Annotated in this window: 45 protein-coding genes (1 of these 45 running past the window's edge); 26 read left to right on the forward strand and 19 right to left on the reverse strand. The window is 66.2% G+C overall.

All coding sequences use genetic code 11. The annotated features are described in order from the left end of the window. Positions 1 to 741 precede the first annotated feature (741 nt). Both U5768_RS11300 and U5768_RS11305 read left to right on the forward strand, forming a co-directional pair. Positions 742 to 2,421, forward strand: coding sequence for a diguanylate cyclase (locus U5768_RS11300; RefSeq protein WP_322030486.1), 1,680 nt, complete (start codon positions 742 to 744; stop codon positions 2,419 to 2,421). 178 nt (positions 2,422 to 2,599) lie between these two features. After that, positions 2,600 to 2,866 (forward strand): hypothetical protein, encoded by a 267-nt coding sequence (locus tag U5768_RS11305; protein WP_322030487.1) that lies wholly within the window; start codon positions 2,600 to 2,602, stop codon positions 2,864 to 2,866. A gap of 111 nt (positions 2,867 to 2,977) precedes the next feature. Here the strand turns inward: U5768_RS11305 and U5768_RS11310 are convergent, their stop codons facing one another. Together U5768_RS11310 and U5768_RS11315 are read right to left on the reverse strand one after the other, a co-directional pair. After that, a complete protein-coding gene (locus U5768_RS11310) occupies positions 2,978 to 4,294 on the reverse strand; it encodes an ATP-binding protein (RefSeq protein WP_322030488.1) in 1,317 nt (438 codons plus the stop codon). Next, positions 4,278 to 5,009: a response regulator gene (locus U5768_RS11315; protein ID WP_322030489.1), complete on the reverse strand. Its 732-nt coding sequence runs from the start codon at positions 5,007 to 5,009 to the stop codon at positions 4,278 to 4,280. Before U5768_RS11315 ends, U5768_RS11310 begins: the two co-directional genes overlap by 17 nt. 233 nt (positions 5,010 to 5,242) lie before the next feature. Between U5768_RS11315 and U5768_RS11320 the strand changes: the two genes are divergently transcribed. After that, complete coding sequence (locus tag U5768_RS11320) at positions 5,243 to 5,797, forward strand: periplasmic heavy metal sensor (RefSeq protein WP_322030490.1); 555 nt, start codon at positions 5,243 to 5,245, stop codon at positions 5,795 to 5,797. 146 nt (positions 5,798 to 5,943) lie between these two features. Here U5768_RS11320 and U5768_RS11325 read toward each other — a convergent pair whose 3' ends face one another. Continuing rightward, complete coding sequence (locus U5768_RS11325) at positions 5,944 to 6,642, reverse strand: pirin family protein (RefSeq protein ID WP_322030491.1); 699 nt, start codon at positions 6,640 to 6,642, stop codon at positions 5,944 to 5,946. Positions 6,643 to 7,026: 384 nt separating this feature from the next. Between U5768_RS11325 and U5768_RS11330 the strand changes: the two genes are divergently transcribed. The 5 genes from U5768_RS11330 to U5768_RS11350 all read left to right on the forward strand — a co-directional run bounded on the left by U5768_RS11330 (position 7,027) and on the right by U5768_RS11350 (position 12,055). After that, positions 7,027 to 7,803: an ABC transporter substrate-binding protein gene (locus tag U5768_RS11330; protein WP_322030492.1), complete on the forward strand. Its 777-nt coding sequence runs from the start codon at positions 7,027 to 7,029 to the stop codon at positions 7,801 to 7,803. A gap of 266 nt (positions 7,804 to 8,069) precedes the next feature. After that, the gene (locus U5768_RS11335; protein ID WP_322030493.1) at positions 8,070 to 8,759 is read left to right on the forward strand and encodes a histidine ABC transporter permease HisQ; all 690 of its coding nucleotides are present in this window, start codon (positions 8,070 to 8,072) and stop codon (positions 8,757 to 8,759) included. 19 nt (positions 8,760 to 8,778) lie between these two features. After that, positions 8,779 to 9,501 (forward strand): ABC transporter permease, encoded by a 723-nt coding sequence (locus U5768_RS11340; RefSeq protein WP_322030494.1) that lies wholly within the window; start codon positions 8,779 to 8,781, stop codon positions 9,499 to 9,501. Between the two features lie 19 nt (positions 9,502 to 9,520). Next, positions 9,521 to 10,303: an ABC transporter ATP-binding protein gene (locus U5768_RS11345; RefSeq protein WP_322030495.1), complete on the forward strand. Its 783-nt coding sequence runs from the start codon at positions 9,521 to 9,523 to the stop codon at positions 10,301 to 10,303. Between the two features lie 579 nt (positions 10,304 to 10,882). Beyond that, positions 10,883 to 12,055, forward strand: coding sequence for a porin (locus tag U5768_RS11350; protein WP_322030496.1), 1,173 nt, complete (start codon positions 10,883 to 10,885; stop codon positions 12,053 to 12,055). A 167-nt stretch (positions 12,056 to 12,222) separates the two neighbouring features. Here U5768_RS11350 and U5768_RS11355 read toward each other — a convergent pair whose 3' ends face one another. Next, positions 12,223 to 12,561: a P-II family nitrogen regulator gene (locus U5768_RS11355; protein WP_027795598.1), complete on the reverse strand. Its 339-nt coding sequence runs from the start codon at positions 12,559 to 12,561 to the stop codon at positions 12,223 to 12,225. A 75-nt stretch (positions 12,562 to 12,636) separates the two neighbouring features. Then, complete coding sequence (locus U5768_RS11360; RefSeq protein ID WP_322030833.1) at positions 12,637 to 14,760, reverse strand: NAD(+) synthase; 2,124 nt, start codon at positions 14,758 to 14,760, stop codon at positions 12,637 to 12,639. 213 nt (positions 14,761 to 14,973) lie between these two features. Here U5768_RS11360 and U5768_RS11365 point away from each other — a divergent pair, with 213 nt between their 5' ends. The 5 genes from U5768_RS11365 (at position 14,974) to U5768_RS11385 (ending at position 20,428) form a co-directional block, all read left to right on the forward strand. Continuing rightward, positions 14,974 to 16,146 (forward strand): GNAT family N-acetyltransferase, encoded by a 1,173-nt coding sequence (locus U5768_RS11365; RefSeq protein ID WP_322030497.1) that lies wholly within the window; start codon positions 14,974 to 14,976, stop codon positions 16,144 to 16,146. Positions 16,147 to 16,230: 84 nt separating this feature from the next. After that, on the forward strand, positions 16,231 to 16,545 hold the full coding sequence (locus U5768_RS11370) for a GIY-YIG nuclease family protein (RefSeq protein WP_322030498.1): 315 nt from the start codon (positions 16,231 to 16,233) through the stop codon (positions 16,543 to 16,545). A gap of 168 nt (positions 16,546 to 16,713) precedes the next feature. Beyond that, positions 16,714 to 19,563, forward strand: coding sequence for an EAL domain-containing protein (locus U5768_RS11375; RefSeq protein WP_322030499.1), 2,850 nt, complete (start codon positions 16,714 to 16,716; stop codon positions 19,561 to 19,563). 101 nt (positions 19,564 to 19,664) lie between these two features. Next, a complete protein-coding gene (locus U5768_RS11380) occupies positions 19,665 to 19,937 on the forward strand; it encodes a DUF1778 domain-containing protein (protein WP_322030500.1) in 273 nt (90 codons plus the stop codon). After that, positions 19,934 to 20,428, forward strand: a complete 495-nt coding sequence (locus U5768_RS11385; RefSeq protein WP_322030501.1) for a GNAT family N-acetyltransferase — start codon at positions 19,934 to 19,936, stop codon at positions 20,426 to 20,428. The genes U5768_RS11380 and U5768_RS11385 overlap by 4 nt, the downstream gene beginning before the upstream one ends. 259 nt (positions 20,429 to 20,687) lie before the next feature. Here U5768_RS11385 and U5768_RS11390 read toward each other — a convergent pair whose 3' ends face one another. Both U5768_RS11390 and ppa read right to left on the reverse strand, forming a co-directional pair. Beyond that, positions 20,688 to 21,365 carry a hypothetical protein gene (locus U5768_RS11390; protein ID WP_322030502.1) on the reverse strand — a complete coding sequence of 226 codons (678 nt, stop codon included), beginning with the start codon at positions 21,363 to 21,365 and terminating at the stop codon, positions 20,688 to 20,690. Between the two features lie 320 nt (positions 21,366 to 21,685). Further along, the gene (gene ppa, locus U5768_RS11395; RefSeq protein WP_322030503.1) at positions 21,686 to 22,213 is read right to left on the reverse strand and encodes an inorganic diphosphatase; all 528 of its coding nucleotides are present in this window, start codon (positions 22,211 to 22,213) and stop codon (positions 21,686 to 21,688) included. Between the two features lie 257 nt (positions 22,214 to 22,470). Here ppa and U5768_RS11400 point away from each other — a divergent pair, with 257 nt between their 5' ends. The 3 genes from U5768_RS11400 (at position 22,471) to U5768_RS11410 (ending at position 26,161) form a co-directional block, all read left to right on the forward strand. Next, positions 22,471 to 23,910 (forward strand): aldehyde dehydrogenase family protein, encoded by a 1,440-nt coding sequence (locus U5768_RS11400; protein WP_322030504.1) that lies wholly within the window; start codon positions 22,471 to 22,473, stop codon positions 23,908 to 23,910. Between the two features lie 17 nt (positions 23,911 to 23,927). After that, positions 23,928 to 24,686 (forward strand): SDR family oxidoreductase, encoded by a 759-nt coding sequence (locus tag U5768_RS11405; RefSeq protein ID WP_322030505.1) that lies wholly within the window; start codon positions 23,928 to 23,930, stop codon positions 24,684 to 24,686. Between the two features lie 155 nt (positions 24,687 to 24,841). After that, positions 24,842 to 26,161, forward strand: a complete 1,320-nt coding sequence (locus U5768_RS11410) for an MFS transporter (protein WP_322030506.1) — start codon at positions 24,842 to 24,844, stop codon at positions 26,159 to 26,161. Positions 26,162 to 26,238: 77 nt separating this feature from the next. Here U5768_RS11410 and U5768_RS11415 read toward each other — a convergent pair whose 3' ends face one another. The 3 genes from U5768_RS11415 to hemC are packed head-to-tail and all read right to left on the reverse strand — an operon-like array spanning position 26,239 to position 30,653. Further along, a complete protein-coding gene (locus U5768_RS11415) occupies positions 26,239 to 27,438 on the reverse strand; it encodes a heme biosynthesis protein HemY (protein WP_322030507.1) in 1,200 nt (399 codons plus the stop codon). Positions 27,439 to 27,441: 3 nt separating this feature from the next. Then, positions 27,442 to 29,601 (reverse strand): fused uroporphyrinogen-III synthase HemD/membrane protein HemX, encoded by a 2,160-nt coding sequence (gene hemDX / locus U5768_RS11420; RefSeq protein ID WP_415913894.1) that lies wholly within the window; start codon positions 29,599 to 29,601, stop codon positions 27,442 to 27,444. Then, positions 29,601 to 30,653: a hydroxymethylbilane synthase gene (hemC, locus tag U5768_RS11425; RefSeq protein WP_322030509.1), complete on the reverse strand. Its 1,053-nt coding sequence runs from the start codon at positions 30,651 to 30,653 to the stop codon at positions 29,601 to 29,603. Before hemC ends, hemDX begins: the two co-directional genes overlap by 1 nt. Before the next feature lie 478 nt (positions 30,654 to 31,131). On the opposite strand from hemC, the gene ppc reads away from it, so the two are divergent. Continuing rightward, positions 31,132 to 34,242 carry a phosphoenolpyruvate carboxylase gene (gene ppc, locus U5768_RS11430; RefSeq protein ID WP_322030510.1) on the forward strand — a complete coding sequence of 1,037 codons (3,111 nt, stop codon included), beginning with the start codon at positions 31,132 to 31,134 and terminating at the stop codon, positions 34,240 to 34,242. Positions 34,243 to 34,323: 81 nt separating this feature from the next. Here ppc and U5768_RS11435 read toward each other — a convergent pair whose 3' ends face one another. Next, the gene (locus U5768_RS11435) at positions 34,324 to 35,088 is read right to left on the reverse strand and encodes a class I SAM-dependent methyltransferase (RefSeq protein WP_322030511.1); all 765 of its coding nucleotides are present in this window, start codon (positions 35,086 to 35,088) and stop codon (positions 34,324 to 34,326) included. Positions 35,089 to 35,267: 179 nt separating this feature from the next. On the opposite strand from U5768_RS11435, the gene U5768_RS11440 reads away from it, so the two are divergent. From U5768_RS11440 to U5768_RS11450, 3 genes are all read left to right on the forward strand, one after another. Continuing rightward, entirely contained in the window at positions 35,268 to 36,092 is an 825-nt protein-coding gene (locus U5768_RS11440) for a helix-turn-helix transcriptional regulator (RefSeq protein WP_322030512.1), read from the forward strand. Between the two features lie 135 nt (positions 36,093 to 36,227). Beyond that, positions 36,228 to 37,634 carry an argininosuccinate lyase gene (argH, locus tag U5768_RS11445; RefSeq protein ID WP_322030513.1) on the forward strand — a complete coding sequence of 469 codons (1,407 nt, stop codon included), beginning with the start codon at positions 36,228 to 36,230 and terminating at the stop codon, positions 37,632 to 37,634. Positions 37,635 to 37,888: 254 nt separating this feature from the next. Then, the gene (locus U5768_RS11450) at positions 37,889 to 38,818 is read left to right on the forward strand and encodes a bestrophin family protein (RefSeq protein ID WP_322030514.1); all 930 of its coding nucleotides are present in this window, start codon (positions 37,889 to 37,891) and stop codon (positions 38,816 to 38,818) included. 10 nt (positions 38,819 to 38,828) lie between these two features. Here the strand turns inward: U5768_RS11450 and U5768_RS11455 are convergent, their stop codons facing one another. The 5 genes from U5768_RS11455 to apbC all read right to left on the reverse strand — a co-directional run bounded on the left by U5768_RS11455 (position 38,829) and on the right by apbC (position 44,488). Further along, positions 38,829 to 39,578, reverse strand: a complete 750-nt coding sequence (locus U5768_RS11455) for a lysozyme inhibitor LprI family protein (protein ID WP_322030515.1) — start codon at positions 39,576 to 39,578, stop codon at positions 38,829 to 38,831. Positions 39,579 to 39,595: 17 nt separating this feature from the next. Beyond that, complete coding sequence (locus tag U5768_RS11460; protein WP_322030516.1) at positions 39,596 to 41,875, reverse strand: arginine/lysine/ornithine decarboxylase; 2,280 nt, start codon at positions 41,873 to 41,875, stop codon at positions 39,596 to 39,598. 75 nt (positions 41,876 to 41,950) lie between these two features. Next, complete coding sequence (gene dcd / locus U5768_RS11465) at positions 41,951 to 42,520, reverse strand: dCTP deaminase (protein ID WP_322030517.1); 570 nt, start codon at positions 42,518 to 42,520, stop codon at positions 41,951 to 41,953. A 176-nt stretch (positions 42,521 to 42,696) separates the two neighbouring features. Next, complete coding sequence (locus U5768_RS11470; protein ID WP_415913885.1) at positions 42,697 to 43,251, reverse strand: superoxide dismutase family protein; 555 nt, start codon at positions 43,249 to 43,251, stop codon at positions 42,697 to 42,699. Positions 43,252 to 43,399: 148 nt separating this feature from the next. Then, positions 43,400 to 44,488, reverse strand: a complete 1,089-nt coding sequence (apbC, locus tag U5768_RS11475; RefSeq protein WP_322030518.1) for an iron-sulfur cluster carrier protein ApbC — start codon at positions 44,486 to 44,488, stop codon at positions 43,400 to 43,402. 258 nt (positions 44,489 to 44,746) lie between these two features. On the opposite strand from apbC, the gene U5768_RS11480 reads away from it, so the two are divergent. Next, positions 44,747 to 45,400, forward strand: a complete 654-nt coding sequence (locus U5768_RS11480) for an OmpA family protein (protein WP_322030519.1) — start codon at positions 44,747 to 44,749, stop codon at positions 45,398 to 45,400. Positions 45,401 to 45,841: 441 nt separating this feature from the next. Further along, positions 45,842 to 47,998 carry a methionine--tRNA ligase gene (gene metG / locus U5768_RS11485; protein ID WP_322030520.1) on the forward strand — a complete coding sequence of 719 codons (2,157 nt, stop codon included), beginning with the start codon at positions 45,842 to 45,844 and terminating at the stop codon, positions 47,996 to 47,998. A gap of 101 nt (positions 47,999 to 48,099) precedes the next feature. Here the strand turns inward: metG and U5768_RS11490 are convergent, their stop codons facing one another. Then, complete coding sequence (locus tag U5768_RS11490) at positions 48,100 to 52,632, reverse strand: translocation/assembly module TamB domain-containing protein (RefSeq protein ID WP_322030521.1); 4,533 nt, start codon at positions 52,630 to 52,632, stop codon at positions 48,100 to 48,102. 61 nt (positions 52,633 to 52,693) lie between these two features. Then, positions 52,694 to 54,379 carry an autotransporter assembly complex family protein gene (locus tag U5768_RS11495; protein ID WP_322030835.1) on the reverse strand — a complete coding sequence of 562 codons (1,686 nt, stop codon included), beginning with the start codon at positions 54,377 to 54,379 and terminating at the stop codon, positions 52,694 to 52,696. Between the two features lie 428 nt (positions 54,380 to 54,807). Between U5768_RS11495 and U5768_RS11500 the strand changes: the two genes are divergently transcribed. From U5768_RS11500 to panD, 4 genes are all read left to right on the forward strand, one after another. Next, positions 54,808 to 54,993: a DUF3460 family protein gene (locus U5768_RS11500; protein WP_322030522.1), complete on the forward strand. Its 186-nt coding sequence runs from the start codon at positions 54,808 to 54,810 to the stop codon at positions 54,991 to 54,993. Next, positions 54,993 to 55,919 (forward strand): ScpA family protein, encoded by a 927-nt coding sequence (locus U5768_RS11505; protein ID WP_322030523.1) that lies wholly within the window; start codon positions 54,993 to 54,995, stop codon positions 55,917 to 55,919. Before U5768_RS11500 ends, U5768_RS11505 begins: the two co-directional genes overlap by 1 nt. 296 nt (positions 55,920 to 56,215) lie before the next feature. Continuing rightward, the gene (panC, locus tag U5768_RS11510; protein WP_322030524.1) at positions 56,216 to 57,058 is read left to right on the forward strand and encodes a pantoate--beta-alanine ligase; all 843 of its coding nucleotides are present in this window, start codon (positions 56,216 to 56,218) and stop codon (positions 57,056 to 57,058) included. An 83-nt stretch (positions 57,059 to 57,141) separates the two neighbouring features. After that, entirely contained in the window at positions 57,142 to 57,528 is a 387-nt protein-coding gene (gene panD, locus U5768_RS11515; RefSeq protein WP_028207747.1) for an aspartate 1-decarboxylase, read from the forward strand. A gap of 55 nt (positions 57,529 to 57,583) precedes the next feature. Here the strand turns inward: panD and U5768_RS11520 are convergent, their stop codons facing one another. Continuing rightward, positions 57,584 to 57,671, reverse strand: the end of a protein-coding gene (locus tag U5768_RS11520) for a ParA family protein (RefSeq protein ID WP_322030525.1). It continues 539 nt past the right edge of the window; only the last 88 of its 627 coding nucleotides appear in the window; its start codon lies off the right edge, out of view; its stop codon occupies positions 57,584 to 57,586.

The raw sequence follows: 57,671 nt of genomic DNA on the forward strand, positions 1-57,671 counted from the left end.
CAGACGCCCTCCGCGCGGGACTTCGGAAAACCGGACGACAGGGCGTCCGTGCCGCCGGACAGGCGTTGCACATGCTGCGAGGAAGGCAAATCGACCAGGGCAAGGCGCATGGACACAGAATTTCGTTGGCGTTGATGACACGGCACGCACCGCGCGCGCCGGTTGCAACCTGAGGCTGGCGGCTCGCGACTGGCTTGCTTCGACTGAAACGGCACGACACTACTACAACCTTCATGACACTCACAACCGCGCCCGCCACGTCACGAAAGCCGCACCGCGCGGGCTTTCGTGGCGCTTTCGCCGGGCTTCTGGACAGCTTCCAGAACGCGCCGCGCGCAGCTTCTGCACGACATCGTGATGACGCATCGATGACGCCCTGATGACACAACGTGCTGTTGTGCCTGCCTCATCGAGGCCACTGACGCCAGCGAGCGTCGCTTGCGCGCCACACGCTGGCGCGCGCATGGACCCGGCGGCCGAAGCCGCACTGCACGCCCCTCGCCTCTCTCGCGGCCCGCTTAGCGCCGCTTACCGCCGTGCTGACAGCATGCGGATTGCATGTTAGCGATCCGCTTGGGCTGCGCCGTTCACGCGCGCCGGCTCGCCACGCTGCGCCCTGGGTTCGACAGCGGGCTCGCCATCCCCGTTCGAGGGGTAAAATCGACACGCTCTGTCAGTGGCGCACCGACGCCGAGAGCGCCGACACTCACGCCTCACTATCACTTACGAACCAGAAGGCCGATGAACAGGAGACTCTTGCGCCAGGCAGCCGGACCCATCGGGGTCGTGGTGGTCGCGCTCGTCTGCTGGGCGGCGGCCGACTGGCTAGCGGACCGCATGGTCCGCCAGGAGTTCGAGGCCGCGCTCACCGGCCAGCGCCAGATGATGCGCTCGGTCGTCGACAACATGGCCGAAGTGATCGCGAGCGACCTCGCCATGTCACGCGCCATTCCGGCGACGATGGCCGAAACCCGCGTCGTCCAGCAGGCGCTCACCGAGGCCGCGCATTATGCCGCGTCGAGCGATTCGACGGAACTGGCGCGGCGCAAGGAACTGCAAGGCGTGCCGGCGCTCGCGGGCGTCGACCGGTTCCTGCACGACGCCCAGGGCTTCTCCGGGCTCGATGCGATCTGGCTCGTCAACGCCAACGGCATCTGCATCGCGTCGAGCAATGCGCTCGAAAAGATCTCCTATGTAGGCGTGGACATGCGCCCGCGCGCGTATCTGAACGACACGCTGCTCGGGGCGTTTTCCGAAGCCTACGGCGTGGGGACGGCCAGCGGCGAGCCGGGTATCTTCGTCGCCGCGCCCGCCTACGACGACGGCCTGCTGGTCGGCGCCGTGGTCGCGAAAGTCAGCATCGCGCGGCTGCGCCACTGGGTTGCCCACCCGGGCACCTTCGTCGCGGACAGCAACGGCGTCATCATCATGGCCCACGACAGCGCGCTCGAAGGGCGCGCGCTGCCGGGCTCGCACGTCGCGGAAATGAACGCGGTGGACCGCGTGAACACTTATCTGCGCGAGCGCTTCGCGCCGCTCGAATTGCGCTCGGCCTCGAAGGCCGCGTTGCGCGAGGCGCCGTGGCTTCCACGCGCCGACGCCGCGCAAATGATCGACTTGCCTGGCCAGCGCGCGCCCGCCCTCTACGAACAGCGGGGCGGCCTGAATTCGGGGCTCTCGGCGCATCTCGTCGATCCGGTCAATGCGTGGTCCGAGCTGATCGCGAACCACCAGCGCGACCGGCTCCTCATTTTCCTCACGCTCGCGGGCACGGCGGCGCTCGCGGCGGTGATCTCGGTTTCGTGGGTGCGCGAGCGGCGTCTGCACCACGCGAGCCGCGATCTCGCCGGGCAGTTGCAGGCCGCGAACGCCCTGCTCGCCGCCGAGGCGCGCCACGACGCCCTGACCGGTGCGCTCTCGCGGCGCTACTTCCTCGACCTGCTGCGCCGCGAGATCGACGTGGCCTATGCCGCGGGCAAGCCGCTGTGCATGGCGATCGCCGACCTCGACTACTTCAAGCAGATCAACGACCGCTTCGGCCATCCCGCGGGCGACCGCGCGCTCCAGCATTTCGTGGAGACCTGCCGCGCCGAACTGCGCGCCGACGACGCCGTGGGCCGTCTGGGCGGCGAGGAGTTCGGCATCCTGCTGCCCGCGACCTCGCTTGCCACGAGCCTCACGGTGCTCGACCGCCTGCGCCAGCAACTCGGCAAGCGCATTTGCGCCGAACTGCCCGAGGAAGCGAGCGTGAGCGTGAGCATCGGCGTGACCGAGCTTGCCGCCGCGCAGGATCAGCCCGAGCGGCTGATGAGCCGCGCCGATCTCGCGCTCTACATGGCGAAGGCGGGCGGACGCGACCGTTGCGAAGCCATGACGGCCGAGGGCGTGGTGCCGCCGCGCGCGGCCGCGCCGACCTGGTGAGCGCGCAACGAGCCGGGGCGACTCCTCACGCGAAAGATGCCCGTACGAGGCTGCGGGACTCGCCCGGCCGAACCGGCGAGGCGCGGTATGATGGGATGAACGATGCGCGCCAGCCCATGCGGCGCGCATGAGTCAAACCGCGCCACTTCGGTGTTCCGCACAAAATCTGGAGGCATGCATGAAGGGAAATCTGGTCATTGTCTGCCGCGATCAGGATGCGCTCGCGTTCGACCAGTTGATGGTCGAGTACGGCGCGTTCCAGACGCGCCTGTCATCGACCGCGTGGTACCTGAAACTCGACGCCACGCCCGAGCTGATTCAGGAAGAGATTCTTGCCCGCCTCGGCAAGTACACCACGCACTATATTTTCGAAGCCGACACCGTGACCTACAACACGGTGGACAACGACGCGGCCTCCGCGCTCGACACGCTCTTCACGGCCTGAGCCACCTCGCCGGCCACACCTCGCCGGCCGCACCTCGCCGGCCGCACCCGGCACCCACCTGGCGTTGCCCCACCTGAGCGGTGCGGGCTGCGCAAACCACTCGACCGCGCCTTACCAGATCTGCGCCGCTTCCGTCACGGTGCGCTCCACCACGTCGAACGCAAACGTCATGCGCACGGCGAGACCGCCGCTTTCGCCGTTGCCGATCGAGAGTTCGCCGCCCGCGCGGCGTACGAGCCGCTCGACGATGGCAAGACCGAGGCCGCTGTGGCCGTTGCCGCCGCGCGCGGGATCCAGCCGCACGAACGGCCGGCTCGCCTGCGTGAGATCCTGGTCGGGAATGCCCGTGCCATGGTCGCGCACCGTGAGCGAAAAGCTCGTCGCGCCGCGCTCGCTCTCGATCACGACGGGCGGCGCGCCATATGCATGCGCGTTGTCGAGCAGGTTTGAAACCACGCGTTCGAGCGTGGCCGCGGGTAGCCGAAACTCGGGGCCCGCGCGCAGGTGCGTTTCGATCGCGATCGTCTCGCCGTTCGCCGTGCGGTGGTTGCGCGCGATGCGCTCGCACTGATCGTCCACCTCGACGGGCTCGCTGCGATCGGCGCCGTCGTGCGCGAACACCAGAAACTGGTCGACGATGTGCGCCATCGACTCCACGTCGCGCACCACGCCGTCGCGCACCTTTTCCTCGTCCATCATTTCGGCGCGCAGGCGCAGCCGCGCAAGCGGCGTCTTCAGATCGTGCGCCACGCCCGCCAGCATGACGGCGCGGTCTTTCTCGGTGCGCTCGACTTCCTTGACCATCTGGTTGAAACCCAGCGTGAGCTGGCGCAGTTCGCGCGGCCCGCGTTCGGGCACGGGCGGCACCGGCTCGCCGCGGCCGAACCGGCCCACGGCCTGCGCGAGCGCGCTGAGCGGCTGTTGCAGCATCCACGCGGCCACGAGCGCGGCAATCACGGCGGTGGCAAAAATGGTGATGACCCACGGCAGAAACTTGTCGAGCGGCCGCATGATGCGCAGCGGCTGGCCCGGCAGGACGATCCAGCGGGCGTCTTGCGGCCCGCGCACCCACAGCGTGGGCGGCCCCCCGGGCGGCCCGACGCGCACGTCGGTGCCGGGCGGCATGCGCTCGCGCACGTCGTCGATGAAACGGCGCAGCGGCTCGGGCATGCGGTCGGTGACGGGCGGCACGGCGGGGCTTGCGGGGTCGACGAGTTGCACGCGCGAAGGCAGCGGCTGGTCGGGCTCGCGCTGGACGTGCTGGCGCACCGCGTCGACGAGGAAGGTGGCTTCCTCTACGGCGTAGCGCGTTTGCATCTGGTTGTGTTCGACGCGCATGAGCGTGAACCAGGCGACGTGCGACACCAGCAGAACGCCGACGAAGATGACCGCCAGGCGCCCGAATAGCGAATCAACCGGCCGGCGCATGGCTGCCCTGCTCCCCGTCGGGCACGAACACGTAGCCGCGGCCGCGCACGGTCTGGATGAAGCGCGGCGTGGACGGGTCGCTTTCGAGAATGCGCCGTAGACGCCACACCTGCACGTCGATGCCGCGGTCGGTGCCGTCGTACTCGGGACCGTGCAGCAGTTCCAGCAGGCGCTCGCGCGTGAGCGTGCGCATGGGGTGGTTCACGAAAATCTTCAGGAGCGCGAACTCGCTGCCCGACAGCATGATGGGCTTGCCCTCCTGCTGCAGCGTGCGCGACTGGAAGTCGAGCGTGAAGCGGCCGAACGCGTACGGCTCGCGCTGCTCGGGCGCCGCCGCCGAAGGCACCGTGCGGCGCCGGCGCAGCACCGCCTGCACGCGCGCGAGCAGCTCGCGCGGGTTGAACGGCTTGCCGAGGTAGTCGTCCGCGCCGAGTTCGAGGCCGACGATGCGGTCCACGTCGTCCGCGCGCGCCGTGAGCATGATGACCGGAATGTCGTCGCCGGCCGCGCGCAGCTTGCGCAGCGCGGTCAGCCCGTCCACGCCCGGCATCATCAGGTCGAGCACGATCAGGTCGGGGCGCTCGCGCTCGAGCCGCCGCTCCAGCGAGCCGGCGTCGTGCAGCACCGAGACTTCCATGCCCTGGCGCGCCAGATAGTCGCGCAGGAGGTCGCGTAGTTCGAGGTCGTCGTCGACGACAAGGATTTGAGTAGCCATGGGATGAAGTGTAACGCGCGCACGCGGGCCGTTTGCTTACAGGTCTTCCACCCGGGTTACGAGGTGTTACCGCGAAAGGCGCGTGTAATGTCGCGTAATTTCGGCGGCTTGCCCCGTAACACGCGCAACCCGCGGCGCCGATACGCTAGGGACACCGGTTGCGAGCGCCACCATCCCCGGAAGCGCCGCGCCAAACCGGATAAAACCCTCAAGGATTTGTCAGGAGCATCACCATGTACAAGACGACTTCGCGCCTTCTCGCCATCGCCGCCGCCTCGCTCGCGCTCACCGTGGGCGCCACCGCCGCCAACGCCCAGACCCCGCCGCCGCCCGCGGGCGGTCCCGGCATGATGCATCACGGTCCCGGCATGCACGGCGACTTCATGCTCGGCTTCAAGAAGCTGCACGACAAGCTGAACCTGAACGCCGCGCAGGAAAAGCAATGGCAGGCCGCGCTCGACACGATGAAGCAGAACGGTCAGGCCATGCGCAAGAACCACGAGCAGATGAAGCAGCAGTTCGATTCGATGAAGAACCAGCCCATCCTCGATCTGAACGCCATGCACGCGGCGCACGAGCAGGTCGAGCAGCAGAACCAGCAACTGCGCGAGCAAACCTCGCAGGCGTGGCTCGCCTTCTACAACGGCCTGAACGACCAGCAGAAGACGACCGTGAGCACGGCGATCAAGGATCGCTTCGCGAAGATGGAACAGCGCCACGAGCAGATGCGTCAGCGCTGGGAGCAGCACCACAAGGGCGGCGCTGCGGCGCCGGCTCCGCAGCAGTAAGCGGGCCGCTCACGCGCCGCCTCAGCGCGGCGCGTGCCGAAGCGACAAAGCGCCGCGGGATTCGCACCCCGCGGCGCTTTTTTTATGGCGCGCCCGGTTGCCCGCCCTTTGCGCTCAACCGTCCAGATGCCCGGACGCCCCGATGCTCAGGCCAGATCGAACAGCAGCACTTCGGCCGCTGCGCCGTTCGCGAGCGAAACGACCGCCTCGGCTTCGATCATCGCGGCGTCGCCCGCTTCGAGGCGCTGGCCGTTCACGTCCAGCGCGCCGCGCGCCACATGCAGATAAACGCGCCGCCCCGCGGGCACCGCATACTCGATGCGCTCCTCGCCGTCCACGAGCCCCGCGTAGATCGAGGCGTCCGACTGCACCGTCACCGAGCCGTCACGGCCATCGGGCGAGGCAACGAGGCGCAGCCGCCCGCGCTTGCCGGCATCGTCGAAGCGCTTTTCCTCGTAGCCGGGCGCCCCGCCGCGCTCGCGCGGCAGCAGCCAGATCTGCAGCAAATGCGCCTCTTCTTCCTTCGAGCCGTTGAACTCGCTGTGCATCACGCCCGTTCCGGCACTCATGCGCTGCACGTCGCCGGGGCGGATGGTCGAGCCGTTGCCCATGCTGTCGCGGTGTGCGAGCGCGCCGGAAAGCACGTAGGTCACGATCTCCATATCGCGATGGCCGTGCGCGCCGAAGCCCTGGCCGCCCGCGATGCGGTCGTCGTTGAGCACCCGCAGCGCACCGTAGTGCATATGCGCCTCGTCGAAATAGTCGGCAAACGAAAAGCTGTGGTACGAATCGAGCCAGCCGTGGTTGGCGTGGCCGCGTTCGTCGGCGCGTCGGATGGTCAGCATGGCAATCTCCGGTCAATCATGTCGATGTCCGAAGGTAAGGGCAGTGGCCCGCTTGCACAATCCGCAGCGGCGCACCGCATCGTTTCGCCAGCGGCATCAATGGGCTGCGCTGCCCGCATTGCCCTCAGTCAGACTGGCACGCCCCCGGGCTTCGGGTAAAATACCGCGCTTTTCGGCCAGCGCGCGCCTGGGGGGCCGGGAAGCTACACCCGGAATGCGCCGCGCTTTCCGACCCGCATTTTTGATCGCCTAGAATGGCGGCCAACGGTCACAAGCCGTAACCGCGCCACTTCGGCCGCGCTCCCCTTACCGCGCCGCCCGTATCAGCCGTGCAAGGGACTGGAGTGAATGCAAAACCACTCGCTCCGCCCCGACAGGAGAATGATGAAGAAGTTTGCAGTGTGCGTGGCGCTGGCCCTGATCGCGGGCAGCGCCGCCGCCAAAGAGTGGAAAACGGTGCGCATCGGCGTGGACGCCAGCTATGCGCCGTTCGAGTCCAAAGCGCCCAACGGGCAGATCGTCGGTTTCGACGTCGACCTCACGAAAGCCCTGTGCGCGCGCATGAACGTGAAGTGCGTCTGGGTCGAAAACGACCTCGACGGCATCATCCCGGCGCTCAAGGCCCGCAAGTTCGACGCGATCGTGTCGTCGCTGACCGTCACGCCGCAGCGCGCCCAGCAAATCGACTACTCCGCGAAAATGTTCGATGCGCCCGCACGCATGCTCGCGCGCACGGGCTCGCCGCTGCTGCCGACGCCGGCCTCGCTCAAGGGCAAGAACGTGGGCGTCGAGCAGGGCTCGACCCAGGAGGCGTACGCGAAGGCGCACTGGGCGGCGCAGGGCGTGAACGTGATCTCGTACCAGAATCAGGATCAGGTCTACCAGGATCTGATCGCGGGACGCCTCGACGCGACGCTGCAAGACGAGGTCCAGGCCGACTTCGGCTTCCTGAAAACGCCGCGCGGCAAGGGCTTCGCGTGGGCGGGCCCGGAAGTGGAAGATCCGGCGACGATCGGCGACGGCACCGCGATCGGCCTGCGAAAGAACGACGCCGACCTCAAGGCGAAGTTCAACGCGGCGCTGGCCGCGATTCATGCCGACGGCACGTTCGACAAGATCGCGAAGCAGTACTTCGACTTCGATATCTACAAAGGCAAGTGAACGGGAACGCACACGCAGGTAAATAAACAACGAGACATCACCGCTCGCGCCGCGCGCCACGACTCACGAAAAGCCCCGGGGGCTCCCCGATAGACCGCCACCGGGCTTCGTATACAGTCACAGGCGCGCTCACGAGCGCAATCGCATCGGCCGCGTGCGTAAGCAACATCGCACACCACACCGCGCGGCCAGGAACGGATTTGAACCGCGGCAGACAAGCGCCGCGCCTTTCGCGGTGTGAGAAACGCACCGTCAAGGACTCGCCCATGTTTCTTCAAGGCTACGGCCCGCTGATCCTCGCCGGCACCTGGCAGACCGTCAAGCTCGCCGTGCTGTCGCTCGCGCTTTCGTTCGTGCTCGGGCTGATCGGCGCGGCGGCCAAGCTCTCCAAAAACCGCGTCGCGTACGGCGCGGGCACGCTCTATACCACGCTCATTCGCGGCGTGCCCGATCTCGTGCTCATGCTGCTGCTCTTCTACAGCATCCAGATCTGGCTGAACAATCTCACCGACATGCTCGGCTGGGATCAGATCGACATCGACCCGTTCCTCGCGGGCGTGGTCGTGCTCGGCTTCATCTACGGCGCGTACTTCACCGAAACGTTTCGCGGCGCGTTCCTCGCGGTGCCGCGCGGCCAGCTCGAAGCGGGCCACGCCTACGGCATGACGAACTGGCAGGTGTTCACGCGCATCATGTTCCCGCAGATGATGCGTTTCGCGCTGCCCGGCATCGGCAATAACTGGCAGGTGCTCGTGAAGTCCACGGCGCTCGTCTCGATCATCGGTCTCGCCGACGTCGTGAAGGCCAGCCAGGACGCCGGCAAGGGCACGTTGCGTTTCTTCTTCTTCACGCTGCTCGCCGGCGCGATCTATCTCGTCATCACCACGGTCTCCAACTTCGTGCTGATGTATCTCGACAAGCGCTACTCCACCGGTGTGCGCAAGGCGGATCTCTGAATCGCGCGAGGCCAAGACCATGCAAGACTTCGTACAACTGATCCAGCAATACTGGCGCAACTATCTCTTCTCCGACGGCTACCACTTCAGCGGCGTGGTCATCACGCTGTGGCTGCTCGTCATCTCGATCGGGCTCGGCTTCTGCCTTTCCGTGCCGCTCGCCGTGGCACGCGTGTCGAAGAAGAAGTGGCTCGCCGGGCTCGTGTGGCTCTACACGTATATCTTCCGCGGCACGCCGCTCTACGTGCAGTTGCTGCTGTGCTACACAGGCCTCTACAGCCTGGAGATCGTGCGCAACCACGAACTCACGAGCGCGTTCTTCAGGAGCGGCATGAACTGCACGCTGCTTGCGTTCACGCTCAACACCTGCGCGTACACCACGGAGATTTTCGCGGGCGCGATCAAGGCCACGCCCTACGGCGAGATCGAGGCCGCGCGCGCGTACGGCATGTCGCAATTCACGCTGTACCGCCGCGTGATCCTGCCTTCGGCGCTGCGCCGCGCGCTGCCCTACTACAGCAACGAAGTCATCCTGATGCTGCACGCGACGACCGTCGCCTTCACGGCCACCGTGCCCGACATCCTGAAGATCGCGCGCGACGTGAACTCGGCGACATATCAGTCGTTCGGCGCGTTCGGCATCGCCGCCCTGCTGTACCTGATCATTTCTTTCACGCTCGTCTGGCTGTTCCGCCAGGCCGAGCGCCGCTGGCTCGCATACCTGCGACCGCAAGGCAAGTGAGCCCGCTAGAGGTCAACAGATGAATTCCCAGAAGCAGAAGCTGTACGTCGACTCCATCCACAAGAAGTACGGCGACAACGAGGTCCTGAAAGGCGTGTCCCTGAAGGCCAATGCCGGCGACGTGATCAGCGTGATCGGCTCGTCGGGCTCGGGCAAGAGCACGATGCTGCGTTGCATTAACTTCCTCGAGCAGCCGAACGCGGGGCGCATCGTGGTGGACGGCGAAGAAGTCGCCACGCGCGCCGACAAGCGCACGGGCGCGCTCCACCCCGCCGACGCAAAGCAGCTCCAGCGCGTGCGCACCAAGCTCGCGATGGTGTTCCAGCACTTCAACCTGTGGTCGCACATGTCGGTGCTCGAAAACGTGATCGAGGCGCCGGTGCATGTGCTGGGTCTGCCGCGCAAGGAAGCCGAAGATCGCGCGCGCACCTATCTGGAGAAGGTCGGTCTCGCGCCGCGTGTGGAAAAGCAATATCCCTCGCATCTCTCGGGCGGCCAGCAACAGCGCGTGGCGATTGCCCGCGCGCTCGCCATGCACCCCGACGTCATGCTTTTCGACGAGCCCACTTCGGCGCTCGACCCCGAACTCGTGGGCGAAGTGCTCAAGGTCATGCAGAAGCTCGCCGAGGAAGGCCGCACGATGATCGTGGTCACCCACGAAATGGGTTTCGCGCGCAACGTTTCGAACCACGTCATGTTCCTGCACAAGGGACTCGTGGAGGAGGAAGGCCAGCCGGCCGAGGTGTTCGCCAATCCGAAGAGCGAGCGTCTGCGCCAGTTCCTTTCGGGCAGTCTCAAGTAACGCGGCCGCCCGAATCGTCCGCTTTCGGCGATGTAGTAAAAGTAGTATTACAAGGCGCTTACGGCGCCTTTTCTTTTTTCGTCTTTTTACCTCAAAAAGCCGTCCGTTCGCACCCAAAAGTGGCGTTTTTCGCATTACTCCTTGCGAAATCTCTCGTCAATAGTGGCAATCCTGAACTGAGCCATTCGATTGACGTGAGTCCCTTATTCCGTAAGGCTTCCGACCCATTTGTAGTACCTCTCTGACCACCATCCAGGAAGGGCATATTGCAATTTGACGACACCGTGGGGTGCGAGCACGAATTTGTTCGCCAGCGCGGACCTTTTTTGCTAAATTAGTAACCAAAGTAGCAAAACAAAGTTCATTAAAAGTAGTTTCACTTCAAAAAGAACGGGAGATGCCAGTCAACCAGGGGATCTGCATGACGACCCAACGCGGGTCATGCAGTGGCAAAAGCCCGTACGCCGATCTCCGGGGCAATTCTCCCTTACGCGACGATTTCTGTTCGCGGCGCCGCCAAGCGCACGGACGTCTTTCGCAGTACTAAGGTTGACTCTTTGACAGGGTATGGAGGAGAAGATGAAGAAAGCTTTGCTCGCCGCAGCATTGATGTCGGCTGGCGTGATCGCGCATGCACAAAGCAGCGTCACGCTCTACGGCCGCCTCGACATGGGTGTGGCGTACATGAACGGCATTGGCGCCGGCACGGGCGCGAATGGTCAAGCCACGCACGGCTCCAGCCAGGTTCAGCTCGAAAGCGGCTACTGGGGCACCAGCCTCTGGGGCATGAAGGGCGTTGAAGACATCGGTGGCGGCAACAAGGTTCTGTTCCACCTTGAAGGCAGCTTCAGCACGGCTAACGGCTCGCTCGGCTCGGCCGGCTCGATCTGGAATCGCTGGGCGACTGTCGGTGTAGCGAACGACCAGTTCGGTACGCTGCTCGCTGGCCGCATGCTGTTCATCTCCAACGGCATTTGGGACTTCGACCCGTTCGGTCAGTCGAACTGGTCGTCGGCTTCGATGGTCCGTGGCCGCAACTGGCCGCAATCGAGCAACAACATTTCGTACCAGTCGCCGAACTGGGCGGGCTTCGACGTGTACGGCCAGTACGCGTTCTCGAACGCCACGAACTGGAACGGCAACGGCTCGACGGCGTCGGGTCGCGAAGCTGGCCTGCAGCTCACCTACACCAGCTCGCTGTTCCAGATCCGCGGTCTGTATGACGAAATCCGCAATCCGAACAACGGTCAACTGGGCGGCGTCTACGACGCGCTCAACGGCGGCAATGCAACGCCGACCGGCACGCCGGGCAACGGCAACGGCGCGTTCGCTTACTCGCGTGACTACATGGCCATGTTCAACCTGTTCCTCGGCGCATTCAAGGTTCAGGGCGGCTACGAAGCCATCCGTTCGTCGGGCATGAACCCGGGCATCATCGGCCAGCCGACGACGCTCGACCACGAGTGGGGCGGCGTGACGTGGCAAATGACGCCGGCTGCAGCGCTGATCGCGGCGGTCTACCACGTCAATGCGAACAACGGCGGCGGCAACGCCACGCTGTACACGGTTGGCGGTTCGTACAACCTGTCCAAGCGCACGCTGCTCGACATCCAGGCTGGCACGGTGCAGAACAGCAAGACGGCCAACTTCGGCCTGAACGCCAACAACTTCGGTACGGCGGCCGCAACCGGCAACCCGCTCCCGGGCCACAGCCAGGTTGGCGTGTACGCAGGTATCCAGCACTCGTTCTAATTTGAACCGGGTGTAGAAAGAACAGCTACATCGACGTTTTCACGCTGCTGCGAGAGGCGCGTATCGGTGCGGTGTCCGAAAGGGTATCGCACCGTTTTTTATGCTGGGGACGGCCCGCGAAAGCAGCGCCGTCCCCTTTTCTATTGGTGAAGGTGAATAGCGCGGCGTCAAACCGCCGCTTCGTTCTCCTCGCCCGTGCGGATGCGGATCACGCGCTCCACGTCGGTCACGAAAATCTTGCCGTCGCCAATCTTGCCCGTGCGCGCCGCGCCGATGATCGCGTCGATCACCTGGTCGGCCTGATCGTTCGCCACCACCACTTCGATCTTCACCTTAGGCAAAAAGTCGACCACGTATTCGGCGCCGCGGTACAGCTCAGTATGGCCTTTCTGGCGGCCGAAGCCCTTGACCTCGGTGACGGTCAGGCCCGTGAGGCCCACTTCGGCGAGCGCCTCGCGCACTTCGTCGAGCTTGAACGGTTTGATCACGGCAGTAATGCGTTTCATGGCGAACCTCGTCTCGTTATCGGATTTGTCGGAAATTTCAGAACCTATCGGGATTCTACGCTGGGCGGCTGACGCTCACGCCGAGAGCTTGCCCGCGGCCGCCGCAGTGGCCCCGTTCGCTTCGTCGGGCACCCGCTCCAGATCGGCGAGCCACACCACGGACTCCGAATCGCTCGGCGCGCGCCAGTCGCCGCGCGGCGAGAGCGAGCCGCCCGAGCCGACCTTCGGCGCATTCGGAACACAGGTGCGTTTGAACTGGCTCTGCCGGAAGAAACGGTCGAGGAAGATGCGCAGATTGCGCTTGATCGCCGCGAGATCGTACTGATTGCGCACGACCTTCGCATTCTCGGGCCACGCCCCGGCTTCGCGGTCGCCCCACGCGTGGCGCGCGAGGAACGCGACCTTCGAAGGCGCAAAGCCGAAGCGCAGCGTGTAGTAGAGGTTGAAGTCCTGCAGTTCGTACGGGCCGATCGTGCTCTCGGTTTTCTGCTCGGGTGCGCCGTCGGACTTGCCCGGGATCAGTTCGGGACTGATGTCGGTGGCGAGAATCGCTTCGAGCACGTCGCGGCCGCTCTCCCCGTTCTGGCCAATCTGGCCGGTTTCGGCCACCCAGCGCACGAGGTGCGTGATGAGCGTTTTCGGCACGCTCGCGTTCACGTTATAGTGCGACATGTGATCACCCACGCCGTACGTGCACCAGCCGAGCGCAAGCTCGGAAAGGTCGCCCGTGCCGATCACGATGGCGTGATTGAAATTGGCGAGGCGAAACAGGTGATTCGTGCGCTCGCCCGCCTGCACGTTTTCGAAGGTGATGTCGTAGGTTTCCTTGCCCTCCGAATACGGATGGCCGAGGTCTTCGAGCATCTGCATGCAGCTCTGGCGAATGTCGATTTCGCGCGCCGTGCAGCCCACGAGCGCCATCAGCTCGCGCGCCTGGCGAAGCGTGCGCTCGCTCGTCGCGAATCCGGGCATGGTGTACGCGAGGATGTTCGCGCGCGGCAGGTTCAGCCGGTCCATCGCCTTGGCACACACGAGCAGCGCATGCGTGGAGTCGAGCCCGCCGGAGACGCCGATCACCACCTTCTTGATGCCCGCCTGCGAAAGCCGCTGCACGAGCGCCTGCACCTGGATGTTGTAGACCTCGTTGCAGCGCTCGTCGCGGCGCTTCGGATCGGACGGCACGTAAGGGAAGCGCTCCACGCGGCGCGACAGCGCGAGCGTGTCGCGCGCCCACGCGCCCTCGCCTGCCAGTTCACCCGCCAGTTCGCAGGCAACCACGCGGAACTTCGCGACTTCGCCGGCGTAGCGGCGGATCGAATCGCCGAACGTGGTCTGGCGGATGCGTTCCTGCCGCAGCCGCGCAAGATCGACATCGGCGAAGATGAGGTGCGAGTCGTCGGAGAAACGTTCCGATTGCGCGAGCATTTCGCCGTTTTCGCAAACTAGCGCGTGGCCGTCCCACGCCATGTCGGTGGTGGATTCGCCCTTGCCCGCCGAAGTGTACAGATACGCAGCGAGACAACGCGCCGATTGTTGCGACACCAGTTGCTGACGGTAGCCCGCCTTGCCCACCACGACGTTCGACGCCGAAAGATTCACGAGCACCGAAGCGCCCGCGAGCGCCGCGAACGACGACGGGGGAATCGGCACCCAGACGTCTTCGCAGATTTCCACGTGAAAGCGCAGACCCGCGACCTGCGGCACGTCGAACAGCAGCGACGCGCCGAACGGCACGTCCGCGCCGGCGAGGCGCACGGTATCGGCCGTCGCGACATCGGCGGGACTGAACTGGCGCGGCTCGTAGAACTCGCCGTAGTTCGGCAGGAAGCTCTTCGGCACGACACCGGCCACGCGCCCGCCCGCCACGACGGCGGCGCAGTTGAAGAGCGAGTGCCCCGCACGCACCGGCAGACCCACGATCATCACGAGCGGCAGCGCGGCCGACGCTTCCACGATCTGCGCGAGCGCGCGCTCGCACGCGTCGAGCAACGCTTGCTGATGGAACAGGTCGTCGCAGGTATAGGCCGAAAGGCCAAGCTCGGGAAACGCGACCAGCGCCGCGCCCTTCGCGGCGGCCTCGCGCGCGAGTGCGAGCGTTTCGGTGGCGTTGAATGCGGGATCGGCTACGCGGCAGCGTGGCACGCCCACGGCCACGCGCGCAAAGCCGTGCGTATAAAGATTGAAGAAGCGCTCTTTCATTTCGATAACCTTGAGGCGGGCGCGCTGCCTGCGAAAGCGCGCGCTGACGTTCGGGCTGCCTGATGCCGGCCGGATGTCGCGGATGCCGGCCTGGAAGTCGCCGCACGAGGCGCGGCGGTCCTCACCCGCGAAGGACGTTTGCTTTACCATGACCGTTTGCCGCGGCAGGCGCTGCTGAAACATCCTCGCCGCTTCCCACGCCAACGGGCACGCATGAACCAGGATCATTTCGATTATCGCACGGGCATCCTCGCCTCACCGTCCGAGGTCGACGCCGCCGAATGGAACGCGCTGCTCGCGCGCCAGGCGCAGCCCACGCCCTTTTTACGCCACGAATTCCTCGCGGCGCTCGACGCCACGCGCTGCACCACGCCGAACGAGGGCTGGGCCGCGCAGTTCGTCACGCTCACCGACACGCGCACGGGGCGCCTCGCCGCCGCGGCGCCGGTGTATCTCAAGGGCCACTCGTACGGGGAGTATGTGTTCGACTGGGCCTGGGCCGACGCCTACAAGCGCAACGGCCTCGAGTACTACCCGAAGCTCCTGTGCGCCGTGCCGTTCACGCCCGTGCAGGGCACGCGCCTGATCGCCGCCGACGCCGCCGCGCGCCGCCATCTGGCCGCGACGCTGCTCGCCTTCGCCGAACAGGCCGATGTCTCGTCGCTGCACGTGCTCTTCCCGACGACCGAAGACGCCGAGGCGCTGACCGACCTTGGCATGATGCAGCGCGAAGGCGTGCAGTTTCACTGGCTCAACGACGGCTATCGCGACTTCGAGGACTTTCTCTCGACGCTCGAACAGAAGAAACGCAAGAACATCCGCGCGGAACGCCGCAAGGTGCGCGAGGCGGGCGTGACGATGCGGCGCGTGCGCGGCGAGGACATCGGCGACGCCGAGTGGCGCTTTTTCAGCCGCTGCTACCGGCAAACCTACCGCGAGCATTTTTCGTCGCCGTACCTGAATCTCGACTTCTTCCGCATGATCGGCGAGACGATGCCGGAAAACCTGCTGCTCGTGATCGCCGAACGCGAGGGCAAGCCGATCGCGAGTTCGCTCGTGGTGTGGCAGCGCGGGGAGAACGGCGAAGGCGGCACACTGTACGGCCGCTACTGGGGCGCGCTCGAACATGTGCCCTGCCTGCACTTCGAGACCGCGTACTATCAGCCGCTCGAATTCTGCATCGAGGAAAAGCTCGATGTGTTCGAAGGCGGCGCGCAAGGCGAACACAAGATGGCGCGCGGTTTCCTGCCCACCGCCACGCGCTCGGCGCACTGGCTCGCGCATCCTGCGTTCTCCGACGCCGTCGCGCGTTTTCTCGAAAGCGAAACGAACCACATTCACGCGTATATGCATGAGCTGAATGAGCGCAATCCTTTTCGTGCGTGAAGTGTGCGTAAAACTCGTGGGCGTGAAGCACGCGCAAGTGTCCCGAAAACGCCTTAGTCCATAACGATCATCGCTTCCAGAACTATGCCGTGGTTCCTCTACATGCTCGAATGCGCCGACGGCAGCGTCTACACGGGCATCGCCATCGACGTCGCCGCCCGCTTCGCGCAGCATGCGAGCGGCACGGGCGCGCGCTACACGCGCTCGCGCAAGCCGGTGCAGGTGCTCGCGCAATTCGAGTTCGTCGACCGCGCGCGCGCCTCGAGCGCCGAATACTGGGTCAAGCGCCTCACTCCGCGCGAAAAGCGCGCGCTCGCGGCCGGCGCGCGCTCGCTCGAATCGGTCCTGCCTCCAACGCCGCCCGTGGCGACGGCACCGGAAACCGAAGCGCCAGAATGACCGGCCGGGCAACCGTCCCGCCGCACGGGCGTCTGCTCTTTTCATCGAACGCTCCGGCTAAAACCTAAAGCCTCCCTCTGCCTCCGCCGTTATTCCGATCAGGACGCCGGTCTTAGCCCCCGGCGTGCGCTCTCATTTCACCTTGCCAGCTGAAGGAACCGGTGAAGCATGAAGAGACCCATCAAGACGGAGACGAGCCGGCTCGCCCCCGGCTGGCGCGGATTGCGGCGCACGACCGCGGTCCTGCTGCCGCTATGGCTGCTCGCCGCCGTCATGGCGGCGATCGCCGCGGCCAGTCTCGCGATCATGGCGATCCTGCTCGCGTATGTGGCGGGGGAAAGTAGCTGGTCGAAGGGCCAGAAGGATGCGGTGCACGCGCTGGAGCGCTATGCGCGCACGGGCGACGAAACGGATTACCGCACGTTCCTCGCCGGCATCGCCGTGCCGCTCGGCGACCGCGCGGCGAAGCTGGAGATGAACCGCGCGCAGCCGGACACCGCGGCGATCCGGCACGGCTTCGAGCTGGGTCGCATCGCGCCCGACGACATGGACGGCATGACGTGGGGCTACCGCACGCTCAAGCGCACGCCGTGGATGCGCCCGGCCGTGGCGTTCTGGGACATCGGCGACCACTATATTCTGCGTCTGGCCGATACGGGCGAGCGTCTGCATGCGCTCGTGCAGGCGGGCAAACTGCACGCGCCGGAGTCCGCCGCGCTCGTGCGCGAACTGCGCGAGATCGACCACCAGCTCGCGCCCATCGAAAGCGGGTTCTCCCGCTCGCTCGACGACGCCGCGCGCGCCACGCGCTCGCTTCTCACCCTCGCGCTCGGCGCTTCCGCGATCCTGCTGCTCGGCGTGTTCTCGCAATTCATCCGGCGCGCGCTCGCCCGCAGCGACCGCCTGGAAGCCGAGGTGCGCAAGAACGAAGAGCGCCTCACGCTAGGCTTCGAAGGCATCAACGCCGGACTTTGGGACTGGGAAGTCGGCAGCCGGCAATGCTACTTTTCAAACTGGCTCTACGCGCAGCTCGGCTACGACGTGGGCACGCGCTTCGAAACCGACACGGGTCTCACCCAGCTCGTGCATCCGGACGACCTCACGCTCGTGCGCCACGCACTGCGCCAACACCTTGCGCGCGCAACGGTTTTCGACGTCGAGTTTCGTCTGCGCACGCTCGCGGGCAGCTACTGCTGGTGCCGCGCTCGCGGCCAGGCGGTGCGCGACGCGCGCGGGCGCGCCGTGCGCATGGTCGGCTGCCTGTTCGACATCTCCGAGCTAAGGACTGCCGAAGCGAAGGCCTATACGGAGCGCGAACTGGCCGAAGTCACGCTGGCCTCGATCGGCGAAGCGGTGATCCGCACCGACGAGAACGCGCGCGTGACCTACTGCAACGCCGTGGCCGAACGCATGCTTGGCCGCGCGGGCGCCGACATGCTCGCGCAGCCGTTCGATACGGTCTGCGACCTGCGCGACGACGCCCACGAACCGCAACGCTTCGATATCCTGATGAAATCGCAAGCGGCAGACGCGACCGGTGCGACAAACGGCGCAGGCGGCGCGAATCTCCACGTGATGCGTCCGAACGGCTCGCGCCTCGCGGTCGATTACTCGGTGTCGAAGCTGCGCGACGCGCAACGCCGCGTGATCGGTACCGTCATCGTGCTCTACGACGTGAGCGCACTGCGCGAACATGCCGCACGCCTCGCCTACCAGGCGACCCACGACGAACTCACCGACCTCTACAACCGCCGCGAATTCGAGCGGCGCCTCGCCGCGCTGCTCGAAGACGGCGGCAGTGCGCAGCCCGGACACGCGGTCATGTTTCTCGACCTCGACCAGTTCAAGGTCGTCAACGACACGTGCGGCCATTCCACCGGCGACGAACTGATCCGCCAGGTCTGCCGCGTGCTCCAAAGCGAGTTGCGCGGCGAGGACATCATTGCCCGCCTGGGCGGCGACGAATTCGGCGTGGTGATGCCGCACTGCACGGCGGCGCACGCGTCGCTGCTCGCGGAGAACCTGCGCGCGGGCGTCGCCGCGATCCGCTTCACGGGCGCCGGGCGCATCGTGCAGACGAGCGTGAGCATCGGCCTGGTCGCTGACGCCGCGGGACTCGTTTCGGTGAAGGAAGTGATGAAGGCCGCCGACGTGGCGTGCTACATGGCGAAGAAGAAAGGCCGCAACCGCGTGCACCGCTTTCGCTACGACGACGAGGAACTCTCGCAAACGCACGCGCAGATGGCGTGGGTTTCCGACATCAAGGCGGCGCTCGAAAACGGCCAGTTCTGCCTGTTCGGCCAGAAGATCCTCTCGCTCGCGCCAGCCTCGTCAGCCGACGATACGCACGTCGAACTGCTGTTGCGCATGCAGAGCGCCTCGGGCGCGCTTGTCGAGCCCTCCGCATTCATCGGCGCGGCGGAGCGCTTCGACCTCATGCCGGCCATCGACCGGTGGGTGATCGCGAGCGCGTTCGCGATGATCGCCGCAGGCACACACGAATACGGCACGTGGTCGATCAACCTCTCGGGCGCTTCGCTCGGCGACGAGCAACTCGCCGACTATATCGAGGAGCAGCAGCGCATCTGGTCGATCCCGTTCGAGCGGGTTTGCTTCGAGATCACCGAGACTGCCGCGATCACGAACATGGACGGCGCGATCAGGCTAATCGAGCGCCTGCGCGCCCAGGGTTGCCGCTTCGCGCTCGACGACTTCGGCGCGGGCATGTCGTCGTTCAACTACCTCAAGCATCTGCACGTCGACTATCTGAAGATCGACGGCAGTTTCATACGCGGCATCGTGGACAGTCCGCTGGATCAGGCCATCGTGCGTTCGATCAATCAGGTCGCGCACGCCGCCGGCAAGCTGACGATTGCCGAGTGCGTGGAGGACGCCGCCATCGTGGACTGGATGATCGCGATGGGTGTGGACTACGCGCAGGGTTATGGCGTGGGCCGGCCCGCGCGGCTCGACGGTCTGCGTGGGCCCGAGGAGCGCGATATCGCGGCGGTGAATTGAACCGTGCTGTGAACCTGGCCGCGTCGTCGCCGCGTATTGACAATAAATACACACTCACCTAGGATGTGTATCTATTGTATATACATTAAGGGAGCAATGTCATGCGTGACGCTTCTATTAATTTGCGCGCGCTGCCCGAGCAGCGCGACCTGATCGATCACGCCGCCAGCCTGCTGGGCAAGAATCGTTCGGATTTCATGCTGGAAGCCGCGTGCGAGCGAGCGAAGGCGATCGTATTGGACCAGGTCTTTTTCAGCCTCGACGAGGAGCGGTTCCGGCAGTTCACTGCATTGCTCGACGCGCGGCAAGACGCCAGTTCCGGGCTTGAGCGCCTGATGGCCGTCAAGGCCCCGTGGAACACAGACAAGGCATGAACATACGGCTTTCGGCACCGCAACCACTTACCGCAACGCATCGACTGGACGGGTTCAATTGTGGCGAGCCATCGCTGGATGACTGGCTGAAGCGACGCGCACTGGCCAATCATCTAAACGGCGCGAGCCGCACCTTCATCGTGGTCGACTCCGACCAATGCGTACGGGGGTACTACGCCCTGGCAGCGGGCGCCGTCGCGCATCAGGAGCCCACGAGTGCCATTCGGCGCAACATGCCTGATCCGGTGCCGGTGGTAGTGCTTGCAAGGCTGGCCGTCGATGCTCGCGTGCAAGGCGTCAAGCTCGGCGCGGCCGTGCTCCAGGACGCAGTCTTTCGCGTGCAATCCGTCGCGGAACACGCCGGTGTCCGCGCGTTGCTTGTGCACGCGTTAAACGAGCGCGCCAAGCAGTTCTATGAGCACTACGGTTTCCGGGAATCACCGATCCATCCGATGACCTTGATGCTCCCTCTGAAAGCCCGTCGGCCATGATGGCATTTCCACATACTTTGAAGTTCTTCTCTCCGCAGGACGAGCCCGTGTTTCATGACATGCCGCAGGAGACGCTGGCCTTGGTCAAACACTAGCCTGTTAGTCTTATTCGCGTGGGGAATGCTTCCCGCGACATTCGAAATGATCAGGCGCAACCGTTGAACGGTGCCGTTTCCGATACCGAACCGACCAGCGTGAGCCCATCTGATGAAGACTCATATCCAACGGCTTTTCTTCATGCGATGGATTCACACATAAGCTATTGGACTTGACTATCCGAAGCGGGCAGCGTCGGAACCGATGCGGGTTGAGCCGGAGATGCAGACCTGAATGGCGTTACGGGTGACGTATACCCAAACGATTGCACGGATAATTTGTCAAGTTGTTGCCCGTCTAGATTGCTACCTAGTTTTCCCGCCAGCGTTGATAAAACGTCCGGATCTGTTTTTGCGAACTCACTAGTCAAAACGGTAATTTTTGACCAATCAACAGAAGCAACTCCGATTGCCTCGATCTTATAGCTGGTATTTCCTGTTGCACCAACAGGTAGTGAATTTTCGTTTGATTGAGTAATCCGGTAGGACCGAGGATCAATAAATCCGTCTTGATCAGTCCGTTTCAATCTGACTTCAGGCGTATCGAGAAGAATGCGCTGACCACCTTTGTTTTTTTCCGTGCAAATTACTTGCGCAGTTGCCGGCCCATCCTGGTTAGCCTCGCAGATGAAATCGATGTTAGGACGAATATCGTTAAAGAATTTTGCTACTAAGATTACGTCATCCGTTTGTGTGTGTGCAGAATTCAATTGCTGTTGAGGTTCTGTCACAAACTTATAGCCGCCTATTGCAATTGCAATGGTCACTAAAATATTAAAAAAGGAAGTGCCAGCATTAAATTTCTCAACCATATTGCTGCTATTGCTGTTACCTTGAGACATATTTCTCTCTAACGCAATTGATAGAACTTAAAATATCGGCCAAGCTGGGCAGAACTTTAGCAAAAAACACCGATTACCGCATAGACCGGCCGTTCTTAAGAAATCTGACATTTAACATGCGTAGCCACCAAAACGCCGGCTTGGGCCGGCCCGCGCGGCTCGACGGTCTGCGTGGGCCGGAGGTGCGCGATATCGCGGAGGTGAATTGAAGGCCACGAGCGCTATCAAGCGCAGCATGCCTGACCCTGCACGCCAACAAAAAACCGCACGGCTCTCGCGAGCGCGTGCGGTCTTTCTCAATCAACCATGAAGCGTGCGATTTACTTCTTGAAGTTCGCCACGCCTTCGGTGATTTCCTTGTGGGCGGCTTCGATGCCGACCCAGCCTTCGACCTTGACCCACTTGCCCTTTTCGAGCGACTTGTAGTTCTCGAAGAAGTGCTTGATCTGGTCCTTCAGGTACTCGGGCACGTCGTCCAGCGACTTGAGATTGACCGTCATCGGGCAAACCTTGTCGTGCGCAACGGCGATCAGCTTGGCGTCGACGCCCGACTCGTCGGTCATCTGCAGCATGCCGAGCGCGCGCGAGCGCACGACCGAGCCTGCCAGCAGCGGGAACGGCGTGATCACGAGCACGTCGACCGGGTCGCCGTCGCCCGAGAGCGTCTGCGGAATGAAGCCGTAGTTCACGGGATAGCGCATGCCCGTGCCGACGAAACGGTCGACGACGAGCAGGCCCAGGTCCTTGTCGGCTTCGTATTTCACCGGATCGCTTTGCGCGGGAATCTCGATGATCACATTGAAGTCTTGCGGCAGATCCTTGCCGGCGGGGACATTTGCAAAGCTCATGAGCGCTCTCTGTTGAGAAGGGAAAAAGCGGCGGCTCGCGCGAAAAAACCAGCGCGAAACCCGACGTTGGAGAATGGACGCCATTATAGCCAATCGGCCAGGGCGCCCCGCGATTCGGCCCAGGGCTTTCCCGCACGCCGATGAAGCGCCTGCTGAATTCCCGCGCGTAGCGCCCTCGATTGGCGCGATAATCACTCTGCGTTTTGCGTTTCCCCCTCGTTTCACCCCAGGTTTCACACCCTTTTACGAGGCGATGCATGGAAGAAGCGAAGCACTTCATCGGCGGCGAGTGGCATTCGCCCGCCAGCGGCGAGACGCTCGCCGCGATCGATCCCTCCACCGGCCAGCCCTTCGCGCAACTCGCGCGCGGCAACGCCGCCGACATCGACGACGCAGTAAAAACCGCGCGCCAGGCCTTCGAAGGCCCTTGGGGCGCCTTGAGCGCGAGCGAGCGCGGGCGGCTGCTGTTCGCGCTCTCGGGCCTCGTCCTCCAGCACCAGGAAGAACTCGCGCAACTCGAAGCGCGCGACAGCGGCAAGCCGCTCAAGCAGGCGCGCGCCGACGCCGCCGCGCTCGCGCGCTATTTCGAGTTCTACGCGGGCGCCGCCGACAAGCTGCACGGCGAAACGCTGCCCTACCAGGCCGGCTACACGGTGCTCACCGTGCGCGAGCCGCACGGCGTGACAGGCCACATCGTGCCCTGGAATTACCCGATGCAGATTTTCGGCCGCAGCGTGGGCGCGGCGCTCGCCACGGGCAACGCGTGCGTGGTGAAGCCCGCCGAGGACGCCTGCGTGTCGCTCTTGCGCGTGGCCGGGCTGGCGCGCGAGGCCGGCCTGCCCGCCGGTGCGCTCAACATCGTCACGGGGCTGGGGCATGAGGCGGGCGCGGCCCTTTGCGCGCATCCCGGCATCGATCACATTTCGTTCACCGGCTCGCCGCAAACCGGCAAGTTCGTCGCGCAGACGGCCGCCGAACACCACGTGCCCGTCACCCTCGAACTCGGCGGCAAGTCGCCGCAAATCGTTTTCGCCGATGCCGATTTCGACGCCGCGCTGCCCGTGCTCGTGGCGGCCATCGTGCAGAACGCCGGGCAGACCTGCTCGGCGGGCAGCCGCGTGCTGATCGAGCGCGGCGCGTACGAGCCGCTTCTCGACCGGCTCGCCGCATCGTTCGGCAAACTGCGCGTGGGTCCGGCCAGCGCCGATCTCGACTGCGGCCCGCTCATCAACGAGAAGCAGCGTCAGCGCGTGCGCGGCTTTCTCGACGAGGCGGCCGCCAGCCGCATCGCCACGGCGGCGCGCGGCAGGCTCGACGCGGATGCGCCCAGCGGCGGCTTCTACGAAGTCCCGACGCTCCTGCGCGACGTGCCGCCGCAAAGCCGTCTCGCGCAGGAGGAGGTGTTCGGACCGGTGCTCACGGCCATGCCCTTCGAGAGCGAGGAAGAAGCGCTCGCGCTCGCCAACGGCACGCCTTACGGCCTTGTGGCCGGCATCTGGACGCGCGACGGCGCGCGCCAGATGCGCCTCGCGCGCCGCGTGCGCGCGGGCCAGGTGTTCGTCAACAACTACGGCGCGGGCGGCGGCGTCGAATTGCCGTTCGGCGGCACGCGGCATTCGGGACACGGGCGCGAGAAAGGCTTCGAAGCGCTCTACGGCTTCACGGTGCTGAAAACCATCGCGATCCGCCACGGCTGACCACACAGGGAGACACCATGCGACTCAAGGGCAAGACGGCTGTCGTGACGGGCGCCGGCTCGGGCTTCGGCGAAGGCATTGCGAAGACCTATGCGCGCGAAGGCGCGAACGTCGTGATCAACGATCTGAACGGCGAAGCGGCCGAGCGCGTGGCGAGCGAGATCGCGCTCGCGGGCGGCAAGGCCATCGCGGTGCAAGGCGACATCACGCGCGAAGCCGACTGGCACGCGCTGCGCGAAGCGGCCATCGGAGACTTCGGCAGCGTGCAGGTCGTCGTCAACAACGCGGGCACCACGCATCGCAACAAGCCCGTGATGGAAGTCACCGAAGCGGAATTCGACCGCGTCTACGCCGTCAACGTGAAGGGCTTGTACTGGAGCGTGCGCGCGTTCGTGCCGCATTTTCGCGAGCGCGGCGGCGGCGCGTTCGTCAATATCGCCTCGACTGCGGGCATCCGGCCGCGGCCCGGGCTCGTCTGGTACAACGGCAGCAAGGGCGCGATGATCGTGGCCAGCAAGGCGCTCGCCGCCGAACTGGGCCCCGACCAGATCCGCGTGAACTGCGTGAATCCCGTGATCGGCGACACGGGCCTCACGGCGGAATTCATGGGCGTGCCCGACACGCCCGAGAACCGCCAGCGCTTCGTCGCGACCATTCCGCTCGGGCGCTTTTCCACGCCGCAGGACGTGGCCAACGCGTGCCTCTATCTCGCCTCGGACGACGCCGCGTTCATCACCGGCGCCTGTATCGAAGTGGATGGCGGGCGCTGCGTGTAGCGGGCGTCAGGTCGCTGCCCGATCGGTGTTTTCCCCGACTTTGACGCGCCGTCGCGCCACGGCGGCGCGTATAGAATGATCGTGCTTTCGCGTCGAATACCCGCCATCACGAGGCGGCAATACAACAAGCACGACCGATCTGACCTGGAGACACCATGGCAAGTCCAGCGAATCCCATGCCGCAAGCGGGAGCGGGTGCCCCGCCCTCCGCCTTCGAAGAAGCCACGTATCGCAAGGTCGCGTGGCGCCTCATTCCGCTCCTCATGCTCTGTTACGTGGTCGCCTATCTGGACCGTGTGAACGTGGGCTTCGCCAAGCTGCAGATGAGCAGCGCGCTCAATCTCTCCGATGCGGTTTATGGCTTCGGCGCGGGCATTTTCTTCGTGGGCTACTTTCTGTTCGAAGTGCCAAGCAATATCATCCTGCATCGCGTGGGCGCGCGCGTGTGGATCGCGCGCATCATGGTTACGTGGGGCCTCGTGTCCATCCTGACGATGTTCGTCACCACGCCCACCATGTTCTACGTGATGCGCTTTCTGCTCGGCCTGTGCGAGGCGGGCTTCTTCCCCGGCATCATCCTGTACCTGACCTACTGGTATCCGGCGCACCGGCGCGGACGCATGACCACATGGTTCATGACGGCCATTGCGCTCTCGGGTGTGATCGGCGGCCCGGTGTCGGGCTGGATTCTCAAGTCCTTCGACGGCGCGAACGGCTGGCAAGGCTGGCAGTGGCTCTTCCTGCTCGAAGGGCTGCCTTCGGTGATCGTCGGCGTGCTGGTGTTCTTCGTGCTCGACGACCGCATCGCCAGGGCGAAGTGGCTGACGGAAGAAGAGCGCGCGCTGCTCGAACGCAACATCGCGGCCGAAGACGCCACGAAAGAAGACCCGCCGATCATGACCGTGCTCACGAGCGCGCGCGTGCTGGTGATGAGCCTTACCTACTTCTCGTTCGTGATGGGCCTCTACGGCGTGAGCTTCTGGCTGCCCACCATCATCAAGGCGACGGGCGTGAAAGACGCGCTCACGATCGGCCTCCTTTCGGCGATTCCGTTCGCCGCCGCCGTGGTCGGCATGGTACTGGTGGCGAAGAGCGCCGACCGCGCGCGCGAGCGCCGCTGGCACATCGCGGTGCCGGCCGCCATCGGCGCGCTCGGGCTCGTGCTTTCGGTCACGTGGGCGCACGACACCACGCTCGCGATGACGGCGCTCACCATCGCGACCATGGGCATTCTCACCACGCTGCCGCTGTTCTGGAGTCTGCCCACGGCCTGGCTCGCGGGCACGGGCGCGGCGGCCGGCATTGCGCTCATCAACTCGATCGGCAATCTTGCGGGATTTTTGAGCCCGTATGCGGTCGGCTGGCTCAAGCAGGCCACGTCGGCCAACGATTCGGGCATGTACATGCTCGCGGCGTTCATGATCCTGGGCGGTTTGCTGGCGCTTTCGGCGCCCGCCAGGCTCGTGAACCGCTAAAGCATTCCCGGACTTCCCCAAAACAAACGGCCGCCTATTTGCGCAGGCGGCCGTTTTGCGTTGCGGCTCGTGCCCGCTTACACCACGTTCATCGAGAGCGCACTCTCGCGGTAATGCGAAGCCGCTTTCCCGTCGTCGCCGAGCTGCTCGTGCAGGCGCGCGAGCGCGCGATGCGAGCGGATCTTGAGCGGCTCGTTCTGCGTTGCGTCGGCGGACTTGAGCGCGGCTTCGAGGAACGACTGCGCCTTGCCCCACAACTGCTGCTTCAGGCACAGGCGGCCCAGCGCGAACAGCAGATCGCCGTCCTCGGGGCGCTCCTTGCGCCACGCCTCGGCCTTCTGGATGAGCGGCAGGGCGTCATTTTCCGCGGTGTCCGGATAGCGGCGCAAAAGGCGCGCGTCCCAGTTCTGCGAGAGCGCTTCCTCGACGATCTTGCGCGCGTCGGCCGGGCGTCCGAGCGCGATCAGCAGTTCGGCGGCGCAGTCGGCCAGACGCGGCGAATGGCGCTCGACGTTCGAGAGCGACTGCCACAGTTCGAGCAGCGCGTCCGCATTGTGGCGGCGGTCGCGCAGCAGGTTTTCCGCGGCGAGCTGGCGCAGACGCACGGCCACGGCCGGGTGCAGCGCCTCGCGCTTTTCCAGCGTCTTCACGAGCTTGAGCACTTCGCTCCAGTTCTTGAGCTGCTGCTGCGCGCGCAGCGCGATCTGCTGCGCGTGAATGCGGCGGCCGCCCTGCGTGCGCATTTCGGTGAGCGCGGCGAGCGCGCCATCGGCGTCGCGGCCGTCGGCTCGCATGTCGGCGGTCGCCATGAGGCGCGCTTCCTGCAAGTCGGGATCGTCGACCTGGGTGAGCCATTCGTCGCGGCGCGCGTATTCATGCAGACGATGCGCGGCCGTCGCGGCGATCAGGCCCGCCGCGCTCGTGTTCCTGACGTCGGCGAGCGAATCGCGCGCGGCCTTCTCGGCGCGCGAGAAGCGGCCCGCGTAGAGATTGGCCACCGCGTCGCGCAGCGCCGAGTTCGCCTTTTCGGCGCGCATACGCGCGCGGTAGGCGGCCACGCGGCGCGGCATCGTCACGATGTTGCGCGCGAAACGCAGGATCGCGTACAGCAGCAGGAAGGCCACTACGATGCCGACCACGAACAGGTTGAGCGATACATCCACGCGATACGGCGGATAGACGAGCAGCACCTGCCCGGTGTCGAAGCGCCCGACAGTCGCCAGCGCGACGGCAATCGCGAAGAGAAGCGCGAGCCAGAGGAGTCCACGGATCGCCATGTCTTACCCCCGGCTCCGGTATTGCTCGATCGCCTTCAGGCTCGTGTCGAGCGTGGGCAGCGCGACGGCGGCCGAGCCCTCGTTCACCTCCTTGAGCAGCGCGCGCACGGTTTGCGTGTCTTTCGAGGAGCCGTCGAAATAGCGCGCAAGCGTGGCGTCGGCGGCCGCGAGGTCGGACTTGAGCGTGTCCTGGTTGCGCGAGAGCAGCGACAGGCGCGCCGACAGCAGACGCAGCTTCAGGTTCTGCCGCACGAAATAGCCTTGATCGGGCGAAATGAGCATGGCGTCCGCGTTGTCGATGCGGCGCACCTGCACGAGGCTCGCGATCTGCTTGCCCACGCCGTCGACGATCGTGTCGATCCACACCTTCCATTTCGGCTGGTTGGTCGCCGCGGCAACCTGGGCGACATCGGCGGGCCGGGCGGCTTCGGGTTTCGTATGCGCGACGATCGCTTCGCCCGAGAGCGGCAGCGAGTCGATCTGGCCGAGCGCGGTGTCGAGCTTGATGGCAAGGCCGGTCAGGTCCGTGGACGGCGCGGCCTTGAGCTTGTCGATGTCCTGCGCGATGGCCTTGCGCACGACGATGGCCTGCGCGTTGTCCGACGCGGCGAGGCGTGTGTCGGCGCTTTGCAGCGCGAAGAGCGCGAGCTGCGTGTTGCCCGTGAGCTGAAGCTGTTCGCTCGCGCTCGAGAGCATCTGGCCGACTTCGGCGAGCGTCCAGTCGTCGCGGCTCTTCGACAGATCGGCGTATTGCTGCGCGAGCGCCTGCTGCGATGTCTGCGCGTCGGCGATCTTGCCTTCTAGCTGGGTGATCTGCTTGTCGAGTTGCTGCGAGCCCGCGGCGACCTGATCGGCGCGCGCGCGCAGCGCCGCGATCTGCTGCCCGGCCGCCTGCTGGCGCTGGATGGCCTGCATGCCGAGGCCGTCGAGCTTGCGATTGAGGAGATAGCCGCCCGCGCCCGAGCCCGCGGCGACCAGCAAGAGGACGAGCCACAGCAGCGCCGTGCCTGGGCCCCGGCGGCCGCCGCCCGCGCCCGGAGGCGGAGTTAGCGGCGCGGAAGCCCCCGCGCCCGACGACGCGTACGACGGCCGCGCCGACGCGCCGCCCGAAGCCGTTGCGCTGCCGGAGGAAACCGCCGCGCCCGTGGTGACGGCACCCTGGTTTGCTGTGCTGCCTGAGTTGTTCGAATCTGTCATGCGTGGGTTGGCCGGCGCTTGGGCCGGAGTGATCTGAACCGGTTGAACAACGGAAGAAGCGAGGCCCAGGAGCGTCTCGACGATGCGTTCGTCGCCCGCGCCGGACACCGTAATCCTATCAAAACCCATTGAGCGCGCCGTCTCGGCGATCCGCGCGTGGGGCGCGACGAGCGGCGCGTGGCGCAGCTCGACGATCTCGCCCGCCGTGAGGTGCTCGCGCGCGAGTTCGTCGAGGTTGCGCACGCCCTCGGAACTGGTGACGAGCCACGCGTGCGGCGCGCCTTCGAGGAGCGCGTGAATCTGCGTCCAGGCGGCCATGGGCGGCTCGGGCACGACGCGGCGGTAGGCCGCCACGGTTTCCACTTCGGCGCCCGCTTCGCGCAGACGCTCGGCGAGCCACTCGCGGCCGCCGTCGCCGCGCACGATCAGCACGCGCTTGCCCGTAAAACCGTTCGCGCCGAACGTTTTTTCGAGCGCCGCGTAAAGCGACTCCGAATCGAAGCGCGCGGGTTCTTCCTCGCCCGCGCCCGCGGGGCTCACCACACGATGGTCGGGCGCCGCCACGCCATGACGCTCCAGCGCGGCCACGCTCGCCGGGCCGACCACGGCCACGGGCAGCCCGGGCGGCCAGATCGAGGACACCGAGGCATAGCACGCAAACGCGCGATCGACGGCGTTCGGCGAAACGAACACGACGAGCGCATAGCGTTCGAGCGCGCCAAGCGCGGCGCGCAGCGGCGCTTCGTCGGTCACGGGCGCAATGGCGATGAGCGGGAAGTCGAGCGTGCGCATGCCGCGTTGCGCGAGTTGCCCGGCGAGATCATCCGACTGACCGGCCGGCCGGGTAATGACGACGGTGAACGGGCTGCCCTCGCGATCGCCATCGTTGCCTCGCGCGGCGTCCCCCGGGCCGCCCCACTCATCGGGTGGGCCGGCGTCGCCGCGCGGTTGCCAGGGGCCGGCCATCATCGGGAGGCCGGGTCTTCGCCCGTGCCGGTTGGGTTGTTCGCGGCCACCCCGTTTTGAGGCGCCGTATTGGGGCCATCGGCGGCATGGGCTGCATCCGCGAGTGCGCGCACGATCTCGAGCGCGCCTTGCGCGATGAGGTCGTCCGCGACGCGGCGCCCTAGCGCTACGGCGTCGTCGATGGTGGACGCTGCCGCGGCCTCCTGCGCGGCGAGCACGCGGCTCGCGTCGGGCGTGGCGACGCTGCCGCGCAGCGCGAGCTTGCCGTCGCGCCATTGCGCGTAGGCCGCGAGCGGCACCGTGCAACTGCCGCCGAGCGCGCGCGACACCATGCGCTCGGCCTCGACGGCCTTCGCGGTGGCGTCGTCGTGCAGCGGCGCGAGCCACGCGGCGATATCGGCGCGATCGGCGCGAATCTCGATGCCGAGCGCGCCCTGGCCCGCCGCCGGCAAGCTGTCCTCGGGCTCGATGAGCGCGCGGATGCGCGCGCCGAGGCCGAGGCGCTTGAGGCCCGCGGCCGCGAGAATGATGGCCGCGTAATCGCCGCGGTCGAGCTTGGCGAGACGCGTATCGAGATTGCCGCGCAACGGCTTCACGTCCAGATGCGCATAGCGCGCGCGGATCATCGACTCGCGGCGCAGGCTGGACGTGCCCACCACGCTGCCCGCCGGCAGCGCGGCGAGCGAATCGTAGTCGTTGGAGACGAACGCGTCGCGCGGGTCCTCGCGCTCCATCACGGCCGCGAGCGTGAAGCCTTCGGGCAGTTCCATCGGCACGTCCTTGAGCGAGTGCACCGCGAGATCGGCGCGGCCTTCGGCCAGCGCCTGCTCCAGTTCCTTCACGAAAAGACCCTTGCCGCCCACCTTGGAGAGCGTGCGGTCGAGAATTTGATCGCCGCGTGTCGTCATTCCAACGATTTTCACGTCGCAGGCTGGATATAATTTGTGCAGCGCAGCTTGCACATGCTCGGCCTGCCACATCGCGAGGCGGCTCTCCCGCGAAGCGATCACCAGGGTGCGGGGCATGGGCGCGGATAACGTCTCGGGGTTCATGGCAGGTACATCGAATGACGGGATGAAAAGCAGGATCGGATAACAGGCAATGTTAGCACGCGCCCTTTTTACCGCCTTCCCGCAGGGACAGGCTCAACAAGGCGCGGGCGGCGGCAAGGAAGAGACTCAGGCTGTGCACGCGGCGCTTGACGTACCTATCGTAAGGGTACGCAATTCGCGGCGAGCCCGGCCACCAGCGTTACTCATAAACGGCCAGAGCGGCCCCGGCCATCGCCGCGGCGCCGCTTTGGCTTGCGCTCGCCCTCGCGGCGGCGCACTCTCCCGCCAGGCCTGACCCGCGCGGAGCCATTGACGGCCCGCGCCGTGTCCGCTCTATCCGCATGGCTCGCATGGGGTGGCACCTTCCGCCCTTTCCAGGTTGCACCCGCAGTACCCGGCCCGGCATGCGCCGCGCTCACGCAGTTGGCAGTTCTCCGACTAACCTGCCCCTATCCTGGCAAGCCTCAAGGAAAACATCGTGAAGTCTTCAGGCTCGGCGCGCGCAGAGCGCCGCAACACCGCATCGCAGAACGCAGCTTCGAAGGCCGCATCGGCCACGCCGTCCACGAAACCGGCGAAAACGACGAAGACCGCGAAGACCACGAAATCCGCGACTACTCAACCGGCGGCCGGGACCACGCGGGCCGCCGAGGCTGTCAAGGCAACGAACGGCGTCAAGGCGCCGAAGGCCGCGAAGCTCGCGAAGGTTGCACAAGCGGCGAAAGCCCCGAAAGCCCCGAAAGCGCCCGCCGGCGCCGCGCGCAATGGCCGTGCGCGCGACGACAAGGACCAGCCGCTCTTCGAAGACATCCGCTATCTCGGCCGCCTGCTCGGCGAAGTCCTGCGCGAGCAGGAAGGCGACGCCGTGTTCGACGTCGTGGAAACCATCCGCCAGACCGCCGTGCGCTTTCGCCGTGAGGACGACAACACCGCCGCGCTCGCGCTGGAAAAGCAGCTTCGCGCGCTCTCGCCCGAGCAGACCGTGAGCGTCGTGCGCGCGTTCAGCTACTTTTCGCATCTCGCGAACATCGCCGAAGATCGCCACCGCAATCGCCGCCGCCGCATTCACGACCTGGCGGGCTCGGCGCCGCAGGCGGGCACCATCGCACATTCGCTCGAACGCCTCGCGCAAGCGGGCGCGGCCGCGACGCCGGTGCTCCAGCAGTTCTTCAACGACGCGCTGATCGTGCCCGTGCTCACCGCGCACCCGACCGAAGTGCAACGCAAGAGCACGCTCGACTCGCAGCACGACATCGCGCGCCTGCTCGCCGAGCGCGACCAGCCGCTCACGCATCGCGAACTCGAGCACAACGAATCGTTGCTGCGCGCGCGCGTGACCTCGCTCTGGCAAACGCGCATGCTGCGCGACTCGCGACTGACCGTGGGCGACGAAATCGAGAACGCGCTTTCGTATTACCACACGACCTTCCTCACCGAGATTCCCGCGCTTTACGGCGAGATCGAAACGTCGCTCAAGGAGCACGGCATTTCGGCGCGCCTGCCCGCGTTCTTCCAGATGGGTAGCTGGATCGGCGGCGACCGCGACGGCAACCCGAACGTCACCGCCGCCACGCTCGAAGAAGCGAGCGAGCGCCAGGCGCAGGTGATCCTGCAGCATTACCTCGACGAAGTGCACCGTCTGGGCGCGGAGCTTTCAGTGTCGAACCTGCTTGCTGGCGCGAGCGACGAACTGAAGGCGCTGGCCGAAGCCTCGCCCGACCAGTCGCCGCACCGCGTGGACGAGCCGTATCGCCGCGCGCTGATCGGCGTGTACACGCGCCTCGCGGCAAGCGCGCGCGTGCGTCTGGGCGAAGGCGTCGTGGCCGTGCGCAGCGCGGGCCGCAACGCCGCGCCGGTGCGCGCAAAGCCCTATGCCGACGCGGACGAATTCTCGCGCGACCTGCATATCCTGATGGATTCGCTCGCCGAGCATCATGGCGCGTCGCTGGCGACCACGCGCCTCGCGCCGCTCATGCGCGCCGTCGACGTGTTCGGCTTCCATCTCGCCTCGATCGATTTGCGCCAGAGTTCGGACATCCACGAAGCCGTCATCACCGAGCTGCTCGCGCGCGCGGGCGTCGAAGCCGGCTACGCGGCGCTTTCCGAAGAAGACAAGCAGATCGTGCTGCTCGCGCAACTCGCCGATCCGCGCACGCTGCGCTCCCCGTACCTCGACTATTCGGACCTCGTGAAGAGCGAGCTGGGCGTGCTGGAAATGGCGCGCGTGACGCGCGAGAAGTTCGGCGCGCGCGCGGTGCGCAATTACATCATTTCGCATACCGAAACGGTTTCCGACCTGCTCGAAGTGCTGTTGCTGCAAAAGGAAACCGGCCTCACGAGCGGGCGCCTCGGCCACGCGGAAGAGCCCGCGAAGGCCGCGCTGATGGTGATCCCGCTCTTCGAGACGATTCCCGACTTGCGCCACGCGCCGGGCATCATGCGCGATCTGCTCGCGCTGCCGGGCATCGACGGCATCGTCGAGCACCAGGGCAACGAGCAGGAAATCATGCTCGGCTACTCGGACAGCAACAAGGACGGCGGCTTCCTCACGTCGAACTGGGAGCTGTATCGCGCGGAACTCGCGCTCGTCGCGCTGTACAAGCAGCGCGGCATCACGCTGCGTCTTTTCCACGGCCGCGGGGGCACGGTGGGCCGCGGAGGCGGTCCGACCTACAACGCGATCCTCTCGCAGCCGCCGGGCACGGTGGAAGGCCAGATCCGCCTCACGGAACAGGGCGAAGTCATCGCGAGCAAGTTCGGCAATCCGGAAATTGGCCGCCGCAACCTCGAAACGGTGATCGCCGCGACGCTCGAAGCGACGCTGCTGCCGATGGGCGGCGCGAGCAACGCGCCCGACCAGTTGCCCGCATTCGAAGAGACGATGCAGAAGCTTTCCAACGCCGCAATGGCCGCGTATCGCTCGCTCGTGTACGAGACGCCCGGCTTCACCGACTACTTCTTCGCCTCGACGCCGATCACGGAAATCGCGGAGCTGAACATCGGCAGCCGTCCGGCCTCGCGCAAGCTGCAGGACCCGAAGAACCGCAAGATCGACGATCTGCGCGCGATTCCCTGGGGCTTCTCGTGGGGGCAGTGCCGCTTGCTGCTCACGGGCTGGTACGGCTTCGGCAGCGCGGTGGGCTCGTATCTCGACGACGCGGGCAGCGACGCCGAGCGCGCGCGCCGCCTTGCGATGTTCAAGAAGATGTACAAGACCTGGCCGTTCTTCTCGAACCTGCTTTCGAACATGGACATGACGCTCGCGAAAACCGACCTCGCGGTGGCCTCGCGCTACGCGCAGCTCGTGGCGGACAAGAAGCTGCGCAAGCTCGTGTTCGAGCGCATCGTGGCCGAATGGGAGCGCACGACGAAGGTGCTCGCCGAGATCACGGGGGCGAGCGAGCGGCTTGCGGACAACCCTCTTCTCGCGCGTTCGATCAAGAACCGCTTCCCCTATCTCGATCCGTTGAATCACTTGCAGGTGGAACTGATCAAGCGTTATCGCGCAGGCGACCCGAGCCCGCGCGTGCGGCGCGGTATTCATCTGACGATCAACGGGATCGCGGCCGGGTTGCGTAATACGGGCTAAGCGCTCGCGCTGCGCTCATGGACGAACGGCGTCGTGCCCTCGCGGGGACGACGCCGTTTTTTCATGCTGTTCGCGCCGGCCTCAATCGCGCCGCGTCGCCTCGATCATCAGCGCATCGAGCTTGAACGACGAATCGCTCTGCACATCGAAGTATTGACGCACTTCATCGGGCGCGCGCTCCCACATCGAGCGGATCGCCGTCACACGCTCGGGCGGCGTGCGCATGCGCGCGACCCACGTGTCGAAATCGAGCGCGATGCGCCAGCGCTCGCTCACCTTCGCGTCGAAGCCGGCGGCGTCAAGCATCGCGATCCACTCGTCGGCGCGGTAATCGCGGATGTGCGAGGCGTCGCGCAACAGTTCGACGGCCTGAATATGCGTGTCGTACAGCGGATCGTCGATGCCCGCGATGTCGATGAACTTCAGGCGCCCGCCCGGCTTGAGCACGCGATGCACCTCCTTCAGCGCGCGCGGCACGTCGCGCCAATGGTGCGCGCTCATGCGGCTCACGGCCCAGTTGAAGCTGCCGTCTTCGAACGGCAGCGTTTCGGCCGCGCCCTGTTGCGTGCGCACGGTCGTCAACCCGCGCTCCTTCGCGGCGGCTTCGACCGTGGCGAGCATCTGGGGGGCAATGTCGTAGGCCACGACTTCGCGCACGTGGGGCGCCACCGCGAAGCTCGCATGGCCCGCGCCGCAACCCATGTCCAGCACCGCCGCATTGCCGCAGGTGGCCGCGAAGGTCGCGGCGAGATTCTCCAGGTCCGCGCCGCTCGCGTGGACCTGGCTCGTGAGGTAGGCGGCGGCGGTCGAGCCGAATGCGTCGGCGACCTGATCGTGATGCTTCATCGCATGCTCCTTTTGCGGGTTTCCATGCGGCTCGTTATGGGGCGCGCCGCGGGTTCTGCGAACTCCGGGCTGTTTGATGCGACGGCCCGTCTGCGCGTCAGACGCTACAATAGAGGCCGTTTTGTACCAGTACAAGTTAAGCGATTATTCTGGTATCGCCGCCACCAGCCCCACGCCCAATGAGTCTCGATACACCCGCTGCCGCCAGCGGCTCCGCGAAAACCCTCGACGCGACACCGGCCCGCGCGCTGGGCGAATTCATCCGCGCCCATCGCGAGCGTCTTTCGCCTGCGGAGGTCGGCCTGCCGCCGGGCCCGCGCCGGCGCACGCCCGGCCTGCGCCGCGAGGAAGTCGCACAGTTATGCGGCGTGAGCCCGACCTGGTACACGTGGATCGAACAGGGCCGCCCCGTTTCGGCTTCGGCGGACGCGCTCGCGCGCATCGCCGTCGCGTTGCGGCTCTCGCGCGCCGAGCGCGCCTACCTGTTCGAACTCGCCGCGCAACGGGACCCCGCCGAACCCGACCCCGCCACCGCCGCGGACGCCCCCGCCACGCTGCTGCAAACGGTAAAGCTCGTGGACGCCCCCGCCTACGTGCTCGACCGCCAGTGGACGGCGCTCGCCTGGAACGCGCACGCGGCGGATCTCTTCACGGGCTGGCTCGACGGCGAATACGACCGCAACCTGCTGCGCTTCACCTTCTCCGAGCCGCTCGGGCGCGAGCTGATCGTCGACTGGGAAACGCGCGCGCGGCGCCTTGCCGCCGAGTTCCGCGCCGACTCGATCCGCCACCTGAACGATGCGCCCACGCGCGCGCTGGTCGACTCGCTGATCGCCGCGAGCGACGAGTTCGCCCGCTTCTGGGCCTCGCAGGACGTGTTCGAGCGCGAGGGCGGCCGGCGCGAGTTCAACCATCCGCGCCACGGCCGCATCGCGTACGATCAGATCACCTTCAAGCCCGCGCACCGCGAGGATCTCAAGCTCGTGGTGCTGGTGCGGCTCTGAGCGCCGCCGGCCGACGGTGCGGCAGAGCGCCAATGTTAAAATCGTGATCTTTCCCGCCGTGCTCAACGCAAAGCGCCGCAAGCAATGCGCCGCGCGGCCCGCCTTCTCACCGCTTGCTCGTTCACGCCCATCACCATGACGTCCCAACTGCACAAAAAAGGCGAAGCCTGGTCGGCTCGCTTCTCCGAACCCATGTCGGAGCTGGTCAAGCGCTACACGTCGTCGGTCTTCTTCGACAAGCGTCTCGCGCTCGTCGACATCGAGGGCTCGCTCGCGCACGCGTCGATGCTGGCTGCGCAGAAGATCATCTCCGCCGACGACCTCGCCGCCATCCAGGGCGGCATGGCGAAGATCAAGGGTGAAATCGAGCGCGGCGAATTCGAATGGCTGCTCGACCTCGAAGACGTGCACCTGAACATCGAAGCGCGCCTGACAGCCCTGATCGGCGACGCGGGCAAGCGCCTGCACACGGGCCGCTCGCGCAACGACCAGGTCGCGACCGACATCCGCCTGTGGCTGCGCGGCGAGATCGACCGCATCGGCGGCCTGCTCGGCGACCTGCGCGGCGCGCTGCTCGACCTGGCCGACCAGCACGCGGGCACGATCATGCCCGGCTTCACGCACCTGCAAGTGGCGCAGCCCGTCACCTTCGGTCATCACCTGCTCGCCTACGTGGAAATGTTCACGCGCGACGCCGAGCGCATGGCCGACTGCCGCAAGCGCGTGAACCGTCTGCCGCTGGGCGCGGCGGCGCTCGCGGGCACGAGCTATCCGATCGACCGTCATGCCGTGGCGAAAACGCTGGGCTTCGACGGCATCTGCGCGAATTCGCTCGACGCCGTTTCCGACCGCGACTTCGCGATCGAATTCACGGCGGCGGCGGCGCTCGTCATGACGCACGTCTCGCGATTCTCGGAAGAACTGGTGCTGTGGATGAGCCCGCGCGTGGGCTTCATCGATCTGGCCGACCGCTTCTGCACGGGCTCGTCGATCATGCCGCAGAAGAAGAACCCGGACGTGCCCGAACTCGCGCGCGGCAAGACCGGCCGCGTGAACGGCCATCTCATGGCGCTCCTCACGCTCATGAAAGGCCAGCCGCTCGCGTACAACAAGGACAACCAGGAAGACAAGGAACCGCTCTTCGACACCGTCGATACGGTGGCGGACACGCTGCGCATCTTCGCGGAGATGGTTGCGGGCATCACGGTCAAGGAGCAGGCGATGCGCGCGGCAGCGCTGCAAGGCTTCTCGACGGCCACGGATCTCGCGGACTACCTCGTGAAGAAGGGCCTGCCGTTCCGCGACGCACACGAAGCGGTGGCGCACGCGGTGCGCATCTGCGTGGACCGCAACTGCGATCTCGCGGACCTCACGCTCGACGAGATGCGCCGCGAACTCCCGGCGGTGTCGAATCTGCTGGCCGAAGACGTGTTCGAAGTGCTGACGCTCGAAGGCTCGGTCTCGGCGCGCAACCATCCGGGCGGCACCGCGCCCGAGCAGGTGCGCGCGGCCATCGCGGCGGCGCGCGCGGCGCTGAAGTAAGCGCAACGTTGCGGGCGGCGAACGCCCGCGCTCAACGGCCAACCGGGCGCGCGACTTCAAACGTCGCGCGCCCGGTTTGTTTCTGGGCGGCGCACAACGCGACAACTCGCATGACACCGCGCCGGACACCGCGCTGTACCCGCAGCAAAGCGCTGGAAGTGTGCGCCCGGCAGCCGCGCGCCATGGGCTACGATCCCGCGCCATACTGACGGTTTGCTCCGTCAGGTTCTGCCTTCGTTCCCATCCCCTGCCCCATGATCGTCCGCCCTCATCTCCACTGGTTCCGCATGCTGCTCGCGTGGCGTGGCTCGGTGCTGCCGCAGCTTCTGCCGCGCCTTTTCATCGTGCTGGTCCTCTCGATCATTGCGGTGGCCGCGCACGATCACATCCTCAAGCTCACGGTGAACCTGAGCACGGTGCCGTTTTCGCTGATCGGCATCGCGCTCGCGGTGTTTCTCGGCTTTCGCAATAGCGCGAGTTACGACCGCTACTGGGAGGGCCGTAAGCTCTGGGGTCAAATGCTCAACGAAACGCGCTCGCTCGTGCGGCAAGCGCTTACGCTCCCGCACAACGGCGACGAAGCGGCTACGCGCGCACGCGCCCGCGAGCTGATGGGTCTGCTTGCCGCGCTGCCGCACGCGCTGCGCCATCAATTGCGCAATACCGACCCGCGCGCCGATCTCGAATCGCGCTTGCCCAGCGCGCTCTTCGCGCGTGTGATGGCCTCGCGCTACCGCCCAGCCACGCTCATGCTGTGCGCCTCGGAATGGGTGCAGCGCGAGACGCGCGAAGGCCGCCTCGACGGCTACGCGGTGCTCGCGTTCGAGCGCAATCTCAATGGAATTTCAGACGTGATCGGCGGCTGCGAGCGCATCGTTTCCACGCCACTGCCGTTCGCCTATACGGTGATGATTCATCGCACCGTGTACTTCTTCTGCGCGCTGCTGCCGTTCGGCCTCGTGGATAGCATCGGCGGATTGACGCCGATCTTCGCCGTGTTCGTGGCCTACGCGTTCATGGCCCACGAGACGATCGCCTCACAACTGGAAGACCCGTTCGGCACCGAAGACAACGACCTCGCGCTCAACCAGATGTCGGCCGGCATCGAGGCAGCATTGCACGACCTGATGGGCGAACCCACTACGCTGCCGGCGCGCGCGCCGGAGCAGTTCATCCTCGACTGAAGGCGCAACCTCAGTGATTGTTCACGGTCTCGGCGAGGCGCTTCAAGGTGGCGAGGCGCGCGCCTAGCAGATCGAGCCGCGCATGCTCGTCGATGAGCGGCGTGGTCGCGTCGCGATACGCGCGCCAGTCGCTTTGTGCGCGCGCAACCACCGGCCGCGCATGCTTCGGCATGCGCGCATAAAGCTGACGGTAGTAGCGGTTGAGGTCGTAGCTTACGTGCTCGCAGCGCGCGTCGGCGCTGCACGCGCGCACCTTCGGCGTGTCGCCGTCGTGCGTGGCGGCCTGGTTGCGCAGCGCGAGCGCGCGGTCGCGCACCGGCTGCAGGCGCATGTCCGCTTCGTAGAGCTGGTAGGTGCTGCCGCTCGTGGTGGCGAACGCGGCGGCGAGCATGGTGTCCTCGGCGTCGCGCCAGGCCGCCCACTTCTGCTGGCTCGACTGCCAGCGCTTTTGCTGCGCGGGCGGCAGCTTCGCGAGCAGTTGCGTGAACGCGATGTCGGCGGCCGCGCGCCATGCGGTGCGCGCGTCGTCCATGCACTGGATCTGCCCGGCCGTCGACGACCGGTCCGCGCGCGCGAGACACGTGCGCATGGCCGTGTCGATGGGATCGGCCGCCGCGACCTCGGCGCGCGCCGCGGGCGCCACGGCAAACAGCAGGGCGAATAGCGCGGCGAACAGCGCCGCGGCCACCGGCACCACCGACAACGCCGGCACCCTCGCAGCAAGAAAACGCGCTAGCCGCGTCGATGAACCACCCAACATTCCCCTCCCTCGCGCGTTCAGTCGCGCACGCAATCCACGAAATACTCGATGCGGCCGTTGATGGTCTCGCCCACGAGCCCGTGGATGTCGGTGTGGAAGCCCGGGAAGCGCTCGTTGAACTCGCGCGCGAACTTCAGATAATTCACGATCGTCCGGTTGAAACGCTCGCCCGGAATCAGCAGGGGAATACCCGGCGGATACGGCGTGAGCAGGATCGACGTGACGCGGCCTTCGAGTTCGTCCACGGGCACGCGGTCGATCTCGCGGTGCGCGAGCTTCGCAAAGGCGTCCGAAGGCTTCATGGCGGGCTCCATGCTCGAGAGATACATCTCGGTCGTGAGGCGCGCGATGTCGTTGGCGCGGTAGACGCTGTGGATCTGCTGGCACAGGTCGCGCAGGCCCACGCGCTCGTACATCGGATGCTGCGCGACGAACTCGGGCAGCACGCGCCACAGCGGCTGGTTGTTGTCGTAGTCGTCCTTGAACTGCTGGAGTTCGGTGACCATCGAGTTCCAGCGGCCCTTCGTAATGCCGATCGTGAACATGATGAAGAACGAGTACAGGCCCGTCTTCTCCACGATGATGCCGTGCTCGGCCAGGTACTTCGTGACGATGGCGGCCGGAATGCCCGTGTCGCCGAATTCGCCGTCCACGTCCAGACCCGGCGTGACGATGGTCGCCTTGATCGGGTCGAGCATGTTGAAGCCTTCCGCCAGCGCGCCGAAGCCGTGCCAGTGGTCGTTCGGGCGCAGCATCCAGTCTTCGCGCGAACCGATGCCCTCTTCCGCCAGCTCGTCCGGGCCCCAGACCTGGAAGAACCAGTCGTCGCCGTATTCGGCGTCCACCTTGCGCATGGCGCGGCGGAAGTCGAGCGCTTCGGCGATCGACTCTTCCACGAGGGCCGGGCCGCCCGGCGCTTCCATCATCGCGGCGGCCACGTCGCACGACGCGATGATCGCGTACTGCGGGCTCGTGGACGTGTGCATGAGATACGCCTCGTTGAAGCGATGGCGGTCGAACGTGCTGTCCTCCGAATCCTGCACGACGATCTGCGAAGCCTGCGAGATGCCGGCGAGCAGCTTGTGCGTGGAGTGCGTCGCGAACACGAGCGCCTTGGTGCGCGGACGGCCCGCGCCAATCGCGTGCATGTCCTGGTAGAACGCGTGGAATTCCGCGTGCGGCAGCCAGGCTTCGTCGAAGTGCAGCGTGTCGAGCATGTCGCCGAGCAGATCCTTGATCATCTCGACGTTGTAGACCACGCCGTCATAGGTGCTTTGCGTGATCGTCAGAATGCGCGGCTTTACGTTGGGGTTCTTCTCGAGCGCCTCGCGCGCGAACGGATTCGCGAGAATCTTCTTGCGGATGTTTTCCGGCTTGAACTCGTCGCGCGGAATCGGGCCGATGATGCCGAAGTTGTTGCGCGTGGGCGTGAGGAACACCGGAATCGCGCCCGTCATCGTGATCGCGTGCAGGATCGACTTGTGGCAGTTGCGGTCCACCAGCACGATGTCGCCCGGCGCCACGGTGGCGTGCCAGACGATCTTGTTCGACGTGGACGTGCCGTTGGTCACGAAGAACACGTGGTCGGCGCTGAAGATGCGCGCCGCGTTGCGCTCCGAAGCCGCGACCGGGCCCGTGTGATCGAGCAACTGGCCGAGTTCTTCCACGGCGTTGCAGACGTCGGCGCGCAGCATGTTCTCGCCGAAGAACTGGTGGAACATCTGGCCGAGCGGGTTCTTCAGGAACGCCACGCCGCCCGAGTGACCCGGGCAGTGCCACGAGTACGAGCCTTCGTCGGCGTACTTCACGAGTTCCTTGAAAAACGGCGGCGAGAGCGCGTCGAGATACACCTTCGCTTCGCGAATCACGTGACGCGCGACGAACTCCGGCGTGTCCTCGAACATGTGAATGAAGCCGTGCAGCTCGCGCAGGATGTCGTTGGGCAAGTGCCGCGAGGTGCGCGTTTCGCCGTACAGGAAGATGGGGATGTCGGCGTTGCGCTTGCGCACCGCTTCCATGAACGCGCGCAGCGCGACGATCGCGGGCGCGTGCTCGGGCGCTTCGCCGTCCGAGCCTTCCACGTAGGGCAGCAGTTCGTCGTCGTCGATCGAGAGGATGAAGCACGCCGCGCGGCTCGATTGCTGCGCGAACGACGTGAGGTCGCCGTAGCTCGTCAGCCCGAGGACTTCCGCGCCCTCTTTCTCGATGGCTTCGGCGAGCGCGCGGATGCCGGAACCCGAGATGTTCTCGGAGCGAAAGTCTTCGTCGATGATGACGACGGGAAAACGAAACTTCATGGGCGATTCTCCAAAAGAAACGACCGCTGCATATGACGCGCAGCGGTCCCCGTATGTCGTTGTGTCCGGTGCTGGTCAGGTCTTCGGCAAGGTGACGCCGTGCTGGCCTTGATACTTGCCGCCGCGATCCGCGTAAGAGACCTCGCAGATCTCGTCGCTTTCGAAGAACAGCACTTGAGCCACACCCTCGTTCGCGTAGATTTTCGCAGGCAAAGGTGTCGTATTCGAGAATTCGAGCGTGACGTAGCCTTCCCACTCCGGCTCGAACGGCGTGACGTTCACGATGATCCCGCAGCGCGCGTACGTGGACTTGCCCAGACACACCGTCAGGACGTTGCGCGGAATGCGGAAATATTCGACCGTGCGCGCGAGCGCGAACGAATTGGGCGGAATGATGCAGACGTCGCCCTTGAAGTCCACGAACGACTTTTCGTCGAAGTTCTTCGGATCGACGATGGTCGAATTGATGTTCGTGAAGATCTTGAATTCGTCGGCGCAGCGGATGTCGTAGCCGTAGCTCGACGTGCCGTAGCTCACGATCTTGCGGCCGTCTTCCGACATGCGGACCTGATCGCGCACGAACGGCTCGATCATCTTCTGCTCTTGCGCCATGCGCCGGATCCACTTGTCGGACTTGATTGCCATGTTCGCTACTTAACGAGAAATTAACGAGAAATCGGGTCGGGATAGCATGCGCCGGGCCCTGCCGGCCGTTCGCCGCACGCGAAAGGCGCCTATTTTACGCGATGTGGATCGCCGCGCCCGGAACTGCGTTCGCGCGGCTTGAGTCGTGACACCCGGCGCCACGCTTGACGCCGCGTTCACTGGCCGCGTATCAGCCCGCAGGCAAGCGCCGGGCCCGTGCCGCGTTGCGGGTAGGCGTAGGGGTCGATGGCGTCGCGATGCACGATGACCGCGCGTTGCAGCACGGAGCGCACGCCGTCGAGCGAGACGTCGGGTGCGACGATGAAGCCTGTCGCCACGCCATTCGAATCCGCATGGATATTGCCGAGGTCGCCTTCCACGCGCGCGCCGGGCTTCAGGCGCTCGGCGGCGGGCGCGAACACGGCGCCGGCGCTCGAGGCGTCCGTGGCGTTGCAGTCGCCGCGCTCGTGCACCTGCAAGGCGTGATCGCTGTCGGGCGGCAGGCCCGCGAGGTTGTAGCTCACCTGCACGCCGTCCGAGTGCTCGACGAACGAAACGGTGCCGCGCACCTGGCTGCCCACGGTGGGCAGCAGTTGCGCGTTCGCGCGCTTGTCCTCCTGCCCCATGAAGCTCGTGCAGCCCGCAAGCAGTACGCCGCCGCACAGCGCCACGACGGCGACCATCCAGACGACGTGCACATTCCCCGCTTGCCTGTCGTGTCCTTTATCCATGCGATCCTCTTGCCGGCCGGCGGCAGCCCCGTTGCTGCCGCCATGCCGGACCCGATGAAGCCCACATGATACCGCGCACGCGGCGCGCCGCGCGCCTATCTGTCCCCATGCGCGGGCCGCCGCACGGGCGCCGCGCACCCGCCGTCGCTCAGGTGTTCTGCACGACGATGGTGGGGAACTTCGAGGTCATGTCGCGGGCGCGTTCGGCGATCTGGATCGCCACGCGGCGCGCAATGGCGCGATAGATGTCCGCCACCGGCCCGTGCGGCGCGGCCACGACGGTCGGGTTGCCCGAATCGGCCTGCTCGCGAATGGCGATGTCGAGCGGCAGGCTGCCGAGTACTTCCACGCCGTATTCCTTCGCCATGCGCTCGCCGCCGCCCGCGCCGAAGATATGCTCGGCGTGGCCGCAGTTCGAGCAGATGTGCACGGCCATGTTCTCGACGATGCCGAGAATCGGAATGCCCACCTTCTCGAACATCTTGAGGCCCTTCTTCGCGTCGAGCAGCGCGATGTCCTGCGGCGTCGTGACGATCACCGCGCCCGTGACGGGCACGCGCTGCGAGAGCGTGAGCTGGATGTCGCCCGTGCCCGGCGGCATGTCGACCACGAGATAGTCGAGTTCGCGCCAGTTGGTCTGCCGCAGCAGTTGTTCGAGCGCGGAGGTCGCCATGGGGCCGCGCCAGACCATCGGGTTGTCCTGCTCGACCAGAAAACCGATCGAATTGGCCTGTACGCCGTGGCCGTCGAGCGGATTCATCGACTGACCGTCGGGCGACTCGGGGCGGCCCGTAATGCCGAGCATCATCGGCAGCGAAGGGCCGTAGATGTCCGCGTCGAGCACGCCGACCGAAGCGCCTTCGGCCGCCAGCGCGAGCGCGAGATTCACGGCGGTCGTGCTCTTGCCCACGCCGCCCTTGCCCGAGGCGACGGCGACGATGTTCTTCACGTTGGGCAGCAGCTTCACGCCGCGTTGCACCGTATGCGCGGTAATCTCGCTTCTGATGGCGACGCGGCTCGCCTGCACGCCCGGCACGGCGGCGAGCGCCGCCTCGACCTGCTTGCGCACGGCTTCGAACTGGCTCTTCGCCGGATAGCCGAGCACGATCTCGACGCCGACCGTATCGCCTTCGACGGTGACGTTACGCACGCCCTTGGCCACCGAATATGGATGGCCCGTGTTCGGATCCGTCAAGGCCGCTAGCGCGGCGTCGACCAATGCCCGATCTATGCTCATTGCAACTCCGTGGGGAATGCCGGTCTGCGCGAGCGCCCGTCCCGATGAGGGCTGGTCGCCTACGCGCCGGAAATCGAAAGAAATTGTTAAGCTGCATTGCGCAAAATTGCCCGAAAGGGCACGCTTCGCGGCAGCATCGATTTCGTGTCAAGGCGTCATTGTAGTAGCTGCCGCCGCGCGCCGTTCGAAGACCCTGTTCGCATGCGGGGCCGTGAACGACGCTGGCAGAGTCCGTTCCACTCAAGAAAGGGAAAGCAAATGAACACAAGAATCCTGACTCGCCTCTCCGTCTTCGCCGTGGCCGGCGCGCTCGTCGCCGGCTGCGCGACGCAGCAGGGCACCAACACGGCTGTCGGCACCGGTGTCGGCGCAGGCACGGGCGCGGCCATCGGCGCGATCTTCGGCGGCGGCAAGGGCGCGGCGATCGGCGCAGGCGCGGGCGCGCTCGTTGGCGGCGTGACCGGTTACAACTGGCAGAACATCAAGAACCGGCTTTCGGGCTCGACCAAGGGCACGGGCACGCAGATCACCGAGCAGCCGGACGGCTCGCTCAAGCTCAACATTCCGAGCAACGTGACCTTCGACACCAGCAGCTACGCGATCAAGCCGTCGTTCGCGCCGGTGCTCGATCAGGTCGCGCAAACGCTCCAGCAGAACCCGGAAGTCGTCGCGCAAGTGGTTGGCCATACGGATAACACCGGCCAGCCCTCGTACAACCAGACGCTGTCGGCCAACCGCGCGCAAAGCGTGGTGAACTACCTCGCCTCGCGCGGCATCCAGATGCAGCGCATGTCGGCCGAGGGACGCGGCGACACCCAGCCGATCGCCGACAACAGCACGGAAGCCGGCCGCGCCGCGAACCGTCGCGTGGAAATTTATCTGCGCGCAACGGCACAGCACCAGGGCGGCTAAGCCTCTTCCGGCCAGGCTTCATCCGGCTCTAGCCGGGAAAATGGCGACACATGAACGGGACGGCAAGCATGCCGTCCCGTTTGCATTTCGAAGCGCGCTGCGAAACCGTTGCTGGCCGGCCATCACGCGGCGCTTTGCCAGCGCGCGCAGAGAATCGAAAAAATTTTCGAACTCTCGGGAAAACGGGCTGTCTGTCTTTACGGTACGTGTGCGGCAGCGCCGCCGCGTCACCATTCTCCTCTTGTCGTTGTTGCTCCGGGGCCAATCTTGCCCCGGTTTTTTTTGGCCGCGATTTGTGCAATGCAACATCGCGATTGTCCGCGCGACAAACATACGCCCGACGCGTCGCGCATACGAGCCCTCACCGGCTAGCCGAACGGCGGTGCGTGCGCCCTGCTAAAATCGCCCTTTCCCCCCGCAACATCGGACTTCCCCTCACTTATGTCAGCACCCGCCACCGACCTCGCAGCAGCCGGCGCCCAGGCCAATCCGGGCGGCCGCCGCCAGATTCTCGTTACGTCTGCTCTGCCGTACGCCAACGGCCAGATCCACATCGGCCATCTGGTCGAGTACATCCAGACGGACATCTGGGTTCGCGCGCTGCGAATGCACGGCCACGAGGTCTACTACGTCGGTGCCGACGACACGCACGGCACGCCCGTCATGCTGCGCGCGGAGAAGGAAGGCCTCACGCCGCAGCAGCTCATCGCGCGCGTGTGGCAGGAGCACAAGCGCGATTTCGACAGCTTCGGCGTGTCGTTCGACAACTACTACTCGACGGACTCCGACGAGAACCGCGTGCTCTCGGAGTCGGTGTATCTGGCGCTCAAGGAAGCGGGTTTCATCGAGACGCGCGACATCGAGCAGGCCTATGACCCGGTCAAGAACATGTTCCTGCCGGACCGCTTCATCAAGGGCGAGTGCCCGAAGTGCGGCGCGAAGGACCAGTACGGCGATAGCTGCGAAGTGTGCGGCTCGACCTATGCGCCCACTGACCTGAAGAATCCGTATTCGGTGGTCTCGGGCGCGACGCCCATCCGCAAGACTTCGACGCACTACTTCTTCCGCCTCTCGGACCCGCGCTGCGAGGACTTCCTGCGCGGCTGGGTGAGCGGACTCGCGCAACCGGAAGCGACCAACAAGATGCGCGAGTGGCTCGGCGAGTCGGGCGAATCGAAGCTCGCCGACTGGGACATCTCGCGCGACGCGCCCTACTTCGGCTTCGAAATTCCGGGCGCGCCCGGCAAGTACTTCTACGTGTGGCTCGACGCGCCGGTGGGTTATTACGCGAGCTTCAGGAACCTGTGCGAGAAGCGCGGCCTCGACTTCGAAGCGTGGGTGAAGGCCGGTTCCAGGACCGAGCAATACCACTTCATCGGCAAGGACATCCTGTACTTCCACACGCTGTTCTGGCCGGCCATGCTTCAGTTCTCGGGCCACCGCACGCCGACGAACGTGTTCGCGCACGGCTTCCTGACCGTGGACGGCGCGAAGATGTCGAAGTCGCGCGGCACCTTCATCACGGCCGAAAGCTACGTGAGCACGGGCCTGAACCCCGAGTGGCTGCGCTACTACTTCGCCGCCAAGCTCAACAGCACGATGGAAGACCTCGACCTGAACCTCGAAGACTTCCAGGCGCGCGTGAACAGCGACCTCGTCGGCAAGTACATCAACATCGCGAGCCGCGCGGCGGGCTTCCTGATCAAGCGCTTCGAGGGCCGCGTGCAAGACAGCGCGATGCATCATCCGCTGCTCGAACAGTTGCGCGCCGCGATCCCGCAGATCGCCGCGCACTACGAAGCACGCGAATACAGCCGCGCGCTGCGCCAGACGATGGAACTCGCCGACGCCGTCAACGGTTACGTCGACACGGCCAAGCCGTGGGAACAGGCGAAGGACCCGGCCAACGCGGTCGCGCTGCATGAAACATGCAGCGTGAGCCTCGAAGCGTTCCGTCTGCTTTCGCTCGCGTTGAAGCCGGTGCTGCCGGAACTCGCGCAAGGCGTCGAGCAGTTCCTCGCCATCGGGCCGCTCACGTGGGCCGATGCCGGCAAGGCGCTTTCGTCGCAACAGCCGATCAACGCGTACAAGCACTTGATGACGCGCGTCGATCCGAAGCAGATCGAAGCGCTGCTCGCCGCCAACCGCGATTCGCTGCAGGCCACCGAAGCGCCCGCAGCCGTTGCGGCGGACGCCGGCAAGAAGTCGAAGGCGTCGAAGGAAGCTGCGAAGAAGCCCGCCGCCGACGAAACGCCCGAAGTCATCTCCATCGACGACTTCGCGAAGATCGACCTGCGTGTGGCGCTGATCGTCGACTGCAATGTCGTCGAGGGTTCGGACAAGCTGCTGCAACTCACGCTCGACGTGGGCGAGGAGAAAACGCGCAACGTGTTCTCGGGCATCCGCTCGGCGTACAAGCCGGAAGACCTCAAGGGCAAGCTCACGGTGATGGTCGCGAACCTCGCGCCGCGCAAGATGAAATTCGGCCTGTCCGAAGGCATGGTGCTCGCGGCGTCCAGCGCCGACGAGAAGGCCGAACCGGGCCTCTACATCCTCGAACCGCATAGCGGCGCAAAGCCGGGCATGCGCGTGCGCTAGGGCCGCACGAGCGCGAACGCCGCGGCGTTGCGCAACTCGCAAAAAAGCACACCGCCGAGGTGTGCTTTTTTATTGCCGTTTGCCGATGGTTGCCGACTTCCCTACCTGCGAAGCCGGTCGAACCTGCGGGTATAGAGAATGTCGGCGCCGTTGAACGTGCCGCCGTACACCACCAGCGACCAGTAACGCGAGAGGTTGATCGTGGCCTTCACCGCGTTCGACGCCGACTGCAACCCCTGCTCGTAGCCGATCACGAGACGCTGGTTGATGGCCTTCGCGATCATCACGACCTCGGGGTCGGTCAGGCCCACCTCGCTGCGCCCGATCGAGAACTCGTCGAGACCGATGCTCTGCGCGATGCGCTTGCCTTGCGCGCTGCCGAGCAGGGCGAGCGCCGTCGTCATCGCGCTTTGCTGGCCGAGGTTGTTGCCCTGGTCGGTGCCGTGCCCGAACAGCAGCCATGAGAGCTTTTCGTTATCGGGCACGTTGGGCTCGGAAACGAGGCGCACCGTCGGCGCCTGCACGGTGCCCGTGACCTGCACGCCCGCCTCGACCTGCTGGTTGCGCCGCATCGCGAGAATGTTGATGCCCGGATTGCCCACCGGCCCGTTGAACGTGAAGAAGCCGTTCTCGATGTTGAGCTTGGTGCCGAACGCCGTATACGTGGAGCCCTCGGTCACGCGCACGTTGCCGACCGCGCGCAGCGGTATGTCCGGCGCGCTGTTGACAGAGATCATGCCCGCGAGGCCCAGATCGGCGCCCTGCCCGCGGAAGCGGAAGTCGTGGCCGAGATCGATGTCGATGTTCGCGCGCGGCGCGAAGCGCGGCGCGGGCCTGGTCGACGCTGTTTCTTCGATGGGCGGCCTGCCGCCTACGGTCGTGCCGTCCGGGCGCACGATCACGACGTCGTCGCCGAGCGAGGGCGCGGGCAACTCGGGCATGTCGAAGAGCGCGTGATCGACGACGAACTTGCCGTCGATCTGCATGCCGCCCAGATGCCCGCCGTTGGCGATGCTCGCGCTGCCGGAGAGCGACAGCTTGCGGTCGGGCGACGCGAACAGTTCGAGCTTGTCCGCGACGATGCTCGCCGTGAGGTCGGGTTCGGCGTTGTCGAGACGCACGCGGCCCGTCGCGCGCAGCGTGCCGCTCGTCGCGCCGTGGAACTCGACCTGCTGGAAATCGACGAGGTTCTGCGAGAGCGCGATGCGGATCACGCCGTCCTTCAACTCCAGGCCCTGATCGACCACGGTGGCCGAAAGCCCGTCGCCGACCAGCGAGCCCGTGAGGTTCGGCTTCGCGACCGTGCCGCCGAGCACGAGTTGCAGCGCGAGATGGCCGTCGAGCAGATACGTCGGGCCCAGCATGCCGCCCGTGGTCCTGAGCGAGGGCACGTTCGCCTTGATGGTTCCGCCTATCGGGGCTTCGTCCGCGACGGTGAGGATGCCGTCGCGCGGCACGAGCGTCGTGTAGGCGTCGATGTCGAACGTGCCCACGCGGCTCGCCTGCGCATGCGCCGTGAGCGCGAGGCGGTTGCCGCCGCTGAAGGCCGCGCGCACGTTGAGGTCGCCCACGCCGAGCGAGGCGAAGCCGCGGCCGACCTCGGTCGTGACGTCGCCCGAGCGGCGCTTGATCTGCACATAGCCCGTGGCCGTCTGGCCGATGGAAAAGTCCCAGTCGCCGTCGAAGATCAGGTCGGTTCTGAGCGTGGACGGCACGCCCGTGAACTGCTGCCGGATCTGCATGATGCGCGCGAGCGACACGTTGGTGAGCGTGCCCGCCGAGCGGATGCGACCATGATCGAAATCGAACGCTTTCAGGTCGAGCGTCGCGCCTTCGCCCACGAGACGCGTGGAGCCGAGCGTAACCTTGCCCGCCCCCGCGCTCACCGTCAGCGGCGACTGCAGCTTCACGCCTGGCACGCCACGGTTCTCGAGTTGCGTGATCGTGCCGTTCCAGCGCGAGCCCTCGCGCGTGTCCTGAAGACCGCCATTCGCCGCCGCCACGAAGTCGATCGGCTGGCCTTGCACCTTGCCCTTCGCGCTCGCGGTGAGCGTGTGCCTCGCGCGGGTGCCGTCGAGGCGCGCGGTGAGCGTCGTGATATCGACGCCCGCGACGGCAATGTCGCTCGCGTCAGTGCTGAAGGCAAGCGCGCCGTTCGCACCGTCGCGCGCGAGCGCGCGGCCCTCGGCATGGCCGACGCGGTTCTCGCCGAACACCACGTGGTCGGCCTTGTAGTCGAGCGAGACGTCGGGATGCGCGAGGGTGCCCGTCACGTCGCCGTTCGCCGCGAGCTGGCCCGCTATGCCAAAGCCGAGCCGGTCGAGCTGCGGCGCATCCACGCGAAAGCGCAGGCGGTCGCCGCGCGCTCCGAAGCTGCCTTGCAGATCGACGGTGTTGCCCGCGATGGAGAGGTTCGCGCGGCTCGGCAGGAGCCGCGAGCCCGCGAGCTGGATGAGGCCCTGGCCCGTGAGCGGGAGGTCGTCGTAGACGCTCGGACCGAGCTTGAATTCGGCCCTCGTCGTGAAGGTGGGCGCGAGCGTGCCGCTTGCGTTGAGTGTGCCGTTCACGCGCGCCTCGATGCGCCGCCCGGCGGGACGCGCGGCGGGCCGCGGCGGCGGCGCGGATTGCGCAGCGCTGCGCGCCGGGGATGTTGCGGATTGCGCCGCGCCCTGCTCGGTCTGGTTCGCGTTCTCCACGCGCTTTTGCTCGGCGGCCTGGCCGCCGGATTGCGCGGGATTGAGCGACGGGTTCAGCGCCGGATTGAGCGCGAGATTGCGTTGCGGATTGAGCGCGTCGGTGGCGGGTTGCGCCGCGGGTCTAGCCGCGGGTCTAGCCGGCTGCGCGGGCGCGGACCGCGGCCGTGCGGCAGCGGCCGCCTTCGCGGCCGTGCGCGCCGGCGTTTGCGACGTGAGCGACAGCGGATCGAAATTGGTCAGCACCGCCTTGAGTTGATACGTGGAACTGGCGTCGTGCTTGAGCGCGCCCGACAAATCGATGCGCCCCGCGCCCGAAGTCAGCCGCACGTCGTTGAGCGACAGGCGCGCGGGGTCCTGCGTGACCTTGCCCTGCACGCGCAGCGCCGCCTTTGGATCGGCGAGATCGAGCGTGACGCTCTGCACGTCGCCGTTCAGCCGCACGCCGATCGGCCCTGCGAATTGCGTGGCGCGCACGCTCGACTCGATCGCGTTAAGGTCGAGCCCGGCCACCTTCAGATCGAAGCGGCCGTCGCGCCCGCTGATCGTGCCGCCGCCGGTGATCGTCGCGTTCCTCACGAGACGCACCGCGAGCCTCGGGATGCGCTGCGTCTTCGCATCGAGCACGACGTCGGCGTGGGCGTCGATGAGCGGCAGCAGTTTGGCATCGATGGCGCCCGGCTTCGCGTTCACGATCGACACCGCGCCCGCCACCGTGAAGCCAGCCGCATTGCTGCGCGCGCGCGCCGCGGTCGCCGTCGCCGATGCGGCGGAGGCGCCGGCGTCGGGCTTCGCGCCCGCCACGGGCGCGGACGCCAACGCCGGCACGGACCCCGGCGTCACCGCAGATACGGCCGTTGCCCCCGAAGCCGCCGCCGCGAGCGCCGCGGGCACGCCCGCCGCGCCGCCCGGCACCGGTTGCAACTGCGCGCGCACCGCGAGATCGGCGAACGGCGCGCCCGGCGCGAATGCCTGCGGATTGACATGATCGAACGCGAGCGTGGCGCGCTGCAAGGGTACGGAGGCGAACGGCGTGGCCTCCACATGCGCGCGGCCGTTGAGCTTCATGCCGCTCGCCTCGATCTCGGCCGTGAGCGCTTCGAGCGAGCCGGCGAGGTTTGCGCTGACCTGCACGTCCTCGCCGTTCACCTTGCCGGCGTAGCCCAGGTCGCCGGTGAGCGCGAACGGCCGCACGCCGTCGAGCGACGCCCGCGCGTTCACCGCGCCAAAAGGCGTATCGAGACGGTCTATGGCCGCCTCGTGATGGCGGCCGTCGCTGCGTCCGTGGAACTGGAGCCGCGAGAACTCGTTGGTGGAGGTGCCTTCGTGCACCGTGAGCCTGTTCACCTGCAAGTCGCGGATCTCGAGCCCGAGCGGCAGTTCCAGGTTCTCCGGCAGCTTCATGGGCGACGAGGGCTCGTGCGACGGCACGATGCGTATGTCGATGTCGCCCGCATGCAGATAATCGACCACGAAGCGCCAGGGTTTCTGGCCGAAGCCGTGCAATTCCCACTGGCCGCCGATGCGGTCCACCTTGAGCGTGGTGCCGTCCGCGCCGCGCCAGCTCACGTTGGTCAAGCGCACGCCGCTCGCGAGCGTGCCGCCTTCGAGCGTGCCCGCGAGCTTGCCGTCGAGCAGCCTGACCGCCGCGCGCCACGCGTACGCCGTGCCGCGCTCGGTGGTGAGCACGCCATAGAGCAAGCCGGCGACGAGCCCGACGATCAGCACCGGCACGACGATCGCCCAGGCAATCGCCTTCCAGAGCTTTCGCCTGCGGCGCGGCGGCGGCGCACCGTTGTTGCCGCCCGTGGCGCCGCCGTTATCGCCGCCGCCATTCGATTCGCCGCGCGCCTCGTCGTCCGGGCCGCGGCCAGCCTCCCCCGAAGGCACCGCGAATGCAGCGGGCAGCCACACGCAGGCAGCGAAACGGCGCGCGCTCATGCGAGCACCTCGCCGTACAGCGCGGGGGTCATGGCGAAACAAAGCCGCGAGCGCGTCATCATCAGAAGGCGATCCCGAGTGTCAGATAAGGCCGCACGCTGCGAGTGCGAAAACCATAGGCGAGATCGAGGTTGACCGGCCCGACGGGGCTGCGCCAGCGCGCGCCGATACCGGCGCCCGGGTCGAACTCCTTTTCTCCCCAGGTGTCGGTGGCGGTGCCGACGTCGAAGAACGCCGCGCCGCCCCAGTCGTGGCTGAACCAGTGCTGGTACTCGGCCGAACCGGTGACGAGATACTTGGTCGGCAGGATCGAGCCCGACTGGTCGTTGCCGATGCTCTGGAACGAGTAGCCGCGCACCGAGTTCGAGCCGCCCGCGCGGAACAATAGCGACGCCGGGACGCCGCTCGACGGGCCGCCCGTGAACACGCCGCCGAACTCCGCGCGGAACACCATGATGTCGCTGTGGCCGATCGGCACGTACTGCTGGCCGCGCATGTAGGCGCGCAGGAAGCTTTGTTCGGCGCCCACGTTCTTGACCGCGAAGCCTGCCTCCATGCGAATGATGTTGCCCGAGCGCGGAAAGAGCGGATCGTCGACGTTGCGGCGCGTCCAGCCCCAGGTCGGCACGAGCGCCCAGGCCCGCGAGGACGGCCCCACGTTCTGCGTGAGGCGGTCGTCGTAGAACATCAGCGCGTAGGTGTAGTCGATGTTCTGCGAGGTGCGCGTGCGCTGCACCCCGACGCGCGCGCTATAGATGTTCGTGTCCGACACGTCGGTGGTCGTATAGGACGCGACGAGGCTGTTCGTCCAGGCGCGCGGCCCGGGCGGCATCGAGAGCTGAACCTGACCGAACTTCTGGATCTGGTCGAGCCGCCCCTGCACCTGGAACGGCCACGCCGCCCCGAACGTGTTCAGGTAGGTGTAGGAGCCCTGGACGTGCGCGCCCGTGTCGGTCGAATAACCCACGCCGCCGCGGAAGCTGTTGTAGGGGAACTCGCTCACCTTCACGTGCACGGGCGTATCGGTCGGCTTCTGCGTGTTCGCGTCGACGTCGATCGCCACGCTCGCGTAGTACGGCGTGTTCTGCACCTGGCGCTGCAGTTCGGCCACGCGGTTCAGATCGTAGATTTCGCCCGGCGAGAGCGGATTCACGTTGTCGATGATGTAGGCCGGATACCGCTGCGGGCCGGAAACGTCGAGCTTGCCCAGCGTGAACGTCGGCCCGCTGTCATACGTTACAGAAAGTTGCGCGTCGTGCTGGAGCGGATCGATTCGCGCCTGCGAAAACGCGATTTTCGCGCCGAGATAGCGGCGCGCCTGCAGCGCCTTGAGCGAGGCGTTCTTGGCGTCGTCCCAGCCCGACTGTGTGAAGGCGTCGCCGTCGTGCAGCGAGAACGCGAAGCGCGCGGTGTTCTCCTGCGCCGGGTCTTCCGTGAGGACCGGGCCGCGAAACACGAGCTTCACCGACGAAATCGTCGTGCGCGGCCCCGGATCGACGCTCACCCGCACATGCCGCCTGCCGTCGATCGTGCGCACGTCGGTACGCACGACCGGCGTGAAATAGCCCGCCGTCGAGGCGAGGTCGCGCACCTGCTGCGGCGCGGCGGTCACGAGGAACTCGAACTGGTCCTCGTTCACGTCTGCGCGCGTGGCGAAGCGCGCGATGTCGAGGTGCTGCTCGAGCAGCCGGCGCAGGTCGCGCGGGGAGGCCTGGATGTCGACGTCGTAGTAGGTGTGCGGGCGCATCCACGGCAGGAGGGTGCTCACGATGTCGGCCCGGGCGACCGTCGGCGCAACGAGGCACGCGGCGAAACACGCGATCAGGCACGCGGCGAGCCGTGGCCGCGCCGCCCGCGCGGGGCGCCGCCGTGCGCACCATGCTTCGATCACCCATCCCGCCAAACGCCACCTCCCGCCGTCATGGAACTGGTTGGCGCCGGTTGAGCCGCTCGCAGGGCACGGGGAGGCAACGGGCGCAAACGCGTTATTTCACCACATCGGCGCGTAAAAACCCCAGGAGGAGGCGCAAAGGGGCCGCAAGAGAACCGCGAAGGCGGCGCGGCACGAAAGTCGGCGCGGATGTTCCGCGGCCCTGGCTTGCGGTAAAATTGCCGCCGACAGAATTAGCGGCGCGGCGCAATCAGGCGCCCCGCCTTACTCGACGGACGTCAGCCATGTATCAGTCGGACATCACGCAGTTCATCAACCAGCTCAAGCAGCAAAAGCCGCAGCTCGAAGAACAGCAACGCAAGGGCCGCGCGCTCCTGTGGGACAAGCAGCCGGTCGATCTCGACGAGCGCGAGCGCCAGCAGGCTTCGCGCGTGAAGCAAACGTCCTACGTCTACTACCAGAACTTCTGATGGCCGAGGCCGACGGGGCCGGCGCGCAGCCCGCGGGCGAGCACGCGGCCAGTCACCCGGCGGGTCACGCCACTCACGCCGCCGGGCAAACGCCCGGTGAGGCGCTGACCACGCCCGCGACCGACTCGACGCCCGATACCGTCGACGGCGTCGCGTTCGCACGCCTTTACGGCGAGCCGCTCTTCAAGCTCCCGCAAGACCTCTACATCCCGCCGGACGCGCTCGAAGTTTTCCTCGAAACCTTCGAAGGCCCGCTCGACCTGCTGCTGTATCTCATCCGCAAGCAGAACTTCAACGTCCTCGACATCCCGATGGCGGAGGTCACGACCCAGTACCTCGGCTACGTCGAGCAACTGCGCAAGACCAACCTCGAACTGGCGGCCGAATATCTGCTGATGGCGGCCATGCTCATCGAGATCAAGTCGCGCATGCTGCTGCCGGTCAAGAAGGCCGACACGGGCGAAGAAGCCGAAGACCCGCGCGCCGAACTCGTGCGCCGCCTGCTCGAATACGAGCAGATGAAGCTCGCCGCCCAGCGCCTCGACCAGTTGCCGCAGCTCGGCCGCGACTTCCTGCGCGCCGAGGTCTATATCGAACAGAGCATCACGCCGCGCTTTCCCGACGTGGACAGCAACGATCTGCGCGCCGCCTGGGCCGACGTCATCAAGCGCGCGAAGCTGGTCCAGCATCACAAGATCTCGCGCGAGGAACTCTCGGTGCGCGAGCACATGAGCATCATCCTGCGTCGCCTCCAGGGCGAGCGCTTCATGGAGTTCTCCGAGCTTTTCGACACCACGCGCGGCGTGCCCGTCGTGGTCGTGAACTTCATCGCCATGCTGGAGCTGTCGCGCGAATCGCTCATCGAGATCACCCAGCCCGAACCGTTCGCGCCGATTTACGTGCGCCTCGCGTATTTGCCTGCCTGATCTCCGGCGATAATTAGCGCCACATCGAACTCTCCCCGCGCCCTGCGAAATCCGGCGCGTCGTCCAAACGAATGCCAGGACAACCCCCTACCCGAGGCGGGTGCGCCGCATCCGCAAATCCTCTACAATCGCCCGCGCCTGCCCGGTCTCGTCCCACATAGGGGCACACGAAACACTTGCCGCGCCACCGCGCGGACCGGGCGCGCGACGTCCGCTCGCGGCCCTTCGTCCGGGTCTCCCGCTTGCGGCCGTGCAACCCAAGTCTTGCCCCCGCGCGAGGCGTAAAGCACCCGATCATGAAAGTCATTAGCTCGATTCAGGAATTGCGCGACCAGTTGCGCGGCCAAAACCGCACCGCGTTCGTGCCGACCATGGGCAACCTGCACGAAGGCCATCTCTCGCTGATGCGCCTCGCGCGCCAGCACGGCGACCCGGTCGTGGCGAGCATCTTCGTCAACCGGCTGCAGTTCGGCCCGAACGAGGACTTCGACAAGTACCCGCGTACGCTCCAGGACGACATCGAGAAGCTGCAGAAGGAAAACGTCTACGTGCTGTTCGCGCCCACCGAGCGCGACATGTATCCGCAGCCGCAGGAATACCGCGTGCGGCCGCCGCACGACCTGGGCGACATCCTGGAAGGCGAATTCCGCCCCGGCTTCTTCGAGGGCGTGTGCACGGTCGTCATGAAGCTGATGTCGTGCGTGCAGCCGCGCGTGGCCGTGTTCGGCAAGAAGGACTATCAGCAGCTCATGATCGTGCGCGCGATGTGCAACCAGTTCGCGCTGCCGACCGAAGTGGTCGCCGCCGAAACGGTGCGCGACGCCGACGGCCTCGCGCTCAGTTCGCGCAACCGCTACCTGACCGAAGCCGAGCGCGCCGAGGCGCCGCAACTGGCGGGCGTGCTGCGCGCGATCCGCGAGTCGGTGCTGTCGGGCCGCCGCGACTTCCAGCAGCTGGAACTCGACGCCATGGCCACGCTGGCCGCGCGCGGCTGGAAGCCCGACTACATCGCGATCCGCAAGCGCTCGAACCTGCTGCCGCCGGCGCCGGGCGTGCCCGGCGACGCCGAGTCGCCGCTCGTCGTGGTGGCCGCCGCCAGGCTGGGCGCGACGCGCCTGATCGACAACCTCGAAATCTGAGGCCCGCGGGACAGCCGCGCCAGATTCCGCTTACCCGCTTATCGGCGATGGGCCGCTCGCCCGCTCGCCTGAGGAGATCCACCATGCAACGCCATATGCTCAAGTCGAAGATCCACCGCGTCGCGGTCACGCACTGCGAACTGCACTACGAAGGCTCGTGCGCCATCGACGAAAACCTGCTCGAAGCGGCCAACATCGTCGAAAACGAGCGCATCGACATCTGGAACATCAACAACGGCGAGCGCTTCACGACCTACGCGATCAAGGGCGAGCGCGGCAGCGGCATGATTTCGCTAAACGGTTCGGCCGCGCGCCGCGCGCAACTGGGCGACCTCGTGATCATCGCGGCCTTCGCGAACGTGGAAGAAGAAGAACTCAAGGCCGGCTGGAAGCCGGACCTCGTCTTCGTGGACGAGAACAACCGCATCAAGGGCAGCCGCGACCACGTGCCCACGCAAAGCTGGAGCTAACGCGCGAGCGTGGGCCGGCGCGGCTCATCAGGGCCGCGCGGCCGTGCTCGCCGGCTTATTTGCCGTCCACCCAGCCGATAATCGATTGCCACTGGTCGAGGTCCTTCTCGACCCGGCTCTTCGCGACGTCCCACAGCGTGAGG

The sequence above is a fragment of the Paraburkholderia sp. J76 genome, from assembly GCF_905220295.1.
Taxonomy (GTDB): domain Bacteria; phylum Pseudomonadota; class Gammaproteobacteria; order Burkholderiales; family Burkholderiaceae; genus Paraburkholderia.

Excerpts from the sequence above, each read along its gene's own strand:
- U5768_RS11500 (WP_322030522.1), top strand. The coding sequence starts at position 54,808 with ATGTATCAGTCGGACATCACGCAGTTCATCAACCAGCTCAAGCAGCAA.
- apbC (WP_322030518.1), bottom strand. The coding sequence starts at position 44,488 with ATGAGCATAGATCGGGCATTGGTCGACGCCGCGCTAGCGGCCTTGACG.
- panC (WP_322030524.1), top strand. The coding sequence starts at position 56,216 with ATGAAAGTCATTAGCTCGATTCAGGAATTGCGCGACCAGTTGCGCGGC.
- U5768_RS11335 (WP_322030493.1), top strand. The coding sequence starts at position 8,070 with ATGTTTCTTCAAGGCTACGGCCCGCTGATCCTCGCCGGCACCTGGCAG.
- U5768_RS11350 (WP_322030496.1), top strand. The coding sequence starts at position 10,883 with ATGAAGAAAGCTTTGCTCGCCGCAGCATTGATGTCGGCTGGCGTGATC.
- U5768_RS11365 (WP_322030497.1), top strand. The coding sequence starts at position 14,974 with ATGAACCAGGATCATTTCGATTATCGCACGGGCATCCTCGCCTCACCG.
- U5768_RS11490 (WP_322030521.1), bottom strand. The coding sequence starts at position 52,632 with ATGAGCGCGCGCCGTTTCGCTGCCTGCGTGTGGCTGCCCGCTGCATTC.
- U5768_RS11410 (WP_322030506.1), top strand. The coding sequence starts at position 24,842 with ATGGCAAGTCCAGCGAATCCCATGCCGCAAGCGGGAGCGGGTGCCCCG.
- U5768_RS11440 (WP_322030512.1), top strand. The coding sequence starts at position 35,268 with ATGAGTCTCGATACACCCGCTGCCGCCAGCGGCTCCGCGAAAACCCTC.
- panD (WP_028207747.1), top strand. The coding sequence starts at position 57,142 with ATGCAACGCCATATGCTCAAGTCGAAGATCCACCGCGTCGCGGTCACG.
- U5768_RS11320 (WP_322030490.1), top strand. The coding sequence starts at position 5,243 with ATGTACAAGACGACTTCGCGCCTTCTCGCCATCGCCGCCGCCTCGCTC.
- U5768_RS11405 (WP_322030505.1), top strand. The coding sequence starts at position 23,928 with ATGCGACTCAAGGGCAAGACGGCTGTCGTGACGGGCGCCGGCTCGGGC.
- U5768_RS11315 (WP_322030489.1), bottom strand. The coding sequence starts at position 5,009 with ATGGCTACTCAAATCCTTGTCGTCGACGACGACCTCGAACTACGCGAC.
- U5768_RS11360 (WP_322030833.1), bottom strand. The coding sequence starts at position 14,760 with ATGAAAGAGCGCTTCTTCAATCTTTATACGCACGGCTTTGCGCGCGTG.
- dcd (WP_322030517.1), bottom strand. The coding sequence starts at position 42,520 with ATGGCAATCAAGTCCGACAAGTGGATCCGGCGCATGGCGCAAGAGCAG.
- metG (WP_322030520.1), top strand. The coding sequence starts at position 45,842 with ATGTCAGCACCCGCCACCGACCTCGCAGCAGCCGGCGCCCAGGCCAAT.
- U5768_RS11455 (WP_322030515.1), bottom strand. The coding sequence starts at position 39,578 with ATGTTGGGTGGTTCATCGACGCGGCTAGCGCGTTTTCTTGCTGCGAGG.
- U5768_RS11390 (WP_322030502.1), bottom strand. The coding sequence starts at position 21,365 with ATGTCTCAAGGTAACAGCAATAGCAGCAATATGGTTGAGAAATTTAAT.
- U5768_RS11380 (WP_322030500.1), top strand. The coding sequence starts at position 19,665 with ATGCGTGACGCTTCTATTAATTTGCGCGCGCTGCCCGAGCAGCGCGAC.
- U5768_RS11385 (WP_322030501.1), top strand. The coding sequence starts at position 19,934 with ATGAACATACGGCTTTCGGCACCGCAACCACTTACCGCAACGCATCGA.
- hemC (WP_322030509.1), bottom strand. The coding sequence starts at position 30,653 with ATGAACCCCGAGACGTTATCCGCGCCCATGCCCCGCACCCTGGTGATC.
- U5768_RS11330 (WP_322030492.1), top strand. The coding sequence starts at position 7,027 with ATGAAGAAGTTTGCAGTGTGCGTGGCGCTGGCCCTGATCGCGGGCAGC.
- U5768_RS11480 (WP_322030519.1), top strand. The coding sequence starts at position 44,747 with ATGAACACAAGAATCCTGACTCGCCTCTCCGTCTTCGCCGTGGCCGGC.
- U5768_RS11340 (WP_322030494.1), top strand. The coding sequence starts at position 8,779 with ATGCAAGACTTCGTACAACTGATCCAGCAATACTGGCGCAACTATCTC.
- U5768_RS11370 (WP_322030498.1), top strand. The coding sequence starts at position 16,231 with ATGCCGTGGTTCCTCTACATGCTCGAATGCGCCGACGGCAGCGTCTAC.
- U5768_RS11450 (WP_322030514.1), top strand. The coding sequence starts at position 37,889 with ATGATCGTCCGCCCTCATCTCCACTGGTTCCGCATGCTGCTCGCGTGG.
- U5768_RS11305 (WP_322030487.1), top strand. The coding sequence starts at position 2,600 with ATGAAGGGAAATCTGGTCATTGTCTGCCGCGATCAGGATGCGCTCGCG.
- U5768_RS11300 (WP_322030486.1), top strand. The coding sequence starts at position 742 with ATGAACAGGAGACTCTTGCGCCAGGCAGCCGGACCCATCGGGGTCGTG.
- U5768_RS11460 (WP_322030516.1), bottom strand. The coding sequence starts at position 41,875 with ATGAAGTTTCGTTTTCCCGTCGTCATCATCGACGAAGACTTTCGCTCC.
- U5768_RS11345 (WP_322030495.1), top strand. The coding sequence starts at position 9,521 with ATGAATTCCCAGAAGCAGAAGCTGTACGTCGACTCCATCCACAAGAAG.
- U5768_RS11505 (WP_322030523.1), top strand. The coding sequence starts at position 54,993 with ATGGCCGAGGCCGACGGGGCCGGCGCGCAGCCCGCGGGCGAGCACGCG.
- U5768_RS11375 (WP_322030499.1), top strand. The coding sequence starts at position 16,714 with ATGAAGAGACCCATCAAGACGGAGACGAGCCGGCTCGCCCCCGGCTGG.
- ppa (WP_322030503.1), bottom strand. The coding sequence starts at position 22,213 with ATGAGCTTTGCAAATGTCCCCGCCGGCAAGGATCTGCCGCAAGACTTC.
- U5768_RS11495 (WP_322030835.1), bottom strand. The coding sequence starts at position 54,379 with ATGCGCCCGCACACCTACTACGACGTCGACATCCAGGCCTCCCCGCGC.
- argH (WP_322030513.1), top strand. The coding sequence starts at position 36,228 with ATGACGTCCCAACTGCACAAAAAAGGCGAAGCCTGGTCGGCTCGCTTC.
- U5768_RS11325 (WP_322030491.1), bottom strand. The coding sequence starts at position 6,642 with ATGCTGACCATCCGACGCGCCGACGAACGCGGCCACGCCAACCACGGC.
- U5768_RS11435 (WP_322030511.1), bottom strand. The coding sequence starts at position 35,088 with ATGAAGCATCACGATCAGGTCGCCGACGCATTCGGCTCGACCGCCGCC.
- U5768_RS11470 (WP_415913885.1), bottom strand. The coding sequence starts at position 43,251 with ATGGATAAAGGACACGACAGGCAAGCGGGGAATGTGCACGTCGTCTGG.
- U5768_RS11415 (WP_322030507.1), bottom strand. The coding sequence starts at position 27,438 with ATGGCGATCCGTGGACTCCTCTGGCTCGCGCTTCTCTTCGCGATTGCC.
- U5768_RS11355 (WP_027795598.1), bottom strand. The coding sequence starts at position 12,561 with ATGAAACGCATTACTGCCGTGATCAAACCGTTCAAGCTCGACGAAGTG.
- hemDX (WP_415913894.1), bottom strand. The coding sequence starts at position 29,601 with ATGGCCGGCCCCTGGCAACCGCGCGGCGACGCCGGCCCACCCGATGAG.
- U5768_RS11310 (WP_322030488.1), bottom strand. The coding sequence starts at position 4,294 with ATGCGCCGGCCGGTTGATTCGCTATTCGGGCGCCTGGCGGTCATCTTC.
- U5768_RS11400 (WP_322030504.1), top strand. The coding sequence starts at position 22,471 with ATGGAAGAAGCGAAGCACTTCATCGGCGGCGAGTGGCATTCGCCCGCC.